This window comes from Microbulbifer regidiadema (SeqCode), assembly GCF_052467605.1.
In genome coordinates, this window is the sequence record NZ_CP174315.1 from 1 (window position 1) to 55,656 (window position 55,656).

Annotated in this window: 55 protein-coding genes and 11 pseudogenes (1 of these 66 only partly in view); 26 read left to right on the forward strand and 40 right to left on the reverse strand. The window is 51.7% G+C overall.

The window, feature by feature from the left end:
• Positions 1 to 134 precede the first annotated feature (134 nt).
• From ACJJIF_RS00005 to ACJJIF_RS00030, 6 genes and pseudogenes are all read right to left on the reverse strand, one after another.
• Positions 135 to 584 (reverse strand): annotated as a pseudogene (locus ACJJIF_RS00005) (aromatic amino acid transport family protein); the annotation flags it as partial.
• 589 nt (positions 585 to 1,173) lie between these two features.
• Positions 1,174 to 1,875: pseudogene (locus ACJJIF_RS00010) on the reverse strand (DUF6537 domain-containing protein); the annotation flags it as partial.
• Positions 1,876 to 1,980: 105 nt separating this feature from the next.
• Positions 1,981 to 2,538: pseudogene (gene pyrG / locus ACJJIF_RS00015) on the reverse strand (CTP synthase); the annotation flags it as partial.
• A gap of 145 nt (positions 2,539 to 2,683) precedes the next feature.
• Positions 2,684 to 4,819, reverse strand: coding sequence for an indolepyruvate ferredoxin oxidoreductase family protein (locus ACJJIF_RS00020; protein ID WP_444928389.1), 2,136 nt, complete (start codon positions 4,817 to 4,819; stop codon positions 2,684 to 2,686).
• Positions 4,806 to 5,492, reverse strand: a complete 687-nt coding sequence (locus tag ACJJIF_RS00025) for a hypothetical protein (RefSeq protein WP_444928390.1) — start codon at positions 5,490 to 5,492, stop codon at positions 4,806 to 4,808. The genes ACJJIF_RS00020 and ACJJIF_RS00025 overlap by 14 nt, the downstream gene beginning before the upstream one ends.
• Positions 5,493 to 5,597: 105 nt before the next feature.
• Positions 5,598 to 6,203, reverse strand: a complete 606-nt coding sequence (locus tag ACJJIF_RS00030; RefSeq protein ID WP_444928391.1) for a hypothetical protein — start codon at positions 6,201 to 6,203, stop codon at positions 5,598 to 5,600.
• A 131-nt stretch (positions 6,204 to 6,334) separates the two neighbouring features.
• Between ACJJIF_RS00030 and ACJJIF_RS00035 the strand changes: the two genes are divergently transcribed.
• Together ACJJIF_RS00035 and ACJJIF_RS00040 are read left to right on the forward strand one after the other, a co-directional pair.
• The gene (locus ACJJIF_RS00035) at positions 6,335 to 7,021 is read left to right on the forward strand and encodes a TonB-dependent receptor (protein ID WP_444928392.1); all 687 of its coding nucleotides are present in this window, start codon (positions 6,335 to 6,337) and stop codon (positions 7,019 to 7,021) included.
• 179 nt (positions 7,022 to 7,200) lie between these two features.
• Positions 7,201 to 7,920: a TonB-dependent receptor domain-containing protein gene (locus ACJJIF_RS00040; protein ID WP_444928393.1), complete on the forward strand. Its 720-nt coding sequence runs from the start codon at positions 7,201 to 7,203 to the stop codon at positions 7,918 to 7,920.
• A 209-nt stretch (positions 7,921 to 8,129) separates the two neighbouring features.
• Here ACJJIF_RS00040 and ACJJIF_RS00045 read toward each other — a convergent pair.
• The 7 genes and pseudogenes from ACJJIF_RS00045 to ACJJIF_RS00075 form a co-directional block, all read right to left on the reverse strand.
• Positions 8,130 to 8,376, reverse strand: a pseudogene (locus ACJJIF_RS00045) (hypothetical protein); the annotation flags it as partial.
• A 570-nt stretch (positions 8,377 to 8,946) separates the two neighbouring features.
• Positions 8,947 to 9,204, reverse strand: coding sequence for a TonB-dependent receptor domain-containing protein (locus tag ACJJIF_RS00050; RefSeq protein WP_444928394.1), 258 nt, complete (start codon positions 9,202 to 9,204; stop codon positions 8,947 to 8,949).
• A 125-nt stretch (positions 9,205 to 9,329) separates the two neighbouring features.
• A pseudogene (locus ACJJIF_RS00055) lies at positions 9,330 to 9,596 on the reverse strand (hypothetical protein); the annotation flags it as partial.
• Complete coding sequence (locus tag ACJJIF_RS00060; RefSeq protein ID WP_444928395.1) at positions 9,596 to 9,793, reverse strand: hypothetical protein; 198 nt, start codon at positions 9,791 to 9,793, stop codon at positions 9,596 to 9,598. The pseudogene ACJJIF_RS00055 and the gene ACJJIF_RS00060, both read right to left, overlap by 1 nt.
• A 14-nt stretch (positions 9,794 to 9,807) precedes the next feature.
• The gene (locus ACJJIF_RS00065; RefSeq protein ID WP_444928396.1) at positions 9,808 to 10,170 is read right to left on the reverse strand and encodes a hypothetical protein; all 363 of its coding nucleotides are present in this window, start codon (positions 10,168 to 10,170) and stop codon (positions 9,808 to 9,810) included.
• Positions 10,171 to 10,341: 171 nt separating this feature from the next.
• A pseudogene (locus ACJJIF_RS00070) lies at positions 10,342 to 11,829 on the reverse strand (aldehyde dehydrogenase family protein); the annotation flags it as partial.
• Between the two features lie 533 nt (positions 11,830 to 12,362).
• Positions 12,363 to 13,001, reverse strand: a complete 639-nt coding sequence (locus tag ACJJIF_RS00075) for a pseudouridine synthase (protein WP_444928397.1) — start codon at positions 12,999 to 13,001, stop codon at positions 12,363 to 12,365.
• Between the two features lie 155 nt (positions 13,002 to 13,156).
• Here ACJJIF_RS00075 and ACJJIF_RS00080 point away from each other — a divergent pair, with 155 nt between their 5' ends.
• Positions 13,157 to 13,516: a cupin domain-containing protein gene (locus ACJJIF_RS00080; protein ID WP_008552749.1), complete on the forward strand. Its 360-nt coding sequence runs from the start codon at positions 13,157 to 13,159 to the stop codon at positions 13,514 to 13,516.
• A 188-nt stretch (positions 13,517 to 13,704) separates the two neighbouring features.
• The gene (locus ACJJIF_RS00085; protein ID WP_008552794.1) at positions 13,705 to 13,986 is read left to right on the forward strand and encodes an SCP2 sterol-binding domain-containing protein; all 282 of its coding nucleotides are present in this window, start codon (positions 13,705 to 13,707) and stop codon (positions 13,984 to 13,986) included.
• A 62-nt stretch (positions 13,987 to 14,048) separates the two neighbouring features.
• Here the strand turns inward: ACJJIF_RS00085 and ACJJIF_RS00090 are convergent, their stop codons facing one another.
• On the reverse strand, positions 14,049 to 14,696 hold the full coding sequence (locus tag ACJJIF_RS00090; RefSeq protein ID WP_008552693.1) for a TetR/AcrR family transcriptional regulator: 648 nt from the start codon (positions 14,694 to 14,696) through the stop codon (positions 14,049 to 14,051).
• A 97-nt stretch (positions 14,697 to 14,793) separates the two neighbouring features.
• Here ACJJIF_RS00090 and ACJJIF_RS00095 point away from each other — a divergent pair, with 97 nt between their 5' ends.
• Both ACJJIF_RS00095 and ACJJIF_RS00100 read left to right on the forward strand, forming a co-directional pair.
• Positions 14,794 to 15,600: a response regulator transcription factor gene (locus ACJJIF_RS00095; protein ID WP_008552691.1), complete on the forward strand. Its 807-nt coding sequence runs from the start codon at positions 14,794 to 14,796 to the stop codon at positions 15,598 to 15,600.
• A 254-nt stretch (positions 15,601 to 15,854) separates the two neighbouring features.
• Positions 15,855 to 16,607, forward strand: coding sequence for a hypothetical protein (locus ACJJIF_RS00100; protein WP_008552793.1), 753 nt, complete (start codon positions 15,855 to 15,857; stop codon positions 16,605 to 16,607).
• Here ACJJIF_RS00100 and ACJJIF_RS00105 read toward each other — a convergent pair.
• Positions 16,593 to 17,018 (reverse strand): Fur family transcriptional regulator, encoded by a 426-nt coding sequence (locus ACJJIF_RS00105; RefSeq protein ID WP_444928431.1) that lies wholly within the window; start codon positions 17,016 to 17,018, stop codon positions 16,593 to 16,595. The two genes, ACJJIF_RS00100 and ACJJIF_RS00105, sit on opposite strands and share 15 nt — an antisense overlap.
• Before the next feature lie 16 nt (positions 17,019 to 17,034).
• Positions 17,035 to 17,631: pseudogene (locus tag ACJJIF_RS00110) on the reverse strand (iron chelate uptake ABC transporter family permease subunit); the annotation flags it as partial.
• Between the two features lie 319 nt (positions 17,632 to 17,950).
• On the opposite strand from ACJJIF_RS00110, the gene ACJJIF_RS00115 reads away from it, so the two are divergent.
• The 4 genes and pseudogenes from ACJJIF_RS00115 to ACJJIF_RS00130 all read left to right on the forward strand — a co-directional run bounded on the left by ACJJIF_RS00115 (position 17,951) and on the right by ACJJIF_RS00130 (position 20,549).
• Complete coding sequence (locus ACJJIF_RS00115; protein ID WP_444928398.1) at positions 17,951 to 18,142, forward strand: hypothetical protein; 192 nt, start codon at positions 17,951 to 17,953, stop codon at positions 18,140 to 18,142.
• A gap of 88 nt (positions 18,143 to 18,230) precedes the next feature.
• Complete coding sequence (locus ACJJIF_RS00120) at positions 18,231 to 18,632, forward strand: EVE domain-containing protein (protein ID WP_444928399.1); 402 nt, start codon at positions 18,231 to 18,233, stop codon at positions 18,630 to 18,632.
• A 7-nt stretch (positions 18,633 to 18,639) separates the two neighbouring features.
• Positions 18,640 to 19,292 (forward strand): annotated as a pseudogene (locus ACJJIF_RS00125) (class I SAM-dependent methyltransferase).
• Positions 19,293 to 19,388: 96 nt separating this feature from the next.
• A complete protein-coding gene (locus tag ACJJIF_RS00130; RefSeq protein WP_444928400.1) occupies positions 19,389 to 20,549 on the forward strand; it encodes a helix-turn-helix transcriptional regulator in 1,161 nt (386 codons plus the stop codon).
• On the opposite strand, the gene ACJJIF_RS00135 is transcribed toward ACJJIF_RS00130, so the two are convergent.
• Positions 20,539 to 20,904 carry a hypothetical protein gene (locus tag ACJJIF_RS00135; RefSeq protein WP_444928401.1) on the reverse strand — a complete coding sequence of 122 codons (366 nt, stop codon included), beginning with the start codon at positions 20,902 to 20,904 and terminating at the stop codon, positions 20,539 to 20,541. The genes ACJJIF_RS00130 and ACJJIF_RS00135 overlap by 11 nt on opposite strands.
• A gap of 238 nt (positions 20,905 to 21,142) precedes the next feature.
• Between ACJJIF_RS00135 and ACJJIF_RS00140 the strand changes: the two genes are divergently transcribed.
• Positions 21,143 to 22,315, forward strand: coding sequence for a M20 aminoacylase family protein (locus ACJJIF_RS00140; protein ID WP_444928402.1), 1,173 nt, complete (start codon positions 21,143 to 21,145; stop codon positions 22,313 to 22,315).
• Between the two features lie 74 nt (positions 22,316 to 22,389).
• Positions 22,390 to 23,340 carry a threonine/serine dehydratase gene (locus ACJJIF_RS00145; protein WP_444928432.1) on the forward strand — a complete coding sequence of 317 codons (951 nt, stop codon included), beginning with the start codon at positions 22,390 to 22,392 and terminating at the stop codon, positions 23,338 to 23,340.
• A gap of 46 nt (positions 23,341 to 23,386) precedes the next feature.
• Here ACJJIF_RS00145 and ACJJIF_RS00150 read toward each other — a convergent pair.
• The 6 genes and pseudogenes from ACJJIF_RS00150 to ACJJIF_RS00175 form a co-directional block, all read right to left on the reverse strand.
• A pseudogene (locus ACJJIF_RS00150) lies at positions 23,387 to 23,650 on the reverse strand (ATP-binding cassette domain-containing protein); the annotation flags it as partial.
• Positions 23,651 to 23,867: 217 nt separating this feature from the next.
• Positions 23,868 to 24,275 (reverse strand): annotated as a pseudogene (locus ACJJIF_RS00155) (nitrilase-related carbon-nitrogen hydrolase).
• Positions 24,242 to 24,742, reverse strand: coding sequence for a nitrilase-related carbon-nitrogen hydrolase (locus ACJJIF_RS00160; RefSeq protein ID WP_444928403.1), 501 nt, complete (start codon positions 24,740 to 24,742; stop codon positions 24,242 to 24,244). The pseudogene ACJJIF_RS00155 and the gene ACJJIF_RS00160 overlap by 34 nt, the downstream one beginning before the upstream one ends.
• On the reverse strand, positions 24,696 to 24,953 hold the full coding sequence (gene grxC / locus ACJJIF_RS00165; RefSeq protein WP_444928404.1) for a glutaredoxin 3: 258 nt from the start codon (positions 24,951 to 24,953) through the stop codon (positions 24,696 to 24,698). The genes ACJJIF_RS00160 and grxC overlap by 47 nt, the downstream gene beginning before the upstream one ends.
• 36 nt (positions 24,954 to 24,989) lie before the next feature.
• Complete coding sequence (locus ACJJIF_RS00170; protein ID WP_444928405.1) at positions 24,990 to 25,355, reverse strand: ComF family protein; 366 nt, start codon at positions 25,353 to 25,355, stop codon at positions 24,990 to 24,992.
• Positions 25,316 to 25,657 carry a double zinc ribbon domain-containing protein gene (locus tag ACJJIF_RS00175; RefSeq protein WP_444928433.1) on the reverse strand — a complete coding sequence of 114 codons (342 nt, stop codon included), beginning with the start codon at positions 25,655 to 25,657 and terminating at the stop codon, positions 25,316 to 25,318. The genes ACJJIF_RS00170 and ACJJIF_RS00175 overlap by 40 nt, the downstream gene beginning before the upstream one ends.
• A gap of 28 nt (positions 25,658 to 25,685) precedes the next feature.
• Between ACJJIF_RS00175 and ACJJIF_RS00180 the strand changes: the two genes are divergently transcribed.
• The 3 genes from ACJJIF_RS00180 to ACJJIF_RS00190 all read left to right on the forward strand — a co-directional run bounded on the left by ACJJIF_RS00180 (position 25,686) and on the right by ACJJIF_RS00190 (position 27,457).
• Complete coding sequence (locus ACJJIF_RS00180; RefSeq protein WP_444928406.1) at positions 25,686 to 25,991, forward strand: hypothetical protein; 306 nt, start codon at positions 25,686 to 25,688, stop codon at positions 25,989 to 25,991.
• Between the two features lie 105 nt (positions 25,992 to 26,096).
• Positions 26,097 to 26,570 (forward strand): type III secretion system chaperone, encoded by a 474-nt coding sequence (locus ACJJIF_RS00185; protein WP_352934381.1) that lies wholly within the window; start codon positions 26,097 to 26,099, stop codon positions 26,568 to 26,570.
• A complete protein-coding gene (locus ACJJIF_RS00190) occupies positions 26,567 to 27,457 on the forward strand; it encodes a Rho GTPase-activating protein (protein ID WP_444928407.1) in 891 nt (296 codons plus the stop codon). The genes ACJJIF_RS00185 and ACJJIF_RS00190 overlap by 4 nt, the downstream gene beginning before the upstream one ends.
• A 58-nt stretch (positions 27,458 to 27,515) precedes the next feature.
• Here the strand turns inward: ACJJIF_RS00190 and ACJJIF_RS00195 are convergent, their stop codons facing one another.
• Positions 27,516 to 28,382 (reverse strand): lytic murein transglycosylase, encoded by an 867-nt coding sequence (locus ACJJIF_RS00195; RefSeq protein WP_008552726.1) that lies wholly within the window; start codon positions 28,380 to 28,382, stop codon positions 27,516 to 27,518.
• 351 nt (positions 28,383 to 28,733) lie between these two features.
• On the opposite strand from ACJJIF_RS00195, the gene ACJJIF_RS00200 reads away from it, so the two are divergent.
• Positions 28,734 to 29,735, forward strand: coding sequence for a BMP family lipoprotein (locus ACJJIF_RS00200; protein ID WP_008552761.1), 1,002 nt, complete (start codon positions 28,734 to 28,736; stop codon positions 29,733 to 29,735).
• A gap of 72 nt (positions 29,736 to 29,807) precedes the next feature.
• Here ACJJIF_RS00200 and ACJJIF_RS00205 read toward each other — a convergent pair whose 3' ends face one another.
• Positions 29,808 to 31,229: an aminotransferase-like domain-containing protein gene (locus tag ACJJIF_RS00205; RefSeq protein ID WP_444928408.1), complete on the reverse strand. Its 1,422-nt coding sequence runs from the start codon at positions 31,227 to 31,229 to the stop codon at positions 29,808 to 29,810.
• 82 nt (positions 31,230 to 31,311) lie between these two features.
• Between ACJJIF_RS00205 and ACJJIF_RS00210 the strand changes: the two genes are divergently transcribed.
• From ACJJIF_RS00210 to ACJJIF_RS00220, 3 genes are all read left to right on the forward strand, one after another.
• Entirely contained in the window at positions 31,312 to 31,908 is a 597-nt protein-coding gene (locus tag ACJJIF_RS00210; protein WP_008552745.1) for a LysE family translocator, read from the forward strand.
• A 534-nt stretch (positions 31,909 to 32,442) separates the two neighbouring features.
• Positions 32,443 to 32,751 carry a hypothetical protein gene (locus tag ACJJIF_RS00215; RefSeq protein WP_444928409.1) on the forward strand — a complete coding sequence of 103 codons (309 nt, stop codon included), beginning with the start codon at positions 32,443 to 32,445 and terminating at the stop codon, positions 32,749 to 32,751.
• Complete coding sequence (locus tag ACJJIF_RS00220) at positions 32,646 to 33,380, forward strand: DUF4344 domain-containing metallopeptidase (protein ID WP_444928410.1); 735 nt, start codon at positions 32,646 to 32,648, stop codon at positions 33,378 to 33,380. The genes ACJJIF_RS00215 and ACJJIF_RS00220 overlap by 106 nt, the downstream gene beginning before the upstream one ends.
• A gap of 20 nt (positions 33,381 to 33,400) precedes the next feature.
• Here the strand turns inward: ACJJIF_RS00220 and ACJJIF_RS00225 are convergent, their stop codons facing one another.
• The 5 genes from ACJJIF_RS00225 to ACJJIF_RS00245 all read right to left on the reverse strand — a co-directional run bounded on the left by ACJJIF_RS00225 (position 33,401) and on the right by ACJJIF_RS00245 (position 36,877).
• Positions 33,401 to 33,772, reverse strand: coding sequence for a nitrile hydratase subunit alpha (locus tag ACJJIF_RS00225; protein ID WP_444928411.1), 372 nt, complete (start codon positions 33,770 to 33,772; stop codon positions 33,401 to 33,403).
• On the reverse strand, positions 33,769 to 33,957 hold the full coding sequence (locus ACJJIF_RS00230; protein WP_444928412.1) for a hypothetical protein: 189 nt from the start codon (positions 33,955 to 33,957) through the stop codon (positions 33,769 to 33,771). The genes ACJJIF_RS00225 and ACJJIF_RS00230 overlap by 4 nt, the downstream gene beginning before the upstream one ends.
• A 203-nt stretch (positions 33,958 to 34,160) precedes the next feature.
• A complete protein-coding gene (locus tag ACJJIF_RS00235; protein WP_444928413.1) occupies positions 34,161 to 35,069 on the reverse strand; it encodes an aminoglycoside phosphotransferase family protein in 909 nt (302 codons plus the stop codon).
• 145 nt (positions 35,070 to 35,214) lie between these two features.
• A complete protein-coding gene (locus ACJJIF_RS00240) occupies positions 35,215 to 35,811 on the reverse strand; it encodes a HupE/UreJ family protein (RefSeq protein WP_051125985.1) in 597 nt (198 codons plus the stop codon).
• A 235-nt stretch (positions 35,812 to 36,046) separates the two neighbouring features.
• Entirely contained in the window at positions 36,047 to 36,877 is an 831-nt protein-coding gene (locus tag ACJJIF_RS00245) for a universal stress protein (RefSeq protein WP_444928414.1), read from the reverse strand.
• 414 nt (positions 36,878 to 37,291) lie between these two features.
• Between ACJJIF_RS00245 and ACJJIF_RS00250 the strand changes: the two genes are divergently transcribed.
• Positions 37,292 to 37,912 (forward strand): TetR/AcrR family transcriptional regulator, encoded by a 621-nt coding sequence (locus tag ACJJIF_RS00250; protein ID WP_008549339.1) that lies wholly within the window; start codon positions 37,292 to 37,294, stop codon positions 37,910 to 37,912.
• A gap of 87 nt (positions 37,913 to 37,999) precedes the next feature.
• Here ACJJIF_RS00250 and ACJJIF_RS00255 read toward each other — a convergent pair whose 3' ends face one another.
• Complete coding sequence (locus ACJJIF_RS00255) at positions 38,000 to 38,500, reverse strand: DUF417 family protein (protein ID WP_008549172.1); 501 nt, start codon at positions 38,498 to 38,500, stop codon at positions 38,000 to 38,002.
• Positions 38,501 to 38,593: 93 nt separating this feature from the next.
• On the opposite strand from ACJJIF_RS00255, the gene ACJJIF_RS00260 reads away from it, so the two are divergent.
• From ACJJIF_RS00260 to ACJJIF_RS00270, 3 genes are all read left to right on the forward strand, one after another.
• Positions 38,594 to 39,211, forward strand: coding sequence for a TetR/AcrR family transcriptional regulator (locus ACJJIF_RS00260; protein WP_444928415.1), 618 nt, complete (start codon positions 38,594 to 38,596; stop codon positions 39,209 to 39,211).
• 68 nt (positions 39,212 to 39,279) lie between these two features.
• Positions 39,280 to 39,618, forward strand: a complete 339-nt coding sequence (locus ACJJIF_RS00265) for a DUF1330 domain-containing protein (protein WP_444928416.1) — start codon at positions 39,280 to 39,282, stop codon at positions 39,616 to 39,618.
• A 226-nt stretch (positions 39,619 to 39,844) separates the two neighbouring features.
• On the forward strand, positions 39,845 to 40,486 hold the full coding sequence (locus ACJJIF_RS00270) for an imm11 family protein (protein WP_444928417.1): 642 nt from the start codon (positions 39,845 to 39,847) through the stop codon (positions 40,484 to 40,486).
• A gap of 156 nt (positions 40,487 to 40,642) precedes the next feature.
• Here ACJJIF_RS00270 and ACJJIF_RS00275 read toward each other — a convergent pair whose 3' ends face one another.
• The 7 genes and pseudogenes from ACJJIF_RS00275 to ACJJIF_RS00305 all read right to left on the reverse strand — a co-directional run bounded on the left by ACJJIF_RS00275 (position 40,643) and on the right by ACJJIF_RS00305 (position 49,171).
• A complete protein-coding gene (locus tag ACJJIF_RS00275) occupies positions 40,643 to 42,724 on the reverse strand; it encodes a methyl-accepting chemotaxis protein (RefSeq protein WP_444928418.1) in 2,082 nt (693 codons plus the stop codon).
• A gap of 156 nt (positions 42,725 to 42,880) precedes the next feature.
• Complete coding sequence (locus tag ACJJIF_RS00280) at positions 42,881 to 43,087, reverse strand: ATP-binding cassette domain-containing protein (protein ID WP_444928419.1); 207 nt, start codon at positions 43,085 to 43,087, stop codon at positions 42,881 to 42,883.
• The gene (locus tag ACJJIF_RS00285; protein WP_444928420.1) at positions 43,059 to 44,303 is read right to left on the reverse strand and encodes an ATP-binding cassette domain-containing protein; all 1,245 of its coding nucleotides are present in this window, start codon (positions 44,301 to 44,303) and stop codon (positions 43,059 to 43,061) included. The genes ACJJIF_RS00280 and ACJJIF_RS00285 overlap by 29 nt, the downstream gene beginning before the upstream one ends.
• Entirely contained in the window at positions 44,300 to 45,184 is an 885-nt protein-coding gene (locus ACJJIF_RS00290) for an ABC transporter permease (protein ID WP_054784732.1), read from the reverse strand. The genes ACJJIF_RS00285 and ACJJIF_RS00290 overlap by 4 nt, the downstream gene beginning before the upstream one ends.
• Entirely contained in the window at positions 45,181 to 46,128 is a 948-nt protein-coding gene (locus ACJJIF_RS00295; RefSeq protein ID WP_444928421.1) for an ABC transporter permease, read from the reverse strand. The genes ACJJIF_RS00290 and ACJJIF_RS00295 overlap by 4 nt, the downstream gene beginning before the upstream one ends.
• Before the next feature lie 196 nt (positions 46,129 to 46,324).
• Entirely contained in the window at positions 46,325 to 47,836 is a 1,512-nt protein-coding gene (locus ACJJIF_RS00300) for an ABC transporter substrate-binding protein (protein WP_444928422.1), read from the reverse strand.
• Positions 47,837 to 47,856: 20 nt separating this feature from the next.
• Positions 47,857 to 49,171 (reverse strand): annotated as a pseudogene (locus ACJJIF_RS00305) (acetylornithine deacetylase/succinyl-diaminopimelate desuccinylase family protein).
• 250 nt (positions 49,172 to 49,421) lie between these two features.
• Here ACJJIF_RS00305 and ACJJIF_RS00310 point away from each other — a divergent pair.
• Together ACJJIF_RS00310 and ACJJIF_RS00315 are read left to right on the forward strand one after the other, a co-directional pair.
• The gene (locus tag ACJJIF_RS00310; protein WP_414135998.1) at positions 49,422 to 50,810 is read left to right on the forward strand and encodes a mannose-1-phosphate guanylyltransferase/mannose-6-phosphate isomerase; all 1,389 of its coding nucleotides are present in this window, start codon (positions 49,422 to 49,424) and stop codon (positions 50,808 to 50,810) included.
• Between the two features lie 109 nt (positions 50,811 to 50,919).
• Positions 50,920 to 52,431 (forward strand): phosphomannomutase/phosphoglucomutase, encoded by a 1,512-nt coding sequence (locus ACJJIF_RS00315; RefSeq protein WP_352930931.1) that lies wholly within the window; start codon positions 50,920 to 50,922, stop codon positions 52,429 to 52,431.
• A 90-nt stretch (positions 52,432 to 52,521) separates the two neighbouring features.
• On the opposite strand, the gene ACJJIF_RS00320 is transcribed toward ACJJIF_RS00315, so the two are convergent.
• Both ACJJIF_RS00320 and ACJJIF_RS00325 read right to left on the reverse strand, forming a co-directional pair.
• Complete coding sequence (locus tag ACJJIF_RS00320; protein ID WP_444928423.1) at positions 52,522 to 53,361, reverse strand: hypothetical protein; 840 nt, start codon at positions 53,359 to 53,361, stop codon at positions 52,522 to 52,524.
• A 112-nt stretch (positions 53,362 to 53,473) separates the two neighbouring features.
• Positions 53,474 to 54,364, reverse strand: coding sequence for a LysR family transcriptional regulator (locus tag ACJJIF_RS00325; protein ID WP_008550093.1), 891 nt, complete (start codon positions 54,362 to 54,364; stop codon positions 53,474 to 53,476).
• Positions 54,365 to 54,554: 190 nt separating this feature from the next.
• Between ACJJIF_RS00325 and ACJJIF_RS00330 the strand changes: the two genes are divergently transcribed.
• Positions 54,555 to 55,656, forward strand: partial view of a CoA-acylating methylmalonate-semialdehyde dehydrogenase gene (locus ACJJIF_RS00330; protein WP_014285172.1) — the 5' portion only. 398 nt of this gene lie beyond the right edge of the window; the window shows 1,102 of its 1,500 coding nt (coding positions 1–1,102); the start codon lies at positions 54,555 to 54,557; the stop codon falls past the right edge of the window.

The following is a 55,656-nucleotide window of genomic DNA, read 5'->3' on the forward strand; positions in this document are numbered from 1 at the left end:
TTCCACATCCAGTTTCCCGTATACTTTCGTAATTTTTCTGCAACACCTTCTTCGAAAGCGATTGTATTTAACCCTTGTCCAGGGTTTGTGTAACCTATTTCGCGTTCTCGTGAAACGCTTTCGCGTTTTTCGTGCGCCGCTTCAATTGCAACGAGAATACCAGACAGGAGCCAGCGTGGGATTGCAGGCATTGCGAGCTGGTTGACGATGAAGCTGTCGATGGTGTTGGTAATCGCGTTACCGTAGATCAACACGATTGGGTAAATCGCGAAGAAATAGAAGAAGGTAATCAGCAGACCTGCTGTTTTACCGAAGTGCTCTTCAACCACGTCAGTGATGTCTGCGTCTTTGTTCTTGGAGGAGAGAACAAAGCGAGCCAGTGCGCGGTGAGAGAAGTAGGTCATTGGACCTACGAGAGCTGCGATCAGGATCAGCGGCCAGAAGCCTTCAAGACCTGCACGGATTGGAAGAAACAGAACGCCGGCACCTACTGCAGTACCGAACATGGACAAAGACCAGGTAAGATCTTCTTTTGTAAACTTTACCGTTTCTTTAGGGGCGACTTCGACTTCGGTCGCATTAATGCTTGACATTTCTTTTATATCCCCATGTGCCACTCATGTGCCCTAGGAGAATTTCCCAGTCTCTCTAGGACGGGGACCTGATATACTTATGTTAAAATTTTAAGACCATACGTTTAAATACACATCACGCGCGCCATAATAACGCAGCGATACAAGATACGACTTCCGTTTAATAGCGCGTAGAACCATGAAGTGTGCAACAATCTGCCGCGGACGCGTAAATCACTCGATTAAATAGTATTTTTCACGGAAACCCGATTAATTGCCGTTTGCGTCACTGAAGACTTCACATTACTTAAACATGACGCCTCGCTAATATATGCAGTCAACATACTGTTTCACAACGGTATATCACTGACCTAGAGGTACTTTGGGATATCTGTAGTATTGAAACTACGTAGTATTGCATGCTGGTGTATGCTTTAAACCAGCGCGCTTACTTTCCTTCAAATGACGACAATATGCCTCTTGCGTGCGCATTTTGTGCGCCCGGCAAAATTGCCAAAATTCGCTAAGGCACACAAATGCATACATTAATTATAATCGGAGGAAAAATTTCAAATGCGTCATTCTTTCCCCCTGATTTCAATCAGAGGGTTTGAACTGTCTTCAATGCACCTTCCAAAGCATCCCCTTTTTCATCCAGCAACGCGGCTTCCCGAAGCCGTCTGAGCCAGTCTGAAGCGTCTTTTCGCCCTTTCAGCAGGGCAAGAGAGGATAAAACCCGGTCAAATTTGGAGTGACCGCGGATATGTGTATCTGAGTACCCCTTGATGAGACGGCGGCATTTGAGGATTTCGACGGCGAGCTTGTAGTCTGAATGGACTGTTTTGAGCGCAAGATCGCGCCAGCTTTGCAGGTGATCCGTCTCGATCTGATGGCGCAGGAAACTACGGCGCCACGGCTTTAAGCTGCTGATGAGCCAGAGACTTAGGAACCCGCGAATGGATCGGGTCCTGATGCGGCGGCCTTTGTTGACGCGCCTGTCCAGCCAGTTGAAGACTGCGGGCCGCGCTTCGATCCATCTGCCAAGCCGTGTTGGCAGCGTACCGCAGATTTCCTCCATGCGGGGGTGAAGATACTCAGTCAGCTCCAGTTGACTACCCGCCGCAGGGCCCACTTCCCGATGAACGCGTTGAAAGCGTGTTTTTTGCGTTTTTATGTCGGCGACCCGGATCGTGTCGTCATAACACATAGCATTTGCGATATACTTGGCTGCTGTTCGGGTCAGCTCCCAACTCTCATTTTCAGTGTCGCTGGCGAGCACGATTTCGAGGTAATTTATTCGTTCGTTCAGTTGCATCCGACCGATATTAACCAGAACGACTTCCATACTCGTGTGAGTTTTCGCATTTATCGTGAAACGCTTTCGCGTTTTTCGTGCGCCGCTTCATTTTTTCATTTCACCAGCACTTGCAATGTAAGGCAGCAGTGTCAGGTGGATGTAAACAGCCTGTCCGCGTGGCAGATCATTGCCCAGCTGACGAATAGCTTCAAAGAATGGCAGACCTTCAATGTCACCGACGGTACCGCCGATCTCGCAGAGCACGAAATCATAGCCTTCATTACCGTCCAGAACGAAGTTCTTGATCGCGTCAGTCACATGAGGAATCACCTGCACGGTACCACCCAGGTAATCACCACGGCGTTCTTTCGCGATAATGTCCTGATAAATGCGACCTGTAGTAATGTTGTCCTGCTTATTTGCCGGACGGCCAGTGAAACGCTCGTAGTGACCAAGATCCAGGTCAGTTTCAGCGCCATCATCGGTCACATAACACTCACCATGCTGGTAAGGGCTCATGGTACCTGGATCAACGTTCAAATAAGGATCGAGCTTACGAAGTCGCACCTTGTATCCGCGCGCTTGTAAAGCCGCACCAAGAGCTGCGGAGGCAAGTCCCTTCCCGAGAGAAGAAACAACACCACCGGTGATGAATATGTACCGTGCCATGGATCGCTACCACGTTAGAAAGGGCGGAATTTATCAGTGGGGAAGCAGCAGGGCTTCGAGTGGTGATGTTTGCCCTGTTGCTTGGTTCGGTTGTCAAAAGTCATATTAACTTTTAGGGAACAAACCAAGTTACGTGTTTTCGCATTTATCGTGAAACGCTTTCGCGTTTTTCGTCGCTTTTCATTCGGCTGCTTCTTTGAAGGTCACCGTGGTTGGATCTTCCTCGAGTTCGACCAAGCAGCTCCTCGCGCCGAAGTTGCGCCAGCCGCATGTTCTCGTCTTTGATCGGACCATAGCCGCGAATAGAATCAGGCAAATTGAGGAACTCACGCAGGAGACCGTAATTTGCTGTTCCCAGCTTTCCGCAAGCAAGACTTAGGTCATCGCGGTACTGTTTGATCAATGCACGTTCTTCCTTCCGTTCACGTGCATACCCAAACGGGTCAAGAGCCGTTCCACGCAAACCACGGAGTGAGACAAGCATTTCAAATGCCTTGAAAATCCACGGACCAAAGGCCCGCTTCTGCGGACGTCCAGTCTTCGGATCAGGCTTACTAGGCAAGAATGGCGGCGCCAGCATCAACTGCAACTCACCCGGATCTGCAAACTGTGCTTCCAGGTTCTTGCGGAACTCAGGCTCACTATAAAGACGCGCAACTTCGTACTCATCTTTGTAAGCCATCACCTTGTAAAGCATCTCAGCGGCAGTATGAGTAATCTCAAGAGAACCCGGACCAAACTCCTCATCCTTCGCACGGATCTCGGTGATCTTATCGAGATACTTATTGGCGTAGGACTTGTTCTGGTATGCCGTCAACTCCTTGGCAAAGAACGCAATCTTCTCATCCAACGTCATCACCGCAACAGCTTCCTGACGTGGAAGCGCTGCAAAGATAGCGTCTGGATTAGAGTAAAGAACACGACCTGCATGGAAGGCATTGATGTTCTTCTCAACCGCTGCACCATTCAATGAGATGGCATTTTCAATCGACTGTGCTGAGATTGGCAGTGTGCCAGCCTGATAAGCCAGACCGATCAGCATCATATTGGTGTAAATCGCATCACCAAGCAACTTCTCAGCAATGTTCGCCAGATCATGCGCTCTCAGATCAAGTGTACCCTGCTCAAGCGTCCGCTTCATCTTGTGCTCATCAAACGACAGCTGCTGCTTCATAACGAATTCTGAAGTCGGCGTGACGTTTGTGTTCACAAAACCATGCGTTCTGCTCTTGTGATAAAGCGACAGCTGTTCAGCCTTACTTGCAACCAGCATGTCACTCGCAATCAGCACATCCAACTGTGCAGGCGGAACACGTGGTCCCTCAATCGTGTCACTTGCTGCTGCAAAACGCACGTGAGAGGTCACAGGACCGCCCTTCTGAGCAAGTCCGGTCATATCCAGCGTAGATGCTTTGATTCCATCAATATGTGCTGCCATCGCAATAATAGCGGAGATGGTCGTCACCCCCATGCCACCGATACCAGCCACCAGCAGGTTGCGGGTATTCTCAAGCGATGGAAGCTGAACTTCAGGCAACTGCTTCACGTAGTCATCCAGCGCAAAGTCTGCTGGCTTGGCCTGACGCAGCTTGGAGCCCTTCACATAAACAAAGGATGGGCAGAAACCCTTCACACAGGAGAAGTCTTTGTTACAGGAAGACTGATTGATACGGCGTTTTTCACCAAACACCGTCTCAACAGGCTCAACGGAGAGACAGTTAGACTGTACAGAACAGTCACCACAGCCCTCACAGACACGATCATTGATGAACAAACGAAGATCCGGATCAGGATACAATCCTCTCTTCCGCCGACGACGCTTCTCAGCAGCACATGTCTGATCAAACACGATCGCCGAAACGCCTTTGAACTCCTTGAGTTCGTTCTGAACCTTCATCAGATCATCGCGGTGATGTACAGGCTCAGTCAGCGCCAGATCCTGACGCCCTTGATAATCATCGGGATGCTCGGAGAGCAAGACCACCCTCTCAACACCTTCAGCATGAAGCTGATTGAGAAGCTGAGGCACCGTCAGTGATCCATCAATCTCCTGACCACCTGTCATCGCAACAGCGTCGTTGTAAAGGATCTTGAAGGTAATTGGCACACGCGCCGCCACAGCCTGACGGATCGACAGAATGCCGGAGTGGAAATAGGTGCCGTCGCCCATATTCGCAAAAACATGCTCATCACGGGCAAAGTGCGCCTGTCCAACCCACAGCGAGCCCTCACCACCCATGGCGATCTGACCATCGGTCGTCCGGTCATTAATCTCGGTCATGGCATGACAGCCAATCCCCGGCATAGAGCAACCCTTCAGGCACCACGGTAGACGTGTTGTGCGGACAGCCAGAACAGAAGAACGGAGAACGAGCAGCAAGCTCACCATGTCCCTGCGCCCACATCTGCTGGCGCATCATGGAATCAGCAACAGACCGCATCTCGTCATTGATGTACTCCCGAGGCAGGAAGTTCATGATCACGCGGATCATCTCATCAATGGAAAGCTCCAGCACATCAGAGAGCAAAGGCTCACCCTGCGCATCCTTCTTTCCAAGGATCTGCGGCTGCTGGTCACTTGGCCAGTTGTAAGCGATCTCTTTGATCTGTGGTTCGATGAACGCACGCTTATGTTCAACAACCAGAATCTTCTCAACACCCGCGCGCAAAGCTGGAAAACGCTGTAGGCTCCAGCGGATAAGGCATACCCACCTTATAAACCGCAAGCCCGATCTCCTGGCTCGCCGATCCGTAATACCCATCAGACGCAGTGCCTGACACAGATCACGGAACGCCTTACCGGTCGCAACCATACCGATTCGAGGCTTCTGCGCACCATAGGCCACGTGATCCAGACGATTCGCTTTGGCATAAGCCAGAGCAGCTGGCATCCGAATATCACGCAGCAAGCGCTCCGTTTCCAGACGGTTGCCGAGCAGAAGAACCCGGTTCAACTCCGCATTCTTGCGTGGATCAAATGCAGCAGGGCGTGAGAACGCCAGAACGCTGCGGGTCTACAGAAACAACACCAGATGCATCCATCGTATCTGCAAGGCAAATCAATGCACTCCACAGACCGGTGTAACGCGAAATCTCAAACCCGTGCAAACCGAAATCCAGCACTTCCTGAATATCTGCAGGGTTGAGAACAGGGATTTCTGCGTGTTGGAAGAAAAACTCGCTTTGTGCCGGCAAAATGGAAGATTTTGCCAGATGATCATCGCCAGCAAGCGCCACAACACCGCCATTTGGGTCGGTTCCAGAAGCACTTGCCTGATGCAGCACATCTCCGGCTCTATCAACACCTGGTGCTTTCCGTACCAGATGCCGTAGACACCGTCGTAGGCAGAACCTTTTCCGTGCTGCCGAACTTTTTGCGATCCCCAAACCGCTGTTGCACCCAGTTCTTCATTCACTCCCGGTTGAAACTGAATATCCAGCGGATCAAGATATTGACGTGATCTTTGAAGCTCCGTGTCGTAGCCAGCGATTGGAGAACCGCGGTATCCTGAGATAAAACCGCCTGTTTTCAATCCGTTAGCTCGATCCAAACGACCGCGGTCCAACGCCAGTCGTACCAGTGCCTGAATACCGGTCAGGTAAACATTGCCTGTTTCAGCTGTGTATTTATCATGTAAGCTGATCGGTGGCACACTTACATTCATTCAATGAGCTCCTCTCCGGTGATGGTTTTGTTGCCCTCTACTCGTTCAGTTATCCAAGCCGATATTAACCTTCGGATTCTATCGTGTTTCCCTAGTTTTCGCATTTATCGTGAAACGCTTTCGCGTTTTTCGTGCGCCGCTTCACCTGGTCAATATGCCGGTGCGCCGCCACTTCAGAAACAACGGGCAAAGTCTCCGCCGAGTTGAGTGAATACGGTGGTCGCAGCCTTACCGCCATTGGCAGCGGCAGCCTGACTGAGCAGCTTGGCTACCGTATAGCCGCCAGCGAGCGAAAGTCCGACGGCTATATGGAAAATCAGTACCTGGGTCGTGATGACACGAACAATATTGATGAATCCGTACTGCGCGGTAAGCTGGCCTATTCTCCCAGTGACGATTTAAAACTCGGCCTCACCCTTTTCTACCTTGACGCCGATAACGGCTACGATGCCTTCTCTCTATACAATACCCGCAAGACCCTCTCCGACAAGCCCGGTCGGGACCAGCAGGAAAGCTGGGCTGGCGCTTTAACTGGGCAGTGGTCTGGTAACGAGAATTTCACTCTTGAAGCCACCCTAAGCCATGCCAATTCCGATACCGAATACGGATACGATGAGGACTGGAGCTATATCGGATTTCACCCTTTGGAATACAGCCAAACTGACAATTACCAGCGGGACAAAGACAACGCCAGCCTGGATTTACGCCTGCTCTCCACTGAAAGCTCCAAACTCTTTGCGGGGCGCACTAGCTGGGTACTGGGGGTTTATCATCGTAATGAGCAAGAAGACCTCCTGCAGACTTTCAGGAAAAACTAAAGGCACAAGCACGGAATACAGTTTTTTTAGCAGTGAGTTTGATACCAAAAACAGCGCTGTTTACGGACAGCTGAGCACCACACTAACCGACGCTTTCAACCTGATTACCGGGCTTCGCCTGGAAAAACGCAGCGCGGATTATTCTGATTCCTTCCACTAAGGCAGATAGTAATGAGGATTTGTGGGGTGGAAATATAACCCTGGAATATCATTATTCTGAAGACACGCTACTGTACGCCACCGTTTCACGCGGCTATAAGGCAGGGGGTGTGAACGGTGCGATCATCGCAGAGTTCGCGGGTAATGAAGAAACTTACAGGGAGATGTTCGAGTTCGATACAGAGCATTTGCTTAACTACGAACTCGGCGCCAAAGGCAACTGGCTGGATAACCGCCTACAGGCGCAGCTAGCAGCTTTCTACCAAGACCGCAGCGATGTTCAAGCCAAACAATCACTCTTTAATCCAGAAAGTAAAAAGTTTAGGGAATACCTGGGTAATGCAGCAGGTGGTGAAACTTACGGCTTTGAGGCGGAAATAAATTTCCAAGCCACGGATACTGTGCGCCTCTTCGCTTCTGCAGGCTGGCTAAACGCCGAGTTTGAAAACTTTATAAGCAGTACACACGTAGATACAGAGAAGGATAAAGAAACCGGCACGGTACTACCGGTAAATCTGGATGGGCGTGATGTCGCTCATGCGCCAAGCTATCAGTTCTTCACTGGCACCGAGATTGATCTCACTACCCACTGGGTACTGCGTCTGGAATTGGAAGGCAAGGATGAGTTTTACTTCTCTAATAGCCACAATGAAAAATCCACGGCCTACGAATTGGTTAACGCCCACTTTTACTGCCTATACTTGGTTCAGTTGTCAAAAACGATGTCACTGATCATTTGAAGCCATTTTTTTCGCATTTATCGTGAAACGCTTTCGCGTTTTTCGTGCGCACTTCACATATGATTTGAAGGTGCGGCCGCTGATTTTCTCGCGCATCGCCAATAACAGGTAGACAAGGGCGAGAGAACAACAGCTGCCACTTCCCAAAGAGACATGGCTTCAATTGAGGTGAGCAGAATTTCTAGGAACTCTGAGTTAAGCATGGGGTTTTGCGGGGCTAGGTCGCCATCAATAAATTTACAAACAAAAATAGCGCGTCCAAACTGCTCATAGGATTTGCGCATTTCTATTTAGAACATCCATTAGCAAATCATATTCGCCAAATACCTGAGTGCTCATAGTGTTAGTGATTACTCTCAGGCCTGAATGGCTATTCAGGCGTTCAATAAAGGCTCGAATACTGGGTATGTACTCATCTTTAAGAGGGTACATGCTGATTTCTGCGGAGAGCTGCATAGCTTGCTCATTATACACCGAGATCCCGGGGGTAACTATCCTTGGCTCTTATCTATCCAGCCCCGATTAAGTCCGTGAATTATCAGATAGCTATGTATCTGATAATTCACGGGCGTTAACCATTGGCTATTTGCTAAATTACAAGGTGTCCTATTAGAAAGTATAAGTACGGGTTCTACCCGGCAATACGTGGTTCACCCTGTTGATAATAAGCCTCTGAGGTATAGCCATTAACTGGGTTATTTCCGAAATAAAAGCCTCTGGTATAGTAATTTTCCTCACCTGTCAGGTTTCTACCCCATAGAGAGACTTCCCCAGTTATCAAGCCTATAGGTGAGGCGGGCGTTAACCAATTCGTAGGCCGTGGATTTTTCATTGTGGCTATTAGAGAAGTAAAACTCATCCTTGCCTCCAATTCCAGACGCAGTACCCAGTGGGTAGTGAGATCAACTCCTCGGTGCCAGTGAAGAACTGATAGCTTGGCGCATGAGCGACATCACGCCCATCCAGATTTACCGGTAGTACCGTGCCGGTTTCTTTATCTCTTCTCTGTATCTACGTGTGTACTGCTTATAAAGTTTTCAAACTCAGCATTAGCCAGCCTGCAGAAGCGAAGAGGCGCACAGTATCCGTGGCTTGGAAATTTATTTCCGCCTCAAAGCCGTAAGTTTCACCACCTGCTGCATTACCCCTAAACTTTTTACTTTCTGGATTAAAGAGTGATTGTTTGGCTTGAACATCGCTGCGGTCTTGGTAGAAAGCTGCTGACTGCGCCTGTAGGCGGTTATCCAGCCAGTTGCCTTTGGCGCCGAGTTCGTAGTTAAGCAAATGCTCTGTATCGAAGCTCGAACATCTCCCCTGTAAGTTTCTTCATTACCCGCGAACTCTGCGATGATCGCACCGTTCACACCCCCTGCCTTATAGCCGCGTGAAACGGTGGCGTACAGTAGCGTGTCTTCAGAATAATGATATTCCAGGGTTATATTTCCACCCCACAAATCCTCATTACTATCTGCCTTAGTGGAATAGGAATCAGAATAATCCGCGCTGCGTTTTTCCAGGCGAAGCCCGGTAATCAGGTTGAAAGCGTCGGTTAGTGTGGTGCTCAGCTGTCCCGTAAACAGCGCTGTTTTTGGTATCAAACTCACTGCTAAAAAAACTGTATTCCGTGCTTGTGCCTTTAGTTTTTCCTGAAGTCTGCAGGAGGTCTTCTTGCTCATTACGATGATAAACCCCCCAGTACCCAGCTAGTGCGCCCCGCAAAGAGTTTGGAGCTTTCAGTGGAGAGCAGGCGTAAATCCAGGCTGGCGTTGTCTTTGTCCCGCTGGTAATTGTCAGTTTGGCTGTATTCCAAAGGGTGAAATCCGATATAGCTCCAGTCCTTCATCGTATCCGTATTCGGTATCGGAATTGGCATGGCTTAGGGTGGCTTCACAGAGTGAAATTCTCGTTACCAGACCACTGCCCAGTTAAAGCGCCAGCCCAGCTTTCCTGCTGGTCCCGACCGGGCTTGTCGGAGAGGGTCTTGCGGGTATTGTATAGAGAGAAGGCATCGTAGCCGTTATCGGCGTCAAGGTAGAAAAGGGTGAGGCCGAGTTTTAAATCGTCACTGGGAGAATAGGCCAGCTTACCGCGCAGTACGGATTCATCAATATTGTTCGTGTCATCACGACCCAGGTACTGATTTTCCGTATCGCCGTCGGAGTTCGCTGGCGGCTCCATACGGTAGCCAAGCTGCTCAGTCAGGCTGCCGCTGCCAATGGCGGTAAGGCTGCGACCACCGTATTCACTCAACTCGGCGGAGACTTTGCCAGTTGTTTCTGAAGTGGGCGCGGCGCTGGTTTTGCCCTGTACTTCGTTGGGTTGTACAAACCGGTCGTTTAACCGTGTTACCGTGGGAATGAATCCTTGTTTTCACATTTATCGTGAAACGCTTTCGCGTTTTTCGTGCGCCGCTTCAGCGGTTTCATCAGTGTAGCCGTTCTTGAAGAGGAAGCCATCGGTTACGATCAGCGCACGTTTTTTGCCTTCAAGGTCACCCAGTGCGATTGGCAGACAACCGCGACGGAAGTAGATGGATTCAGGCAGTTTGTGCCACAACATATTTTCTGCTCGCTTCGCAACGGTCTTCTTATTGATCAGGTGCTTCGGACCAACGTTCTCACTGATGGAGTTACCACCCCAAGAGCCGCAGCCCAGGGTCAGAGATGGAGCGAGAGAGAAGTTGTAAAGGTCACCGATACCGCCGTGAGATGCTGGGGAGTTGACCAGAATACGCGCGGTCTTCATGCGACGGCCAAACTCTTTGACGCGGTCTTCGCAGCGGTCCTGATCTGTATAGAATACAGAGGTGTGACCGATACCGCCCATGGCAACCAGCTTCTCAGCAATGTCGCAAGCCGCATCAAAATCTTTGGCTTTGTACATTGCCAGAGTTGGAGACAGTTTTTCGTGGGCGAATGCTTCTGCTTCGCTTGCTTCTGTCACTTCACCGATCAGGATTTTGGTGTCAGCAGGAACTTTCACGCCAGCCATTTCAGCGATTTTTGGAGCAGGCTGACCAACGATTGCTGCGTTGAGCGCACCGTTCTTCAGCAGAACATCCTTCACAGCCTGAAGCTCTTTGCCTTTCAGGATGTAACCTTTGTGGGTTGAGAAGCGTTCTTTCACCTGTTCGTAGATGTCTTCTACAACGATGACAGACTGCTCAGATGCACAGATCACACCGTTGTCAAAGGTTTTAGACATCAGCACAGATGCGACCATACGTTTTACGTCTGCAAACTCGTCTACGACCACAGGTGTGTTACCCGCACCCACGCCGATTGCCGGCTTACCAGAAGAATAAGCAGCCTTCACCATGCCCGGACCACCGGTCGCGAGGATAAGGTTGATTTCTTCATGGGTCATCAGGGCATTGGAGAGTTCAACAGTTGGAACGTCAATCCAGCCAATGATGTCTTTTGGAGCGCCTGCTTTGATTGCAGCTTCGAGGACGATGCGTGCGGCCTCGTTGGTTGCAAGCTTGGCGCGTGGGTGCGGGCTAAAGATAATGCCGTTGCGAGTCTTCAAAGAGATGAGTGCTTTAAAGATCGCGGTAGAAGTTGGGTTTGTTGTTGGAACGATACCGCAGATGATGCCTGTCGGTTCTGCAATGGTGATTGTTCCGAAAGTTTCATCTTCAGACAGGATACCGCAGGTCTGCTCATCCTTGTACTTGTTATAGATGTACTCAGATGCGAACTGGTTTTTGATAACCTTGTCTTCCATGACGCCCATACCGGTTTCTTCAACCGCCATGCGGGAGAGCGGGATACGGGCATCGGCAGCGGCCAGTGCTGCTGCGCGGAAGATCTTATCTACCTGTTCCTGAGTGTATGTTGCGTAGATTTGTTGTGCTTTTTTAACCCGAGCAACAAGGGCGTCTAATTCTTCGCGATTAGTGACAGGCATTTTCTTCTCCGTAGGCAAGAACCGAAGCAGAAACGTGACAGACTATCGGTATTTGTCACAAAACAGTTCAGGGGAGGAAGCTGCTCTTCTGTTCGACACAGATATTATTGGGTCACATTCTACTTTAGGCGCATGACATAAGTCAAAAATCAGAGATATATGAATAGGATGTCATAAAACTCGACTGTTGGAAGGCCACTTTTAAGACTGATTTTGTAATGAGGCGCTAACTTGTCATTTATTGCATAGCATTGCATACAGTTTCAGACACCCTAAACTGTGATATTCTATTTTTATTTCAGATAGTTAAGTAGAGACGCAAAGGCACCTTTGGAGATACATTTCAGCGTCATTGACTTTTAGGACAAGTCAGCTGACCTAAACTGCGACAAAGTCGCATACCGCCAATATTTTACCGGTAATTTCACCTAGTGCTTGTGAATAGTGCGCTCCGGATGCAGAAAACACGAAGATACACGTATGTAATGTGACTCATTTTTACAAATTCAGTGAGTCTGGCGTGTAATTACGGATTACAGATCCCAGAACGGGCAGGATGCGGTGAAGGTGTTGTACTCACCACCGATTGGGTGTCGTAGTTCCAGCGTTTGAGCATGAAGATGCAGGCGCTCAGAGAAAGACAGTGCCTCGCCCTCCGCATAGAAGCGATCCCCCACGATCGGGTGCCCCAACTCTAGCATGTGCACACGGAGCTGGTGGGAGCGTCCGGTGACCGGCATGAGCTTAACCAGGGTTGTTTGCTCTTCGCGGTTGATGACGTCCCATTTGGTGAGAGCAGAGCGGCCTAGTTCATGATCCACCATCTGCTTAGGACGGTTTGGCCAATCGCAGCGAAGAGGTAGATCAACCTCCCCCTCATCATCTCTCAGCTGGCCCCATACACGCGCAATATAGGTTTTGCGTGTCATGCGCTTTTCGAACTGCAGGCCCACATGGCGGTGTGCATCCTTGTTCATAGCCATGACAAGTAAGCCGGAGGTGTCCATGTCCAGCCGGTGGATGGTGGTCGCTGTTGGGTAGATTGACTGCGCGCGGGTTTCCAGACAATCCTTATGCTCTTCCGCACGGCCCGGTACACTGAGTAGCCCGCTTGGCTTGTTAAGCACCAGCAGTTGCTCATCCTGATGGACAACATCAAGGAATGGCTCCATGGGCGGCGTGTATATGAAAGGGGCGCTAGGACTGTTGTTCATGGGGCGCTTATAGCGGCTTACCTGCAAACGTCAACGCATGTCCTTCCGTCTATGTTGCGCTGCCTGAGAGCTGCCCCATATATCGTGCAGTATTCTATATTGATGAGGTTCCTATGATTGGCAATTTTCTTTCTGAGTTTGAAAAGGTCACTGATTACTGGTCGCCGCGTGTCGTGGCGCAGGTGAACGATCAGTACGTCAAAGTCGCTAAGATCAAAGGAGATCTCACCTGGCATAAACACGATGATGAGGATGAGCTGTTCTACGTCGTGCAAGGTAGCGTCACTATTGAATATGAAGGTGAAGCGGTGACACTCAACAAAGGTGACTTTCACGTGGTGCCAAAGGGAAAGATGCATAACCCTGTTGCAGAAGAAGAATGCTGGATTGTGCTGGTGGAACCGGTTGCAACAAAGCACACTGGTGATGTGGTGACTGAGAAGACAAAATCACTGGAAGATCAGTTGGCATAACGCCCCTACTAAGGCAGCATGGGTAATCTGGAATAAGCGGAATCTGATCTCTTTACATTGAAGGCATGCTGGATTACGCTTACGTTAACAAGATGCCTGATGCGTAATACGTAGTGCGCTATGTAAACACTTTAGGCATCTGCCTGACTTTCGCAAACACTGTAATTTAGCAGATGGAGGGAACAAATATGAGCATGGAAGCAATTTTGAATGACCTGAAAGGCCGCGTTGAGTCCAGCGACTTTGACAGCTCAATCAAGTTTGACTGCGGTGACGAAGGTATTCTTGTGATTGATGGTAACTCCATCTCCACAGACAACCAGGACGTAGATTGCACAATCGGCGTTTCCTTCGAAGATCTGCAGTCCCTGATCGCTGGCGATCTGGACCCAACTGCTGCATTCATGCAGGGCAAGTTCACCATTGATGGTGACATGAGCGTTGCAATGAAACTGAGCCAGCTGATCTAACAACAGCTGCGACGAGATTGTGCATTCGGGCCGCGCGCCCGGATGCCTCCATAGACGAAAGTCTACAAAGCTTCTTGCACTCTTTGCTCGAAAAGTTGCTGCAGAAACATCGCCCAGTGCTCGATGTAGGCCTGCTTATCTTCCTCTCTCATAAACAGACCATCCGACGTAATCAGACCCGTCATCATCTGACGTGATGCTGTAATCAGCGTGCGCGCTGTTGCCTGACTGATCTGATCACTCTCAAAGATTGCCAGAATTCGATCGTCGGTGACTTTTGCGAAGTTGTCGAAGGTGGGTTTGATGCGGCGGCGCAACGTATCTTCTGTTCGCGCTGCAACAAGAATTTCCATCATGGTGAGGTACTCAGGAGAGTTCGCCTGATTCGTCCACCATTTGATAGTTAGCTCAGAAATTCTGCTTTTATCCTCACCGATTTCGTTCAACCACTCCAAAGTTAGCCGAACTGATTTAGCGAGCAATCTTTCCAGAACGAAGACCATCAGATCTTCTTTAGTCGGGAAATGATGCTGCAGCGCACCCTGCGAAAATCTCGTCTTTTCCGTAATTTTCTTAATAGATGCACGGTGATAGCCAAATTCGTGCAAACAACTGATAGCGGCAAGGAGGATCTCCTTACGCATACGATCACTCTTCTCTGCCTGAGTAGATTTTCGCGTTTCGCCGGTATCTTGAAAAATATTTTTCATAGTGCCTCACATCAACGCTTGTAAAAAAACCATATGCATGTATTTTTTTCAAGAGATACGACGAAACACGTAGTGCATAGTTTAGGGAGGAGAAATTATGTATCGGGAGCGTCAGTCCACTGTTGGAACCCTAAGGGAGAAGGTTTCCATGCACACTGTTATTATTGGTGATCCACATCCGGCATTTTCCAGAGCACTTGCGAGCATCTACTCAAATGAGTGCCACGGCGTAAATGTACTTGTGACGAAGAGCTTTTCCGAGTTGCAGACTTGGGTAGAACTTCACCCTTCCGCAGTGGTACTTGTGAACCCTCGGATGAAGGGGGCACCAGGTCTCAGCACAGCATCTACGCTTCTGGAGACCTATGAGATTTCCAGCCTTGTTATGTTGCTTGAGCAGGATAACCCGGGCCTTTCCGAGTACTTCATCGCTCGCGGCGCAACCGCAGCAGTGCCTAAAACCGCTGACTTCTCAGTGTTCAAAGCTGTTCTGACTGGTGGCACCGTTGAAGTGACAACTGAAGCAGAAGATGCGCAGAACGCGTTTGGCATCGACTTCTATGAAGGTCTTGCGAACCTGACACGCCGTCAGGCCACCATTTTGACCTATCTGAAAGAAGGCAAGCTGAACAAGCAGATCGCGCATGAGCTCGGCATCTCCGAAGCGACCGTGAAGCATCACGTTTCTGCGCTGCTGAGCACTCTGGGCTTCTATTCCCGCTCTCAGTTGGTGGCCATGATCAACGAGCTTGGCATCAACGTGGATTATCGTGGTGGCAACCGTAAAGCGGCCCGCGCGAAGACCAACTCACGTCGTGTGGCCAATGGCTACAAGATCGCCGGTGCCGGCGCTGGTGTGACACCAGCTTCCGCGCTGCAGCCGACATATGTTGCGGCTCCTTAAACCAAACTGACACACCCTGTGGCGAGAATGTCGCTCCCTCGCCGCAGTGTATTCTCCTTCCTTTTGCGGGCGTTACAGCAACGACAAGTCCAACAGTTGACGTTGCTGTAGCGCTCTTGCCACAGCAAGCAGATTGTTTCTTCAGATTGACTGTTTGCGCTCTACACGCACTTGCCGTTACGTCAATTTTTCCTCATTATTGATTTTGCAGGCTCCCAAGGCCGGGCTTCAATCTTTAAGAGGACTAGGAAACTGTGCAGCCAAGCGATTTTGCCAGTTTGAGCGACCTTGAGGTCATTTGGAGCGATCACGGCGGAACCTGTCCGATCCCCACACGCACTCTTGTTGCTTCCGATTTGCTGTTGAGCATCGGCCCTTCACCTGACAGAGAGTTTGATCAGACGTTCCAGCGCATCTCCGGCGCACTTGTGCTTGCCTATGGAGATCCGCTGTACAACGGTGGTCTGCGGATTGTTGATGAGGTTGCTGAGCCAGAGCAAAGCCAGTTGAGCCTTGTGTTTTCCTCCAAACACCAGGGGCATTTCAACACGGTCAGCCATGAAGCCTTCTACAACAATGAGAATGCGCTTTATGTGCCGTTCCGAAATCTCAGCGAAGTGCATCCAGAAGATGATATTGAAAGCCTGTTCGGGGACTATTCACCGGGTATCTTCCTCAGATATGTGGTGAGCGAGCGTACGCGGTCATTCCCGGATATGCTGGCGCGGCTTGCTGAGCGAGCAACTGGGCTACAGGTGTGTAGCAAAAACCGGTCTTTGCTTTTCTCCAGCCTGTCAGAGCTTCGGCGTAAGTTGCCCAGTGATCTTATTCTGGTTGATGGAAGTGGGTTTGGCGGACAGCCAGCTTCACGGCAGCAGAAGAAGCCCCTGCTCTACACGACCAACTGGATTTCCCGAGAGCTGATTGAACCGTCAGAGCTGCATCATACTGAGAGTGAGGTGCCAAGTCTGTTTGATCTTAGGCGCCGGTTCTCACTCAGTTCCTGAGGTGTCTTCCGATTTTTCCTGACAAGACGCGCAGGTGCCTTTGATCTCGATGGAAGTTGATTTGGCATCGAAGCCGTTTGCGCTGGCCCAGCCGCTCAGGATTTCAGCCACATCATTATCCGCAAACTCCAGAGCTTTGCCGCAGGTTTCGCAGATGGCGAAGCCAACCATCTCGACTGCGTGGCAAGCTGGGTGAGCACAGGCAACAAAAGCGTTCATGCTCTCAAGGCGGTGTACCAAGCCAAGACCGATAAGTTTGTCGAGAGCACGATAGACCTGCAATGGAGCGCGAAGTCCCTCAGTCCGGAGCTGGTCCAGAATAGAGTATGCGCTCATCGGTGCATCTGAAGCACACAGCAGATCCAGAACCAGACGCTGATTTTTCGTGAGCTTCACTTCTGCAGTTGCCATTGCCACTTCTTTCACCCTATTGCCCTCGCTCCTTTCCCAATACCCCGTTTAGGAGGCGAGATGCAAACAATGATAGCAGAAATAAACACAGGCTGGCCACGACGATAGACGGACCTGAAGCGCTGTCAAACTGCAATGAGCCTTCCAGCCCCAGAACAACACTCGCAACACCAATGACTGAGGATGCAGCCGCCATCTGCTCTGGTGTTCTTGCGAACCAACGTGCAGTTGCCGCGGGAATGATCAGCAGAGCGGTGATGAGCAGAACACCGACGATCTTCATCGCGATGGCAATGATGGCGGCCATCATGACCATGAAGATGAGCTGCGTCAGGTCTGGATTGAAACCTTCTGCCTCTGCCAGTTCACGGTTGACTGTTGAAGCCAGCAAAGGGCGCCAGAGGAAGTACATCAGGCCAAGGATGACTGCTGCGCATGCGTAAATGGCGATCACGTCTTCATTGCCAACAGCGAGGATGTCTCCGAAGAGCAGCGAGAGCAGATCAAACCGCACGTGGCTCATAAAGGCGATCAGCACCATACCGAGCGCCAGAGCGGAGTGGGAAAGCAATCCCAGCAGCGCATCTGTTGAAAGCGAGCCTCGCTTTTGCAGTTTACTGTAGGTCTACTGGTTGGGGTTTCAAGCCGTTTTAACTTTCTCGCAAAGGCAGAAAGTAGTCGTTTTCGCATTTATCGTGAAACGCTTTCGCGTTTTTCGTGCGCCGCTTCAGAACAAAGATGACATGGTCCTTCCCGGTTGGCCGCTTGCTCGGCTCCAGAGCTGAGGGTCCATGTCACGTTCTTCCTCTGTTGGCTTTCAGTAGCGATTCGCGGCCTATTCCAATGGTGGATGGCCCGCAGCCATCGACAACCTATGTTTTGTTCTGGCGCTTTTTGCCTGTGTCGTTGCGCATGAATTCGGTCATGCACTCATGGCGCGGCGGTATGGCATTCGAACACCCGATATCACGCTGCTGCCAATTGGCGGTCTTGCCGGCTGGAACGTATGCTGCGGAAAAACCGATGCAAGAGGTTCTGGTGGCGCTTACCCGGCCTGGCTGGGACGCATTTTTTGCCTAACATTGGTAATTTTTTTTTTTTTTAGCCGGGGATGTCGCTGCTAAACAGTTCTATGAATTGGGTGTTTAACCAGAACGACTTCCATACTCGTGTGAGTTTTCGCATTTATCGTGAAACGCTTTCGCGTTTTTCGTGCGCCGCTTCACTGGGGATCAACAGAAAGCCAAGGGCGAAGAAGGCGAAGAGTGGGACGGCGTACGCAACTATCAGGCTCGCAACTTCATGCGCGATATGAAGATCGGCGACCGCGGCTTCTTCTATCACTCCAACATCGGCAAGGAAGTTGTCGGCATCGTTGAGGTGTGCGCACTGGCTCACCCGGATTCCACAACCGATGACCCACGCTGGGAATGCGTGGATATCAAAGCCGTCAAAGACCTCCCGCAGACTGTCACACTCGCGCAGGTAAAAGCCGAAGAGCGTCTGTCCGACATGGCTCTCGTCACCTCCATGCGCCTCTCTGTTCAGCCGGTAAAGCCGGAAGAGTGGGCTGTGGTTCTGGAAATGGCAGGCATGGACCCATCCGAGGTCTGATCTCACGATGACAATCACGGATCGGCGCAAGTTCATTCTGGAACAGACACGCATTCACCCTGTTCCTCATGCGCCGTCCATCTCTCTTCACCTCGCTGACGAAAGCGTCGACCTATGGCGCATGGGGAAGAAGAGCTTGAAGAGCTCGGTGTCCCCTCCCCCTTCTGGGCGTTCGCATGGGCAGGCGGACAAGCGCTAGCACGGTACATTCTCGACAACCCAGAAGTGGTCCAGGGCAAGCACATCCTAGACTTTGCCAGCGGCTCTGGCCTTGTTGCCATTGCCGCGATGAAAGCCGGAGCAGCCTCTGCAGTTGCAGCGGACATCGACGCCTTTGCTTCCGATGCCGCACTTATCAACGCAGCACAAAACCATGTCACAATTAAAGTCACAGCAGAAGACCTGCTTGAAAGCAAGCTGGATGGGTATGACCTGATCTGCTGCGGTGATGTCTTCTACGACCCGGATATGACATCAAAGGTGCTAAGTTGGTTAGATGCAAACCAGAGAGCAGAGCCGATCCCAGTTTTGGTTGGAGATCCTCAACGCTCTTACTTTCCCACCTCACGGCTTAAACACCTTCAAACCTACGAAATTCCGGTTCAACGAGAGCTGGAAGATAATGAAACCAAGAAGACCTCCGTCTACGCGTTTGTATGATCAGGGGTATACTCCCAAAATCTAATACACCGAATAATTGAATTTAATTAACAGTAGAACTAATATTCCATTGTCGATAATAGCCACTATGTTGTCATGGAAGATCTGCAACAACTGCTCATCAACCGGATGTACTCAACCGTTGTCACCGGTAAGGGCCTGGACGATATTCTGGCACCAATCGCCGAGAAATACCCGGATTTGCCCGTCACATTCCAGGTCCAATGCCTCACGCAAAACAACTACTATCACTTCTCGGCTCTCAACGTAGACAGTGCCTACAACGAGCTTATTGCTGAATTTATCCAGTTCAATCCTTTTCCTAAACTGCTTCAATCCGTTAGTTCTGATCAACTAGTTTACTCGGAACGCTTCCTGACCCAACAACAGCTGGAGCAGAACGAATTTTACAACAACGTCCTCAAAGGCCGGGACAACCTCAACCGCTCACGCGGGTTCCACCTACACAGACAAGGCTCTGATGTTGCACTCGCCGCAGTCACAATGCCCGCCCGCTTTCAGGGCACGGAAGACGAAGAACTCTGTAATCTGCTGGAACGAATTCAGCCGCACTATCAAAACGCCTTCTCCCTGTTTCTCAAACTGGAAGCAAAAAAGAGAAACGTAGACCAACACACATTCTGGCTGGAGCAGATCCCCTCCGCCGCCTTCATTCTGGACCACGGCTTCCACATAGCCCTCAGCAATCAAAAAGGCCGCACACTGCTGCAAAAGAGCCGGTTCCTTTACGCCGATAGAAGCAACAACCTCGCAACCAACCATCGGATGTACACCAACAATCTGGAGAACCTTCTCCTCCAATGCAGAACTCAAAAAGTCCCGGTTGGTCCCTTCCCTTTGGGATGTGAAACCCCAACTCAACCGCTGATTTCCTACGTTCCACTGACAGTGTTGGAACAAGACACCAACGACGTAGAACCCTTCTTGAAGAACTGGAGCCCGGTTCTCGCGGTCATCCTCGATCCAACCGACCATCCAGTTTCAAAGGAGATGCTTATTCAGAAAATCTGGGGTGCAACCAACCGCGAGGCAGACATCGCCCAAATGCTGATCCGAGGCTTTTCTCTGAAGGAAACCGCAAGCACCCTCAAAATGAGCTACAACACCGCCCGCAACCACATCGCGGGACTAACAAGCAAAGCAGACATGAAGTCACAAAGTGAGCTGATCTCCTCTCTTACCGCCACACTCTCCCGCATGCCTGAGACAGTAAGAGCCCCAGCCCCTACCGATTAGGCCGGCTCACTTCCTCATAAAACTGAGCCAGTGACGTGACATTGGCGCCAGTCTGATAAGGAGACGTCAAAGCACATTCAACAATCACAGTTCGCTTATCGACCTGAAGGGAAAAATCACTCGTCAACGGCCACAAGCTCCAGCTGTCCCGCAACGAGTTATAGCGCAGCGAGGTTCCGTAGAGCCCTCCATTCACAAGGAGATTGATCGAAATGCTGCGACGAAAATCATAGGGAACCGTTTCAAACTCAGATTGAGCGGGCAACAGACTGACATATCGGTGGGCTTTATTGAGAAACATCCATTGCTGTTTCTCCTCTGTGACATTGCGAAAAACACTCCGATAGATCGCCATACTGCCTCGCTACTGCTGCTGTTAAAACCGGTGCAATATGTGACCTGACGTCAGCCATAACTTAGCGTGATTAAGGTGTCTTTAGGTTAGTTAAGGAGCTTCAATCGCAGTTCATTTAATTTTACTCAACTGACCCTTTTGCGAGTGATTTGCTCTTGCAATATTTCACTGCACTAGGCCAAAGTGAGGTTCATTTTCTAATTTCAATAAGAATCCGAAGTTTTTAGGGAGCGCTCCAATGCCAACCATCAATCGTCTTGCGGAAATGCACGATGAAATCACCGCATGGCGCCGTGATTTTCATGAGTATCCTGAAGTCCTTTATGAAACTCATCGCACAGCAGCAAAAGTAGCCGAGATCCTGCAAGAGATCGGCGTTGATGAAGTTACTACAGGTGTTGGCCGTACGGGCGTAGTCGGCGTTATCAAAGGCCGCAACGGCGGCGCAGGCAAATCCATCGCCCTGCGTGCTGATATGGATGCGCTTCCTATGTCCGAAGAAACCGGCAAAGAGTACACCTCCAAAAACGAAGGTGCCATGCACGCCTGTGGTCATGACGGGCACACCGCAATGCTGCTTGGTACTGCAAAATACCTTGCCGAAACCCGCAACTTCGACGGCACAGTTATCCTCGTGTTCCAGCCGGCTGAAGAAGGCGGCGCTGGCGCAAAAGCAATGATGGACGACGGCCTGTTCACCCGCTGGAATGTCGATGAGATCTACGGCCTGCACAACCAGCCTGGCACTCCAATCGACCACTTTGCAACCCGCTCAGGCCCGCTGATGGCGTCAACCGACGAGTTCACCATCACCGTAAAAGGCATCGGCGGCCACGCAGCGTATCCGCACAACACAATCGACCCTGTTGTCGTTGGCTCTCAGATCGTCTCCGCCCTGCAGTCCATCGCTTCCCGTAACGTTGGCCCTCTGCAGTCCATCGTGATCTCTGTAACCTTCTTCCAGGCAGGTACCGCCTACAACATCATCCCTGATACAGCGAAACTCGGCGGCACTATCCGCACGCTCAATCAGGATGTCCGCAAACAGGCTGCTGAGCGTGTCAAACAGGTTGTCGAAGGCGTATGTGCAGCAAACGGTGCTGGCGTGAACTTCGAGTTCAACGATGGTTACCCATCTACCTCAAACCATCCGGAACAGACCAAGTTCGCAACCCAGATTGCAGCCGAAATCGCAGGCAGCGCGGATAAGGTGGACGAGAACATCGAACCAACCATGGGCGGCGAAGACTTCGCTTACTATCTGGAAGAAAAGCCAGGCGCGTTCATCTTCCTCGGCAACGGCGATACCGCAGGGCTGCACCATCCGAAATATGACTTCAACGACGAAGCCATTCCATATGGTTGTTCCTATTTTATTAAACTGGTTGAAACCGCAATGCCTGCAACTTAAAATGCACATTGCAATTTATGGGGCCTCGGATTTATCCGAGGCTTCTCTATATTAAAAATATTCAGGCCATTACCGTGCAGATATCCAAGCAAGCTATTGAAGTCGCTCACAAACGAATTCAGAAGTACATCCGCAAAACACCATCTATTGTAAGCGGTAACGGTACCTTCGGCCTGAAATACTCCATCTCTTTGAAGCTCGAGCATCTGCAACACTCAGGCTCATTCAAAGCCCGTGGAGCATTCAACTCATTACTAAACAACACAATCCCGGAGGCTGGCATCGCCGCAGCATCCGGTGGCAACCATGGTGCCGCAGTAGCATGTGCCGCCCACGCTCTTGGATTGAAAGCCAAGATCTTCGTGCCTGAGATCTCCAATCCGGCCAAGATCGACAAAATCCGCAGCTTCGGGGCTGACGTTCACGTTGAAGGCGCAGCATACGCAGATGCGGCAGCCCTGTGTTCAGAATACCAGCAGCAAACTGGCGCAATCGACATCCACCCATACGACGCTGTTGACACCATCAACGGTCAAGGAACCGTCGCACTGGAATGGGCTGAGCAAAGCCCGGATCTCGACACCATCCTCGTGGCTGTCGGTGGCGGCGGCCTTGCGGCAGGTGTTGCAAGCTACTACGCCAACAGCCCAACCAAAATCGTCGCCGTCGAACCTTATGGCTCCTGCTCCATGCACGCAGCGCTCAAAGCTGGCGAACCGGTAGACGTCAAACTCGATAGCATCGCAGCAAACGCTCTTGGCGCAAAACGGTGCGGCACCTTCCCGTTTGAAGTTGCGCAGAGCCACATCGCAGAATCCATTCTGGTCGAAGACGACGCCATCCTGGCAGCGCAACGCCGCCTCTGGAGAGAGATGCAGCTCGTCGTTGAACCGGGTGGTGCAACTGCCCTCGCAGCTTTGATCTCCGGCGTCTACAAACCAGCAGAAGGCGAGCGCATCGGCGTGCTGCTCTGCGGTGGCAACGCTGAGCTCCTTCAGGTCAACAACACCCTGTCTGGCCGATAAAAGAAAAGCGGTACCACCGTCAGATGGTACCGCTCTCAAAAATTCCTTAAAGAACCTTGCGCAGGAAGCTGCGGGTTCTTGGGTCATCCGGGCTGGTGAAGATCTTCTCAGGCGGCCCTTGTTCAACAATACGCCCGCTTTCCATAAACAGAACGCGATCTGCAATCTCTTTTGCAAACGCCATCTCGTGTGTCACGATCAGCATGGTCTGGTGAGCCTGCGCAACCCGCGTCAGCAACTGCAGCACCTCATCCACCCATTCAGGATCCAGTGCAGAAGTCGGCTCATCCACCAGCATCAACTCAGAGTTTTTGTTGTGCATCTACTTCGTCGGTTGTCCGCAAAGCGGTGTTTAACCTTCTCGCAAAGGCAGAAAGTAGTCGTTTTCGCATTTATCGTGAAACGCTTTCGCGTTTTTCGTCGCTTTTCACTCAGCCGGTTCCGCAATAATTGATCTGCGGTCAGGATCTCGCTGAACAGCGCGACCGCAAGGGCATTGGTTTCGTCAGTCATGGTACGGGTCTCGATCAGGGCCCGTCAAAGGGACGGACATGTGTCAGCGAGGGTACGCGTCGGCGCGCCTCTGTCACAGAACTATCATCCAGATCGAAAAAGTGAATGCCGGTCTCGGTCCCTGCGTCGATCAGCACCTCTCCCCAAGGGGCGACAACCATGCTGTGGCCATAGGTATAACGCGTCTTTCCACGCGTCATGGGATGCTCGCCGGTTTGCGCAGGCGCAATCACCCAACACCCGTTTTCTATGGCCCGGGCACACAGCAACGATTGCCCAATGCGCAGCACCCGTGACCGGAGAAAACACCGCCGGAACCGTCAAAATGCGCGCACCAGCCCGTGCCAGCGCCGATGAAGATGCGGAAAGCGCAGGTCGTAGCAGATTGTCATTCCGACCTTGCCGAAGTCCGTATCAGCCACAACGGCCCTGGTTCCGGGCCGATAGTTTGCTGATTCGCGGAATGTCTCAATTCGGTGACCTGCACATCAAACATATAAATCTTGTCATACCGCGCCACGATCTCACCCTGCGGGTTGATCATAAACGATCGGTTGGCAAGTCTTCCGTCGGCGTCATGAGTTTTGATCCCCAAAGAGCCGATCAACAGCCAGACGCCCAGCGCGGCGGCCTGCTCACGCAGGCCAGCCAGAAAGATGTCGTCTTCTTCGTGTTGAAGAACTTCACGCTGCTGCGTCGTGCTGGTCGAGACGCAATTGGTAACCTCGGGCGTCAGGATAAACCGAGCGCCCTGACGGCGGCATCGGCCATCATGGCGCGCACAGCTTCGAGATTTTCGGCCGGGTCGTCCGACGAGGTGATCTGCAGCAGTGCTGTTTTCATCAGGCCGCCAAAAGACCGTCCAGTCTACCCTGACGATCCAGATCATACAGATCGTCACAGCCACCTACATGTGTCTCACCCACGAAAATCTGGGGAACAGTGCGCTTTCCACCGGCACGCTTGATCGTTTCGGGTTTGCGTTTGGGATGCAAAAGCACGTCGATCTCTTTGAACTCGACACCCTTCTGTTTCAACAGACGCTTGGCCGCATGACAGTATCCGCACAAAGGCGAGGTATAGATTTCTACCGGTTTCATATTCCGTTCCTTGGGTTTCGCGCAATCCTGAGCGAATTAGGCATCCTTGGCAACGCGTGCCAGTACCAACACGAAAATATGATTTGCGCCTGATGCAAGGCAGGCGCGCGCGCAGGCCGACAATGTCGCGCCCGACGTCATGACGTCATCCACCAACACTACGTCCCGGCCTGCCAGATGGTGACCACGTTTCGGATGTACGGATATTGCATTCATAAGCACCTCAGTTCGCTCTGCTGCAGTCTTGCCATCCAGCACTGGGGTACGCAGTTTACGAACCAGCAGATCGGGACACACAGGCAGACCGGTTTCGCGCCCGAGGTTCTGCGCCAGCAGAGCTGACTGGTTGTAGCGACGTTTAATCAGCCGCGACCAATGGAGCGGTACAGGTGCAATGAGCATATCTGGCGCAATAATTTCGCGCCCTGCATGCGCCATCCAACGCGCAGCGGGTCGAGCCAACTCCGGCCGATCCCCGTGCTCAATGCCAAGACCAAGGACCGGGCCTTTCCCTCATACAACAGGGCTGCCCGCCCATCACGCCAGGGCCGAGGCACATCCATACAATCATCGCATTCAATCCGATGATCGTCCGTATCCCCGGGCAACGGGGTTCCGCAGCTTTCGCAAACCACTCCGCCGATAAAAGGCGTATCACGCCGACAAGAGCCGCAAAGTCCGAAATCGGACTCCGTCGATTCGATGTTATGTTATGTCATCTTACTTCGTTCAGTGAGCAACTCCTATTTTAACCAACTAGGCACAGCGAGTCTTGGTTGTTTTCGCATTTATCGTGAAACGCTTTCGCGTTTTTCGTGCGCCGCTTCAGTGGCAACAGACGGCTCCGGTCGGCTGGCGATTGATGAAGACAGTATGCAGGCGCTTTATTGTGAGCGCTGGAGCGTTGCTGATGTGCAGGACCACAAAGTCCCTGAACGGCTGATTGATCTGGTTTCAACCGCTGCCTTCTGGCTTGCAGAAGGCACACACTCCGTGCTGCAGAACACCTCCGCAAAAGCACTTACAGCCGCCTCTTAGTGCTGAAAAGAACAGAGCTTTCTGACGTGAAACACTAATCTGATCACAACAGTTAAATAAATCCGAGCAGCACGACTTGGATGCCTCAAGTAAGGCGGGGGAGCGATGCGCCAGTTATTAGATGAACTTCTGAACGAGATCGGTCGAAGAATTGGCCTTGATGGCCTGTCTTTGAATGAAGACAACACGCTTCTGCTTGGGCTCGAGAAAGAACTCTTCATGACGGTACAGTGGCGCGAGGACACGCAGACCCTGCTGTTTAACGCGGTCGTGAACACGCAGCCGTGCGATGACCCGGCAAAGCTGAAAGCGCTGATGCAGACGAACTGCGTGCTGACGCTTGGCCATGGCATGAGCTTCAACATTGATCCGGCCTCAGATCGTATCAACCTGTCTCAGGTGGTCGACATTGCCGACAAATCTTCTTTCACACTGCAGGAAAAGCTGGAGCAGTTCATCAGTACATCTGCCTCCTGGCATGAGCGTCTGAGCAGCTCAGCCCCTCTCGAGATGGACTGGCAACACTCTGCGCCTGCAACAACAGAACATTCTTTTGAAACATTGGGTATGAGAGTATGACCAATATTAGCCTCGCACATTTTCAAAGTGCTGCCGAAAGTGCAGCAATTAGCGGCAATCTGAACCAGAAGCTGACTGTGACAGATGATGGAGCTTTGCAAACCCGTGAAGCAAGCTCCACGCTCGCTGGAAAGTTGGTGTCCTGGCACAATCTCAGCTCCTCTGAGGACACTCAAAAAGCTCAGGATCAAGGCGCATTTCGCACAGCCCTGCAAGACAAGTTTGGCAAAGAGCTGGGCGAACAGGCCTACAAACATGCCTGCACCGCATGCGGTTACACCGATGGCAAGGCCCACAGCCTGACGGCAAAGCAGATTTCTGCAGGTATCGATTTTGCTGTGCTCCAGAAGCATGAAGCTGAAGTGCAGAACAAAAGCATCATTAAATACTTTGAGCAAAACCCGGAGCAATTATCGAGTGTTGGATTGGCCCGTGTAAATGGTAGCAAGAATGAGATCAGCAAATTGATTGCGAACAGGACATCTCAGGACTTTGATAACAACGTACATGGCAAGGTAGAACACGAGCTTGCGGGCGCATTTAAGCAGAACCTCAGAGAAAACATGAGTGTCACCGAATTAGCGAAGGTGTTGGACTTTGTGAAAAGTTATGATCCAGTCCTCGATAATCTGCCTGCGCTGAATGAATTACCAGAAATGGTGCAAGACACAGTAAAGTTTTCCAGGATGATTGCTGAGAAGGCAGATGTAAATAAGATGCAACCTTCAAACCTTGCGATCGTGTTTGGCCCTAACGTCGTAAAAGATGATAGTTTAGCTCCCTCGGAGCAATTTGGTCTCATTCAGGCTGGAAACAAGTTCTTCACCGCGTTGGTCGAGCGCGAACTGCCTGACGATTACTATTTGCGCATACCGAAAAACGATTAAACAAAAAAAGGCCGCTGAGTAGAACACTCAGCGGCCTTTTTGCATATCTCAGGCTGGATTAGTTGCTTAGTTTTTCAGCCATGATCTGGATGGTTTTGACGTACACGCCCGCGCGGTTCCAGGAGCGGATCACTTCATAGTTTGGTGTGCCCGGTCCCCATGGTTGGCCTGGCTGCCAGCCGTAGGACATGAGGAAGTGCGCGGTGGATGCCAGTGTATCCGCTGTGTTGTACAGCAGGTCGCGTTTGCCGTCGCCACTGTAGTCAATCGCGAACTTGATGTAAGAGGAAGCGAGGAACTGGGTCTGGCCAAGTTCGCCTGCCCAAGCACCCTTCATTTCGCTTGGCTGCAAGTCGCCTTTCTGGACGATCAGCAGTGCATGATACAGCTCGTTGCGGAAGAAATCTGCGCGGCGGCAGTCATAGGCCAGCGTTGCCAGTGCGCGAATTGTGTTCATCTTACCAATGCCACGACCGTAGCCTGTTTCAAGGCCCCAGATAGCGGTGATGATTTCACGCGGAACACCAAATTCATTCTCGATGCGAGTGAAGAGCGCGTTGTGCTTCTTCATCAACTTGCGGCCTTTGTTGATCAGCGCATTGTTGACGCGAAGCTTGTAGAATTCTTCGAAGCTGAGTTTGAAGGATTTCTGATTGCGATCGTAGCCAATGACCTTGCGGTTATACGTAATTCCGCTTAGTGACTTGTTAATAGTTGCCTTGGAGATCCCCTGGGATTGCAGCGTATTTTTGTAGGATGCGAGCCAGCGGTCAAACCCTGCTCCAGTATCCCCACAGGTCGCTGCCTGGGCTGATGATACGCCTACAACTAACAGACCAGCGCCAAGTAATAGCCCGGCTTTTCTAGTTTTGACCTTTACAGTCTCAATAAATGATTCGAACACCCCAAACTCCTGCGTGATCACTAAGCAATTTTGATGGTTCTAACGAACAATATTAGCCAAATTGGCGGATAACTGAAAAATTTTGCAGTCCTAATATATTTATTCGCATTTTAACCTTGATCCTAACACCGGCATGTGTCCAACTAAAGGCCGTACACAGAACTGTTTTCAACATGCCTGATCGTTTTGGACAACCTATAGGCGCATAATTAAGGACAAGCTAACACTTAGCTGGACTTACGCAGGGGAAGGTATGCACTTAGACGCTAACCTCAATGAGGTGAGTCTCCAGGTTGGGAACTTGTGGTGAAAACAGACTTGGCGACCGGGCAACGTGAAGGTTTCCCATTGGGATATAACGGAGGAATGGGTATGAAATCCATCAAAACCATCGCTGCAACCGCAGTATTGGCAGCAGCAATGAGCACAACTGCTATGGCAGCGGACTTTAAACCTGCAGTTATCTTTGACATGGGCGGTAAGTTCGACAAGTCATTCAACGAAGCTGCTTACAATGGTGCTGAGGCTTTCAAGGCTGAAACCGGTATCGAATATCGCGAATTTGAGATCTCCAACGCTTCCCAGCGTGAGCAGGCTCTTCGCAACTTTGCTCGCCGCGGCATGAACCCAATCGTCGCAATGGGCTTCGCACAGGCAGCTCCAGTTGAAAAAGTTGCTAAAGAATTCCCAGATGTAAACTTTGCAATCATCGACTCCGTTGTTGATCTGCCAAACGTTCGCTCTGTTGTCTTTAAAGAGCAGGAAGGTTCTTACCTCGTAGGTATGATGGCAATGCTCGCTTCCCAGACCGGCAAGATCGGTTTCGTGGGCGGCATGGACATCCCGCTGATCTCCAAGTTCTCCTGTGGTTACAAGCAGGGCGCACTGACCACCAACAAAGACGGTGAAGTGTTCGCTAACATGACTGGTACTACTCCAGCTGCATGGAACGACCCAGTTAAAGGCGGTGAGCTTGCTAAGTCTCACTTCGCACGTGGCGCAGACGTTATCTTCGCTGCTGCTGGCGGCACTGGTCTTGGTGTTCTTCAGGCTGCTGTTGATGAAGACAAGAAGTTCATCGGCGTTGACTCCAACCAGAACCACCTGGCTCCAGGCAAAGTGCTGACCTCCATGGTTAAGCGCGTTGACGTTGCTGTTGCAAACGCATTCATGGATGCGAAAGAAGGCAAGTTCACCACCGGCATCCAGTCTCTTGGTCTGGCTGAAGATGGTGTTGGCTACGCAATGGACGAAAACAACGCTCCACTGGTTAGCGAAGAGATGAAAGCAGCTGTTGAAGCAGCTCGCGCAGACATCATCGCAGGCAAAATCACCGTTCATGACTACATGAGCGACATGTCCTGCCCATACTAAGATCTCTTAGTATGCTGTCTTAGGTCAGATTTCGGCCCCTGCCTGAACCTCAGGCGGGGGCTTTTTTATTGCCTAGCCGACCATTGGACGTGGTGTCTGATTGCTGCCCAGTTGATCGATGGAGTCTTTCAGCAGGGAAATAGCATCCTCAAAATGAGCATCCTGCGCGATGGTTGAAAGACTGATGCGCAGTGCGTTGGTATCTGTGCGAGGTGCAGCCTGAAAATGGCGATGGGATAGCACTTCAACCCCGCGCAGAAGCGCAGCCTGCTCCACCAACTCTGCATTTTGCTGCTCCGGCAACTGCATCCATGTAAACAGCTTTTCTTCACCACCTTGCAGAGTCGCTGCCGGGAACATCGCCTTCAGGGCATGGTAGCGTCGCTTCAGAAGATCCCGCTTTATTTGCAGTGTTGCTTGCAGCTCTCCACCCATGATCCATCTGGAAACGATCTCCACGTTGAGCGGAGAGGCCATCCATGTGCTTTCGCCAATGGCGTTTGCAAAGGCTGTTTTGACGTTGTTTGGAACATGGATATAGCCGGTCCGAAGACCTGCGGACATAACCTTGGACGGTGAACCAATCAGCACGGTGCGTTCTGATAGCAATTCCAGAAAACTCTCCTGCTTTTGTGAAATGAAAGGCGTGTAGGGATCGTCTTCAATGACGGTGAGATTATGCCTCTCAATGACGGTGGCCAGCCTTTGTCGCTCTTTGCTGGTCATTGTGTGGGTGGTCGGGTTCTGAGCGTTCGGAATGAGGAAGACGCCGCGAACATCGTGTTTACTGCAAGCATCCTCCAATGCATCGGCGGACATTGCCCCCATATGCCCGTTTGCATCACGCTCTGCATCGATGGGTACAATCTGAAGCCCAAGAGCTGGCAGGACAGACAGTATGGGTGGGTAGATCATTGCATCAACTGCGATGGCATCTCCGCGGTTGAACATGGCTTGCAGAGCGATCTGAATGCCGTGCTGAGCGCCACATGTGACGAGCGTTTGGCTGGGTCTGGCGGGTGCACCATAAAACTCAGAGAGGAAGTGTGCACCAATCTCACGATGCTGCGGCGTGCCCTCTGACGGACCATACTCGTTGAGCGAGTTGACGAGCGGATCTTCGCTCAGTTCTCGCAGCATGCTGCCCAGATCCGGGTTCAGGTGAGCCATCCCCAAATTGCGAGCAAGATCATAGCTCTGGATGCCTTCTGTGTTGGGCATCAGGCTCAGCGGAGAGTGCGTGCTGTTGGTTTTGGCGATATACGTACCCCTGCCCGTTTCACCGCGCACCAGCTTCCTGCGTTCAGCCTCAGCATAGGCGCGAGTGATTGTCCCAAGCGTCACACCAAGCTGGTAAGCCAGCTCGCGTTGCGGCGGTAGGCGATCACCTTCCACAAGGCGACCTGTCTGGATATCGTGTTCCAAAGCCGTTGCAATGCTTAGGTATTTTGGGGAGGTGAGCTTGTTTGGGTCGGGCTTCCACATTGTATTCATAACAATAAAGCAATTGATAGATACGATCGATACAATAACTTAGCACGCTGTGTAGATTGTATCAATTGACTGGAATGACAATATGGATTGGGCATCACTCAGCGCCTTTGCGATTTTTGTAGCCATTATGACCGGCACACCGGGACCGGGAAACCTGACCTTCATGGCAATTGGCGCCAGCGCCGGTTATCGCACCGCCTTTCCGGTTATTGTTGCGGCAGAAATCGGTAGCCTTGTGCTGAACCTATGTGTGGCCTTTGGGTTGGGGCAGCTGATGGCACGCGGTGGCCCGTTGGTTACATTCTTCAAGTTCGCGTCTATGGCTTACATGACTTATCTGGCATGGCGCATCGTGCAGCTGAACATCAAGCCGAAGGGCGAAGTCAGCTTGCCAACCTTCTGGGAAGGTTTGCTTATTCACCCGCTTAGCCCGAAAACGTGGGCGATGAGCCTTGTGGCGTTTACAAGCTTTTTTGCAGCAAATGGTATGGGGCTTTATGAAAACGCCGCGATCCTGACCGCCGGGTTCCTGATTGGCGGCATGATCTCTCACAGCATGTGGGCGATGGTTGGGGTTTCAATTCTGAAGGTGATCGGAGAAGGAACCTTGATGCGCGGCATTACGATTGCCATGGCTGTTGCGATGCTTGCAGCCACAGCATGGTCTTTGCTTCTTTGATGATATCACTGGTAGCGATGGTTTTGCCCTGTACTTCGTTCGCCATTATGTCATCTTCGTTCCGGTTCTGTTCCGCCAGCGATTTAACCAACTGGGCGCGATTATTGCGTTATTTTCGCGTTTCTCGTGAAACGCTTTCGCGTTTTTCGTGCGCCGCTTCATGCAGCGTGGCATCACTCTACCAAAGTCCGCCGAGGCTCAGGGAAAAGCCTCCGACATCCGCTGGGATAAGGCCGTCTGCCGCTTCTGCGGTACTGGCTGTTCACTACCTTGTCTGGTGTGAAGGATCATAGCATTGTGGCAACGCAGGGCGATCCTGATGCGCCTGTAAACCGTGGCCTGAACTTGCGTCAAAGGCTATTTCCTTTCCAGTCGTCCTGGTCAGGATCGCCTGAGAACACCTCTTATTGCGTAAGACTGGGTCCGTTTACGACGAGAATCGGTAGCCCGACCTGTTGCCTGGGATGAAGCCTTCACCGTTATGTCTGGCAAGTTCAAGGACGCGATCAAGAGACTGGTCCGTCTGCGGTTGGTATGTTTGGCTCTGGTCAGTGGACCATCTGGGAAGGTTATGCTGCCTCCAAGTTTATGAAGGCAGGTCTGCGTTCCAATAACATAGGATCCAAATGCGCGCCACTGTATGGCGTCTGCTGTGGCAGCGTTTATCCCGTTACATTCGGTATTGATGAGCCAATGGGCTGCTATGATGATCTGGAGCTAGCTGACACATTCGTGCTGTGGGGCGCGAACATGGCAGAGGATCACCTCAATTTTACCTGTTTACTTGGTTCGGTTATCCAGAAGGACTGGGTTTTAACCAGAACGACTTCCATACTCGTGTGAGTTTTCGCATTTATCGTGAAACGCTTTCGCGTTTTTCGTGCGCCGCTTCATTCGGGCAGGAGGAAGACGCGGCAGACGTTCTCTCCGTGATGATGATCGATTGGCTCTATGAGGAAGAGGCCGCGCAGGAACTCGCTTTCAACAGCGCGTTTGGCTACATCAATGACCCGGATGGCGTTGAAGAAGTGGCATGGTGGGATCTGCATGGCCCAGACCAGCAGCGCTATTACAACCACATTTGCCTGTTCTACGGTGCTGATCCAGAAAAGCGCGAGGATCTGGCCTATGATCTTGGTCTGCCAGAAGACCGCGCGCAGATGTGCCCGGTGGAGTATGAGCAAGCCGCTAACAGCTGGGGTGCCGTGTTTGACGAAATGTCCCCGGAATCCGGTGTCCCGCTGGTCTTCCAAAAGGGAAGCGGCAAAGAGGCCGAGCTGATCAATCAGGTGCTTTCTGATGAAGTCAAAAACCTTGAGCAGGATATGTCTTTGCCGAGTGAAGTGATCGTGAAGGTCGACAGCTGCGGAGAGCCCAACGCGTTTTATGATCCGGAAGAAGCGTCCATCATCTTCTGCACCGAGTTCATCCCGCATCTGAGATCACTCTATCAGGCGAACCTTGAGAACTGATCTGAAGCATTTGCTGGGGTTTACAGCTTAAGCCCCAGCTTACTGATCCAACTGCGGCGCATATCGCGAAGCACCCATTTCAGCTTATCGCTTGGGATGAAGTACCCGCCAATGCCTGAGGAAAACAGCAGGTCAAAGGTGTGCTCGGTAGACTTGTGCAGCGCTTGCTCAACCTGCGCTTCGTCCCCCTTCGGCTTGATGGGGATCATCATGCAGATGGTGTCCGGCTCCTGCTCTATCACCTCCACACGCACATCCTCTGGGAACGTGTAACCCGTTGTTTCTGAGAGGGTTCCTTTCGGATCTTCGATCAACCGCTGACGATAATCAGGGTCATTGATCATCCGCCGATAATCCTGCTCTGCAAAGTCACTGTTGTCCTGCTGGCTCATGCGTCCCCCTTCCCTTTTGCGATGGAGGCGCGAATGCCGAGCAGCTTGACCTTGTTGTAAACCGAAGACAGCCAGACAAACATATCCCCGCTGGACCACAGATCCATCTGGTTCAGATCCAGCGTCGCATTCAGCTCATCCTCCGGCTTTGCGGGTGGAATGGTCAGATACAGAGTGATCCTCACGCTGCTGGATGATCCGGACTTTAACAGCAGGATCAACCTCCACGCCCAACTGCTTCAGCGCAGCCCCGGCATCCCTCTCCGCCAGCTCCGCAAACGCCGGATCCTCCCACATCCGCCGGGTCAGCAACAACTCAAAGTCCCTCTCCATCACCGCTCATCCTTGATACCGGGAACAAGATAAAAGCCAGTCTAGGGGATGGGGCTTAAGTCTTTATGCCCGCGAGGTTTGCGTCAGATAGCACGGCCTCAATCACCGCTTTGGCGGCCTTCTGCTCCTCTGGGATGTTGTCTTGTTTGGCGTAATAGAGGGTGCGGATGGCTTTCCAGAGGGTCCAGCCCATGGCGCGGTGCCAGGTAGGTTGGTCCATATCGACCATGGTTTTGAAAAGCTCGCGATTTGCGCCAGAGAAGAACTTCCAGGTGATAACTAAGTCGCACGCGGGATCGCCAATGGTGCATAAGCCGAAATCGATGACTGCACTGAGGCGGCCATTCCGTATGAGGATGTTCCCGGTTGAAAGGTCGCCTTGCACCCAGACGGCGGGTTTTGTCCATTTGGACTGAAGGGCCCGCTCCCAGATCATCAGCGCGGCTTTGGCATCGATCTCGTCCGTCACGCCAGCAAGGCAAAAACGGGTCTCTTCGTCATAAACGCTCAGATCACCACCGCGGTGGAAGTTATGGTCTCCCGCGATCGGCCCGCCAGTCGTATCCGCTGCCCAGAGCGCATGCAGATAGTTTGCCAGGTCTTTGGCAAACACGTTCATGTCGCTGATGGTGTCAGCGGAAACCGTTTCGCCCTCAATCCAGCGATAAACAGACCACGGCCGCGGATAATCTGCTGAGGGTTTACCGAGAGCGACTGGCTCAGGAATGACTACGGGCAGCTGATTTGCCAGCTTCGGCAGCCACTTAAACTCCTTCTCAACCTGCGGAACATAACCCGCTGCATTTGGCAGACGCACTTTCAGCTTATCGCCAAGGCGGAGTGTTTTGTTGTCCCAGCCCTCGTTCTCAACGCATCTGAGAGGCAGGTCCTTCCATTCAGGGAACTGCTCATCAAGCATTTTCCACACCACTTCTGGTGCTATAACCAAACGGTCATCACTCATTGAAACTCGCAATCACACTTAAAAATCAGCAATAAAAAAGGCGCGGTTGAGACCGCACCTTGACTTAAGCAGAACTGAGTGAGCTTGCGAAGGGAAAGCCTCAAAGCCGAGGCAATCCCTCAAAACCTGTCGCTCGAAAGAGACACTAGGCCACGAACATCAGGTAGAGGCCGAAGAGCGCCGTGATGGCTCCGAGCGCGCGCAGGAACATGCGGCCGCTGTTCCACTCGGTCAATGAACCAAGCCCGATGCCGGCCAGACCCAGCGCGAACGTGGAAACGGAGAAGCCGAGCGCGTAAATCAGCAGGCTGCTCGCATTGGCCTCAACAGCGTGGGCTGCGCCGTGGAACACCGCAAACACGCCAACAATCAGCGCGCCCACGACCACAGGCAGCTTCAGAGCAAAGGCCACAAGCAAGCCAACCACGATGACAGAAGCCAGAATGCCGGTCTCAACATATGGCACAACAACGCCCATGTAGCGCGCCCAGAACGCCATGAACATGACGAGCGTGAACACCAGTGGCCAGATCAGGCGCTTCTGGTGCAGCACCAGCGCGGCCCAGACACCAACGCCAACCATGGTGAGGATATGGTCCAGCCCGCCAAGCGGATGCCACAGACCGTGAAGGAAATCCGCTTTGGCTTGTGCCGTAGAAAATGCGGCAGCCTGAGCGGGCAAAGCAATCAACATCAATACTGCCAGAAGACCTGTCAAACCGGCAGTTTCTCTCAATTTCATCAGTGCAATATCCAATATTGGGCGCGCAGCAGCACGCGCAGTCCATGTCGTCAGTTAGGGTGCAGGGTGACCGCACAAGGTGACGCCAAACTGACTTGTTTTCCGCAGGCAAGCAATCAAACCGCGTTCTTTTGAGAAAATCACGCCAGATTGCCTGTAGAAAACACCATTGGGAAATAAGAGAGGGAAGGCACCTGCAAAAAAGGGAGCCCGGAGGCCCCCTTTACCGCTTGGTTTAGTGGGTCATCAAAACCGGGATCTTCATATCATGCAGCACCTTGCGCGTTGCCCCTCCAAACAGGTACTGGGCGAGACGGCTGTGACCATAGCCGCCCATCACCAGCATGTCGGCCTTGAGGCGATCAACGGTGCTGAGCAGCGCTTCTGACACGGAACCGGAGACATTGCTCATCACTTCCAGATGAATGTTGACGCCGTGGCGCTCGAAGTAATTGCGGATATCCGTGAGTTCTGAGTGCTTTGGCTCGTCGTGCGGGGTGATCATCACAACGGATACGGTGTCTGCCGCCTGCAGCATGGACATGGAGGCATGCGCTGCGTTGGAGGCGGGACCGGATCCATCCCACGCCACAGCGATGTTCTTGGGTGCGAACGCTTTTTCATATGCATGCGGCACAATAAGTGTCGCGACACCGGTATCAAACACCATCGCCTCAATCATGGCAGAGCGCATGGGTTCCGGCTTGGCGGGATCGTCCTGACGGATCACGGTGACGTCGCTCAAACGGCCCAGATGCATCAGCTCTTCAAACGTGCCACCCAGAGTGATGTTGGTGGTGCGGGTTTCGCCTTCCACGCCGGAGCCGTCAAAGTGTTTTGCAAAGCCTTCCAATGACTTATTGAGCAACTCAGCAGACTGTTCCTGCAAGCGCTGCTCATAGTCAGGTGGCATCGGCCCTGCCGTGCACAGGTAGTAGGAGGTCTCGTAGTTTGGGACCACACCAATCAGATAGGCATCTGTCAGCTTGGAGAGTTCAACGGCAACGCGGGCTGCGACCTGATCGCCAGTTGTGTCGGTAAGGGTGACGACTGTTTTGATAGACATATCTGAACCTCCAATTGACTCACTTCATGAAGCGCAGAATGCGAAAAGCTCCCACCTGTCGGTCGAGTTGCCTGAAATGCCCTTCCCGCCTCATACTGTGATAGTTGGACGCAAACAAAGACAAGTAAATTGGGTGCTATACTTAGCTCATACCGAATTATTATAACCCTACGTACGTATTATAACCTTAAGTCAATCTATGGTAGACATAATACCTCAAAACAAAATCGCAATGATTACATTTTGAATATTTGAAGATGAGCGCCATACATTCGCCATACAGAGCAAAGCACTCGCGGGTACTCAACACAATCGACATAAATTGAAATTTATCTAGCCCATTGGCTTTGCGTTTCTTTTTCTAAAGCCAAGCATCGTTGTTGAGGGGAATAGAGATTTATCTATATTTCCAAAATGAGCTCGGACGAACCATTTGATCCTGCCATTCCGATCCCCGAACTCGAAAATCTGTTTGATGCGAGCATCCGGGTGTTTTTGCGGAATGGAATAGTAACGGCCACTATGGACGATGTGGCCGAAGCTGTTGGTGTATCTACGAAAACACTCAATGCTGCTTTTGGGTCGAAGCGGGAGTTGGCGGTCTCTGCACTGCGGTGGTACTACCTCAAATACAGCCAGCAAATGCAGTCGGTTATGGCAATGCATTCGGATGCGTACTCGGCACTGCAAGGGGTGCTGATGGAGTTTACCGAGCTGTGCTGTGATGACCTGAAAGCCGAAAAAGGCCTTTTCTGGCCGACACTTGTGGACCTTGGCTACGTTGACGAGAGCCTTTGGGCAGAGTTTCAGAACCTGCAATTTGATTGGGAAGATCAGATCAGGGATAAGTTGACTCAGTGTCAGGATGAGCTGAAGAACCCCGAGGACATCGAGATCCTGACTGCCTATTTTATTATGGTTTTCGAGGGCCTCTACGAGCTCGTAAAATTCGGCACCCCACGCGAAAAACTCTTTGCATTGATTGAGGTTACGCTGGAAGTGCTGGGCAGTAGAATGAAGACCGGCGGGAAGTAATTCCCCTTTTCCAGTATTCAAACCGAAGACAGCCCAATGGAGGCGCCATTGGCGCCCCCATTTCAGTGCACAGTGAGGAGTATATCTCTATTTTGAAGTGGCACTGAGGGCGTTGCCCAGGGCGAACACGGATGCGAACAGCAGGACGATATCTTTCAGCAGGAACTGTCCCGGAATAACAGAGATCGCCAGCACGCCAGTGTCAGGAATGAACACGCCCGGCGTGGAGAAGAAGAAGCTGAAGGTCACCAGGAATGTCGCGATTGCGCCCAGTGCGCCGTAAACTGCGAACTTTGGAGCGAAGAAGCGGGTGGCGAGTAACCCTGCGATGGTCAGCTCAGTAAGTCCGATGAGTTTGGACACAGCTCCTTCGGACAGGAATGTGTAAAGCCATCCAAGAAAGGGAGAATTCTCGACCAGTCCGCGAATTGCTCCAGCCTCATAGGCCGTAAACTTCATTCCGCCAAACCAGAGGAACACGAGAATAAGGGCCGCGAAGATTCCGTTTTTCGCGATGTCGGAGAACAAAGCACCCAGGGCGGCATTGTCTTCTGATTGTGTGGCAGTCGCGTGAGTAAGATCAGTCATATCAACCTCCTGTGTTGAATTTGGCAGTGTGTTGTGGCGGGTCTTGCCAGCCTGTGCGCTTAGGTATATGTATTACGGACCGATGTGTCCATAATGAATTACGGACTGATCGGTAACATTGTTGTGAGCGGGAATAGAGTGATGGCAAGACCTCGGGAATTTGACCCTAAAACTGCGTTGGACAGAATACAGAGAGCTTTTTGGGAAAAAGGCTACCACGGCACCTCCATGCAGGATCTGGAGAGGATAACCGAGCTGAAGAAGCAGTCGCTCTACCGGGAATTTGGCAATAAAGACGCCATGTACGCGCGGGCGCTGAAGCTTTACCACGAACGGGACATCACCCATCTGGCGCAGGTGATCTGCAAGGCACCGGACGCAAAGCAGCGCTTTGTGGATCTGTTTGAGGCAGTACTGGAGCCGGTGCGCAATGGCGACCGAAGCGGTTGCTTCCTGTGCAACTCTGCCATTGAGCACGCCCATGATGACCCGCAAATCCAGTTGAATGCGCAGGAGGGCATCAAGAGTACGCAAGACCTGTTCAACACCGCCCTCGCCGTCTCCGAGCCTTACAAAGGCGATGCGGCCCTGCGAAAGCAAAAGGCCAACCTGCTCGCCGCCGGCTACTTCGGCCTGCGCGTCATGGTCCGCGGTGGCACTCCGCTGGAAGAGCTAGAAGAAACGGTCAGCGTGCTCGTCAGCACGATCTAAGCACAACGGTTTTGCTTAGCAGGCGAAGTAAGGTAGGCGTTGCCCCTCTATAATTTTAGGATTTTCAAATGGCTGGTTATGTTCTTCACCACTACAACATTATCGACAGATCCCGCATTGAGGAACTCGGCCCCAGATCCCTGCCAATTCTCGAAAAATATGGTGGTGAGTTGATCGTCGCAAGCCCGATGAAAGCCCTTGCGGATCCGACACCTTATACGAACATGGTGATGTACAAGTTCGAGAGCTTTGAGGCTGCTCTGACCTTCTATAACTCAGAGGAAATGGTGGAACTCAGAAAGTTCAGCAGTCAGGTCATCGAAGGATTTGCGACCGTCATTCCGGGTCATTCAGAAACAGAAAGTGTTGTGAAGTCAGGCTATTTCACGAGCGAAGCCGCGAGCTGATCTTATCCCGCAGATGAAGCAGTGGAGTGGCACTAACTCGCTTTATCAGAGAGGTGTTTTTCTACTTAGAGTATAAAAGAATTTGTAATGCAAGCACCATTCCAGAACAAATAAATATTGCATAATGGAGCTTTAGCTCAAGGCTTCATTGTGGCCATCCGTCTATATTATACAGTATGCCTTTCAAGCAGGCACGCTCGAGTTATGACAAATGGGGAAAGCATAAATGGCTTACCTGATTAAGTTAGATTACAACAGCAGAGAACCTCAGTTTGAGTTCCTAGATGAACCACAAGAAATGGCGATTTTTGGGCTTAGCACGGGAGTTCATATTGATCCCAGCCGTTTCCCGACCAAAGCAAAAGAGGAAACAAAGAAAAAGGTCATTCCCGATATCTTTTCCATGCCGGGACTGAATGCCGTCTCTCAGCGCTTCAAGGATCTGGTGGAAGAATTTGAGCCGGGAATTCATCAGTTTCTCCCACTTGATCTGTTTAAGAAAACAGGTGACCCGATTGATGGCAATTTTTATACCTTCAACTGCGGGAAACGTCTGGATGCGGTGTTGAACAAGCATTCCAATGTCGAATGGATGGCTTCAAATGAAGTTACCGGTGAACCAGAACTCGACATAGATGTACGATATACAAATTACTTAAGTGCTCCTCGCATTAAAGGGCACCATTTTTGGTCATCCGATTACCAACGCGTTATTGGCGTTTACGTCTCAGAAGAAGTTTTTAAGCGCCTCAAAACAGAGAAGTTCAAATATTTCAAGTTTCAACATTGGCCTGAACTTGATGAATTATGGTTTCCTGAAGAAAACATCGGCCCATTTCTCGAGTGGGAAGCTGCCCAACAGCATTGACTTGGCTTAAACTAACGCACACGTAACCCACAGATAGTGGCAAATTGAAACTTTGCCATTCCATCACTTGTTAAGCGTAGTTCCCATGCTTAATCAATAAAAAAGGCTGGCAAAGCCTATGACCTCGCCAGCCGATTTTCTCTTTAAGTTACAGCCTTATACGGACTGCACCTTGTACAGGAAGTCGTCGATCTGCTCGCGCAGACCGATCACTTCTTCGCGGACGGAAGAGGCTGTTTTGGAGACCAGATCAGAGGACTGGTTTGTCTTTTCAGCCGCTTGCGCCACCAGCACCATGTTCTCAGAAACGTTCTGCGTTCCCGTTGCCGCCTGATGCACGTTTTCGGTGATCTCAGCGGTGGCAGCGCCTTGCTGCTCAACGGAGGCAGCGATGTTGGAGGCGAACTCGTTGACCTGCCGGATGCTGGAAGTGATTTCCTGAATAGCTTCAACAGCATCCTTGGAAGAGCCCTGAATCTCGGCAATCTGCTGAGAGATCTCTTCGGTCGCCTTGGAGGTCTGGCTGGCCAGCTCTTTCACTTCCGTTGCCACAACCGCAAAGCCTTTGCCCATCTCACCAGCACGAGCCGCTTCGATGGTGGCGTTAAGCGCCAGCAGGTTGGTTTGCTCGGCAATGTCTTGGATGAGGTTCACCACCTCACCAATGCGCTGCGCCGTGCCGTCCAGATCCATCACTTTGGCATTGGTTGCCTGTGCTGCATCGTTGGTCTGCGTGATCACCTTGTTGGTGCGGGCAATCTGCTGCGCAATCTCCTCAATGGAGGTGGAGAGCTCTTCAGAAGCCGATGCCACCGTCTGCACATTGGCGGTTGCTTCTTCTGAAGCGGCAGAGGTCGCCGTGGTCTGAACGTTGGTGTTCTCGGCGATATTCGCCAGTTCTTTGGAGGTCTGCTCCAGCTCGTCAAAGCGGCTATGGATGACGCCCAGAGCAGTTTCTGCGGTGCCGGAGAACTCCTCGATCAACTTAGCCGCTTCCTTCTGGCGGTTGGCTTCACGCTCGTGTTCCTTCTCCGCCTCAGACTGCAGGGTCTGACGTTCTGAAACCGCAGTGACAAACACTTTCAAGGCGTTAGCCATCTGGCCGATTTCATCAGAGCGGTCTGTATACTGGACTTCGTCCTTCACATTGCCGTCTGCCAGAGACTGCATTCGGTGGGTCAGGTTGACGATTGGGCGGGCGATGGAATTGCCGATGAACCACAGGATAAGACAGCCGATAAGACCGGAGCTCACTGCTGCAATCAGCGCCATATCACGGGTATAGCGTGCGCCTGCCCTCAGCTCATCCGTGGTGACGGACATGCCGGCAAACCAGAACTGATCCGTTGTACCCAGCTGAAATTTCTCCAGAATAAACAAGCGGTCACCGATTTCCTGCACGTTGGCCTTCTCGCGGACACCATTCATGATGGTCTCAATCACCGGACGTACCTTCTTGCCCAGAACGTCACGGTCACTATGGCTGACCCATAGACCGCCTTCACTGACCACGGCCAGACGACCTGTCTCGTAGAAGTGCGCGGCGCTCATTTTCTCTTGCAGCTTGTCGAAATCCACGTCGATCACGACCACGCCAACAGGCTCCCCGCGGGCATTCAGGATCGGGTCCAGAACGGAAGCGGAGAGGATGGTCTTGCCTTCAACATCAAAGGTGTAAGGCTCTGTTACGAATTGGCTTTTCTGCTGCATGGCCCGGCGCATGCGGCGCTGAACATCCGCGCGGCCAATGTCTGCTGTCAGGGACTGGACACTGCCGTTTTCCATATAGAAGTAAGGAACGAACTGGCCGGTGTCAGAAGCGTACTTCTTACCAATGTAATCCGCATCCTTGCCTGCAACATCCGGTTGCAGGAAGACGGCGATGCCGAGAATGTCTGTTGTGCCGCGCAAAGCAGCTTCAGTCATCTGGGCAATGTTGGTGCGCGATGCTTCTCCGGTGCTGATCTCAGCGCCATAAGTATTTGCAAGCGTTGTGGAAATAACCTGCGACTCTTTTAAAAGATCCTGCGCAGTGACGGCCAGACCGGAGGCGACCGAGTTGAATAGTGCGCGGCTGTCTTCCTCAGCGGTTTGCATGCTGAGGTATGTCCCGATTGAAATTACGAGGGATGAGGCAACGAGAAGAACCGCTGCGGATGCGCTGACAATGCGATGACTTAGTTTCATTTTTTGCTTCGCCATACTGTAAAATTCAGTATGAGTTCCGCCATCTTCCACTCATATGACGCCGGATTCAACCACCTGCAATGTTGTGCCTCTACTTCGACCCGTTGCGTATTTTGTGCAACTTTGGGTTTTAACCCTTGTCCAGGGTTTGTGTAACCTTGTTTTCGCATTTATCGTGAAACGCTTTCGCGTTTTTCGTGCGCCGCTTCACCCGAGACGATCCCGAAGATCAGCAAACAGATCGAGGATTTGCGCCCGGATTGAGACATCCAACGCAGAGACTGGCTCATCAGCCACAATCAGGCTTGGATTGGTCACCAAAGCACGTGCAATCGCAATACGCTGGCGCTGACCACCTGAAAACTCATGCGGATATTTGTTTGCATCAGCGGATGTAAGACCAACGCTCTCCAATACTTCGTGGACCCGCTTTCTGGCGTTGTACGCGAGACAGCTCTTTACGCATCAAGTGCAATGGTTCACCCACCGTACGCTCAACGGTATGGCGTGGATCAAAGCTGCCGTATGGGTCCTGAAAGACTGCTTGAATCCCAAGCTGAAGATCTTGTCGGTCTTTGCGAGAAACAGAGTAGGGGTCTTGTCCCAAAAACTGAATGTGTCCGCCATCAGGTGGCGTCAGGCCCAAGATGGTACGAGCCAATGTGGATTTGCCACAGCCACTCTCACCCACAAGTCCCATGCTCTGACGCGGCGCCACATGGAAGGACACATGCTGAACTGCACGGTGCCATTGCCGACGGGTGAAGAAGCTGGCGCGTGGAAGCGGATACTCGCGCAGTACATTACTCACCTTCAACAGCGGCTGTGTTACCTCGTCAACCGGCTCTTGTCGCGGAACCGGCACGTGGTTGGAGGCCTCAAACAGCTTCTTGGAGTACGGATGAGAAAGATTGTCGAACAGCTCGCAGGTTGGGCCACGTTCAACAATCACACCATCCTTCATGATCGCCACATTGTCCGCCATATCCGCAACAACAGCCAGATCATGTGAGATGAGCAGCATTGCCATCTGCTCTTTCTTCACGATGTCCTTCAGCAATGTCAGGATCTGCGCCTGAACGGTCACGTCCAGTGCTGTTGTCGGCTCATCGGCAATAAGAACTTTTGGCTTGCAGGCAATCGCAATTGCAATGACCACACGCTGGCGCTGACCACCGGAGAGCTGGTGGGGAAAGCGATCAATCAATCCGTACTCAAGGCCAAGACCAACACGCTCTAAAACATCAATGGTCTGTTCCATTGCTTCTTTGCGGGAAAGACCAAGGTGCCAGCGCAACCCTTCTGATACCTGCTCACCAATGGTGCGTGTTGGATTGAGAGCAGTCAGCGGCTCCTGAAATACCATAGAGATGTCCTTGCCACGAATGTGGGTCATCTCGGTATCGGTCGCGCGCGTGAGGTTCTTACCCTCAAACATCAGCTCGCCGATCTGATTGGCACCTTCTGGCAGCAGCTGCATGGCGGAGAGGGCACTCATGGACTTGCCTGAGCCGCTTTCTCCCACGAGGCCAAGGATTTTACCTTGCTCAAGCGAGAAGCTCACATTGCGCAGGATCGCCTTGTCACCAATGGAAACACAAAGGTCCGTCGCGGAAAAGACAGAGGTCATGCCACTCTCCTCCGCATTTTGGGATCAAGTAGATCACGCAGGCCATCACCCAACAGGTTGAAGCCAAGTACAGAAAAGATAATTGCAAAGCCCGGATAAAGTGCCAGTTGTGGTGCAAACGCGACCATGGTCTGCGCCTCATAAAGCATGCGGCCCCAGCTTGCCATCGGAGGCTGTGTGCCCAGACCAAGATAAGAAAGTCCGGCTTCCGACAAAATCGCGAGCGACAGCTGAATGGTCGCCTGCACAATCAGCAAGTTAGCGATATTCGGTATAACGTGCTCCAGCGTGATCAAGAACGAATTCTTGCCAGAAAGCCGGGCAGCAAGCAAAAATTCGCGGCCTGAAAGGGATAGCGCACCACCTCTGGCCACACGTGCGAACACCGGAATATTGAAGATGCCAATTGCGATCACCGCGTTGATCGTACCCGGTCCAAAAATGGAAGTGATCAGCACGGCGGAAAGCAGGGAAGGGAACGCAAAGATCAGGTCATTGGTGCGCATAACCAGTTCTTCCAGCAAACCTTTGCGTGCTGCTGCAAGCAGTCCCAGCGGAACACCGATCAGCATGCCAATGCCAACGGCAATCAACGCGACAATGATGGAAGTGCGCGCACCCACCATCAGCATCGAGAAAATATCGCGGCCATACTGATCTGTTCCGAACCAGAACTCAGAGCTCATTGGCTTCAAGCGGTTGGCAACGTTCAGAACATCAATTGCATAAGGCGTCCAGAAGATGGAGAGCACGCCAGCTATCAATATAACGATGGCAAGGAAAGCACCAATCAGGAAGGAACGGCTATGCAGAGCCTTCCTCCAAATGGAGATTTCATCATAGGTAGCAAGCGACGGGTAGCTCGGAAGTTCCTGATTCATACTCGTCGCCTCAATCTTGGATCAATGGCTGCATAGGCGATGTCGACGAGAAACGTCACGAAGATGGTCAGAGCAACAAGCAGCATCACACTGCTTTTCACAACAATGAGATCGCGCTGAGTGATGCCTTGGAAAATCAGACGCCCAAGTCCTGGCAGGTAGAACAGGTTCTCAATGATAACAGTACCCGCAATCAGGAAGGAGAACTGAAGGCCAAGAATGGTCAGCACCGGAATAAGAGCATTTCGCACACCATGGCGCCAAAGCGTGGCTTTGTTGGAAAGACCTTTCGCGCGTGCGGTGCGAATATAATCCTCATGGAGCACATCCAGCAGAGCGGAACGCATTACGCGGGCCAGAATGCTGGCTTGCGGCAAAGCCAAAGCCACAACGGGTAGTATTAGGGCCTGCAACGAGCCAAAGAAGCTCACCTCCCAACCGGGGAAACCGCCCGATGGCAAAACACGCAGCACAATCGCGAACACATAAACTAAAAGAATAGCGATCCAGAAGTTCGGGATCGCAATACCAATCTGCGCTACAGACATGATGCCCGTATCAATGAGCTTGCCATGATACCGGGCTGAATAAACGCCGATTGGGATTGCGATGATGGTAGAGAGGATCAGAGCGCCAGTAGCCAGCGGAAGGCTGATCTGAATACGCTCACCGATGAGTTCTGCAACTGGAACGGAATAGGTATAGCTGATCCCGAAATCGCCCTGCAGCATGCCAAGCACCCAATTGATATAGCGGGTGGTGACGGGTGCGTTCAGACCAAGTTCGGCACGCAGTGCTGCCAGCGTGTCAGGCTGTGCGTTCAGCCCAAGCATCACTTCTGCCGGATCACCGGGAATAACCTCAAGCACAACGAAGATTACGAGGCTTGCGGCCAATAGAGTTGTCAGTAAGCCTATGAGGCGAAGGAACGCGAACCAGAGCATTCGACAAATCCGCAAAACCAATCAAACTTGCGTCGCACAAGCAAATTGTACAATGAGAGAAAAGGGTTACCCCTAGAGTAACTATCGGTTTGAAATCGCTTAAACCAATTGGTCTGGAATAGCAATTGAGAAGGGCCGCGATTACGGTTGCAACCGCAGCCCTGTGCAAATATCTACGTGTATTTGCTAGGTGATTTTAGTTATTTGCCCAGTGAACCTGCGACAGGTCATTGCCCGGTGTCGGAGAGTTGCGCCAAAGCCCCTTCACATTGGCATTCCAAACACCTGACTTCGCCAGCTGGAACAGATACACATTCACCGCGTCGTCAGAGATAATCTGCTGAGCCTGCTTCAAAAGCTCATAACGCTTCTCTTCATCAACTGTCACATTCAGCTCTTCAATCACGTTCTTGAAGGCGTCACTGTTGTAGTTGAAGTAGTACTTCTCACGCGCATAGATACCAATATCCATTGGCTCAACATGAGAGACGATGGTGAAGTCGTAGTTGGTCTCTTTAAATACCTCAGAAAGCCACTGCGCCCATTCAACCGGAATGATTTTCAGGTCAATGCCAACTTTCTTCAGATCTGATGCAATCAGTTCACCGCCACGGCGCGCATAAGTTGGCGGTGGCAGCTTCAGCGTTGCACTGAAGCCATCAGCATAACCGGCCTTGGCAAGCAGCTCTTTCGCCTTTGCAGGATCGTAAGGATACAGTCCTGTCAGATCGTTATAGGCAGGGTGGTGTGGTGCGAAGTGTGTGCCGATTGGAGTGCCCAGACCGAACATAGCTCCATCAATCAGCGCCTGCTTGTTAATCGCATGAGAAATAGCCTGACGGACAAGCTTGTTCTTAAGAGGGCCACGGGTGTTGTTCATCGCTAGGATGGTTTCACCCTCAGTGGTCCCAATCGCAACTTCAAAACGTGGATCAGCTTCAAACTGAGCAATAGTTTCCGGTGCAGAGAAGGTTGGAAACGCATCAAGGTCACCGGAGATCATGGCAGCAAAAGCAGCATTGGGATCAGAGATAAAACGGAACGACGCCTTATCCAGCTGAGGTTGATCACCCCAATAACCATCAAAGCGGGAAATGCGGATTTCCTGTCCCTTCATCCAGCGATCGAACTTGAATGGTCCGGTGCCAATCGGTTTCGTTTTGTTGCTCTCAGCGGTTTTGGGAGAAACGATAACGGCGTCACCCCAAGCCAGATTATAAGCAAGATTGCCACTTGGTGTGGTGAGTTTGATATCAACGGTTTCCGGATCAACCACCACCACTTCATCAATCGCTGCAAACAAAGGCTTCTGGGCATTCACGCTGCCTTCTGCCCGTGCGCGATCAATGGAAAACTTGACGTCCTCAGCTGAAAACGGTGTTCCGTCATGGAAGACGACACCCTTTTGCAGGTGGAAACGATAGGTCATTCCATCTTCGCTCACATCCCAGGATTTGGCGAGAGAAGGCTGAACGCTTCCATCCGGCCCGATACGTGTCAGACCCTGAAAGATGTTTTGATAAACCACTTCATCAATCGCAGCAGCTGCGCCTGCAGTCGCATCAAGATGAGGAGGTTCAAGTACCATTCCCAAAGACAGGGATGATTTGGCTTCAGCAGAACCGTGCGCACCTGTAAGTGCTGCAAGGACGAGGGCCGCGCCTCCAGCAAGGCAAAGCAGCCGACTTTTTAATGACTTTGCATGCATTCCATTCCGTCCCTTATACTTTAAGAGTGCACGTGATCAGACTGTGTTCTTGTTATTGGGCTTGCATCAGGCTCTGTAAGAAGAGAGTACGCCGCCAGTGCCATTACTTTTGCGCTGTCTACGAGATCCTCAATTCCAACAAATTCGTCCGGCCTGTGCGCCATCTCAAGTTTGCCTGGGCCATACGCAATACAATCGTGCAAGTGGCCAAGCCGTGTTATGTGCTTCTGATCATATGTCCCCGGAGAGACCACATATGATGCATCCTTTTGAAGCACGTCTTTAATTCCGTCTGCGACTGCGCGCGCGACTGGGGAGTCTTTGTCGGCCATCACAGGGAGAACTTCAAGGAGATCCTTAAGTTCATATTCGAAATTTCTACGTGTTTTACGCAGATTTTCTAATATTTCAACTATCTCTTGTTTCACGTCCTCCAAAGGCTCTTCAATCAGGAAGCGACGATCCAGTACGATGCGGCAGCTATCCGCAACACAAGGGGAGGGAAGACCGTCATGTCCTTCATCCTGCCCGCCATGTAACGAGTTGATATTTAACGTAGATGATCGGGCGCCGGGAGGAATAACCGGCATTTGTGTTTGTTTTTTGCTGAGCGCGGGGTAAAGCTCGTTTTCAAGCACATTCAAAAACGCTCCCATGTGACGAATTGCGCTGTCTCCCAAGAATGGCATGGAGCCGTGTGCAATGGAGCCGCGAGTCTCAATCTCACTCCACCAGACCCCTCTGTGCCCAAGACAAACCTGATCCTTATGCAGTGGTTCCGGGATGATCACATGATCAACGCGTGGTTTGGAAAAGTATCCATGTCTGGCAAGATAAGCCACGCCGCCAAGCCCGCCTAGACTCTTCATCAACGGTGCCTGAGATTTCAATCGCACCGCAAAACTCGGGGAAACACTCAATCAGAGCTTCAGCCGCGATAATGGAAGAAGCCAAGCCGCCCTTCATATCGCAGGCCCCGCGCCCAAAGACCTTACCGTCTTTGACAACCCCGGCAAACGGATCAACCGTCCAGCCATATCCAACTTCAACTACATCAATGTGTGAGTTGAAATGAACGCAAGGCCCGGGGCCGCGTCCCTCATAGCGACAGATGACATTGATACGCGGATAGCGATCAGAGTCGCCAGGGGTGCTTTCACCTCTGACATACTCAACCTGGAAGCCTTTGCGCCTCAAGCGTTCCCCAATGAACTCGGCACAGGGGCGATAAGCTTCTCCGGGAGGATTGATAGTCGGAAACGCAATCAGATCCCGTGTCAGAGCCACAAGCTCCTCTACTTTGCTCTCGACAGATTGCCTGAGTTCATCCCGCATTGTCCCCCCAATCAAATGCTTAAATGAATTAACGAATATCGTGACCCGTCCCAAATCGACTGAATACCCCTGAAAAGTACTAGGTAAGTTGACGATAAAGAGATTGGTAAAATGCCTTAATTATTTTCGAGAGAATGTGTGGAACACTGAAACTCCACGTGTTTTGAGGGTTTTTGCCTGCACCTTCTGAGTTTACGAATAGTCTACTCGTTTGTTTGAAAGTGATCCTGAAAATATGACTGGCAATAGCATGAGCAAAATCACACCTGTGATTCTGTCGGGTGGGTTTGGATCTCGCCTCTGGCCTCTGTCCCGTAGAGAAAGGCCAAAACAATTCTTGCCAATCTTTTCAGGACAAAGCCTCTTTCAAAAGACATGTGAACGAGTGAGTTCCGAGCAGTTCCGCGCCCCTCTGGTCATTTCCAATCAGGATCATCGCTTTCTGATCGGCGAGCAAATGGCAGAACTTGGCATTGAGCCTCAGGCCATCGTGCTGGAGCCATGTGGACGCAACACCGCAGCACCAGCGGCTCTTGCAGCTCTTATGGCGCTACAGACAGATGAAAACGCCATCGTATTGCTGCTGCCGTCAGACCATCTAGTCGCAGATGATAAAGAGTTTCTATGCGCTGTAGAAGCTGCGCATACTGCTGCTGATGCCGGGCAGATCGTGACCTTTGGTATTGAACCAAGCGAACCCAACACCGGCTACGGCTACATCAAGCTATGCGAGGGCAGTGAGTCTGTCCGCAAGGTCGATGCCTTTGTCGAAAAGCCGGACCTGGCAACCGCAGAGGAGTTCCTCAAAGACGGCAACTACCTTTGGAACGCCGGCATCTTCATGTACTCAGCTGCTGCCATGCGCGATGCTTTCCAAAAGCATGCGCCCGATATCTGGGAGCAGGTGGCCAAAGCCTCTGAGAATGCAAGGCACGATCTCGACTTCCTGAGATTGGAAGAAGAAGCCTTCGCGCAAGTACGCAACATCTCCTTTGATTATGCGATCATGGAAAATGAAGAGAATGTTGCCTGTGTCCCCACTGATCCGGGGTGGAGTGATTTGGGCTCATGGCCAGCGATCTGGGAGTCCATGGCAAAGAATGATGAGGGTAACTCTGCTTTAGGCGAAGCGATCTTCGAACAGTCCAAAAATTGCCTCGTTTATTCTGAAGATGCCCTCGTCAGCGTTGTCGGCCTGGAAGATGTCATGGTCGTCAACACCAAGGACGCACTCCTCGTCGCCGCAAAAGATAAGGCGCAGGACGTGAAGAAGGTGGTGGAGCAACTGGACAAGGCAAACCGGCCTGAAACTGTTCAACACCGCCGCGTTTACCGCCCTTGGGGGTGGAGTGAACGCATCTCAGAAGGCGAGCGCTTCCGTGTGCAGTCCATGATGATCGAACCTGGCAAAGGCCTGACACTGCAGCGCCACATCCACCGTGCAGAGCACTGGGTTGTTGTGAGTGGAACGCTGGAAGTGACCATTGATGGGAAAGATGAGCTGATTTCAGAAAATCAGTCTGTCTTTGTCCCGCTTGGAGCAAGGCACAAACTACAAAATCCGGGAAAAATCCCGGTTCGCATGATCGAAGTCCAGTCCGGCGCATACATCGCCGAGGATGATATCCTGCGAGTATAACGTGAATTTGAGAACCGTTTGGTGGGTAACGCCTCACATTCAAACGGAGTTTGATAAAAGCGTCACGTCTCTGTACTACCAGTGATCTGATGCTTACCTAGGAGAAAATATGTCAGTTAAACCGGTTTCACAGCTAACGCCGAACACCTTGGCCTATGAAACGACACCGTTGGTCAAGCCAACCGGTTTTCGCGAGTACGACGCGCGCTGGCTCTTTGAAGAAGAGATCAACCTGAAGGGCATTCAGGCTCTGGGCGAGGGGCTCGGAACTCTCATTCATGAACTTGGTGTTCGTCCTGAGATCGTAACTGGTCATGATTTCCGCGGCTACTCTGCCTCTATCAAGATGGCTCTGATTACAGGTCTCATGTCTGCGGGCATCAAGGTGCATGACATTGGCCTCGCTATGTCTCCAATGGCCTACTACGCGCAGTTTGATCTGGATGTCCCATGCGTGGCGATGGTCACAGCTTCCCACAACGACAACGGCTGGACCGGTGTGAAGATGGGCGCAAACCGCCCGTTGACCTTTGGTCCTGAAGAAATGGGCCGCCTGAAAGAGATCGTTCTGGAAGGGAAAAGTGATCTGCGTGGTGGTGGTTCCTATGAGTATCACCCAGATCTGGCTGACCGCTACATCGCGGACCTGACTGAACGTGAAAAGCTGAAACGTCCGATCAAAGCAGTCGTGGCATGTGGTAACGGCACAGCAGGTGCTTTCGCACCGCGCATCCTTGAGGCGCTGGGCGTGGATGTCATCCCGCTGGACTGCGAGCTGGATCATACCTTCCCGAACTACAACCCGAACCCGGAAGACATGAAGATGCTTCATGCGATCCGCGACAAGGTGCTGGAAACCGGTGCCGAAGTTGGCTTGGGCTTTGACGGTGATGGCGACCGCTGCGGTGTGGTTGATAACGAAGGTGAAGAGATCTTCGCTGATAAAGTCGGCGTCATGCTCGCACGCGATATCTCCGCACTGCATCCGGAAACCCAGTTCGTCGTGGATGTTAAGTCAACCGGTCTCTACCACACAGACCCGGTCCTCAAAGCCAATGGCGCAAAGACTGACTACTTCAAGACTGGTCACTCTTACATCAAACGCCGCGTGACTGAGCTTGGCGCGATCGCTGGCTTCGAAAAGTCCGGCCACTATTTCTTCAACCCACCAATCGGTCGTGGGTATGATGATGGTGTTGTCTCTGCTGTTGCTGTTCTGGACATGATGGATCGCAACCCGGATAAGACCATGGCGGACCTGCGCCGTGACCTGCCGAAGACCTGGGGCTCCCCAACCATGGCAGCAAAATGCGCAGATGAGATCAAGTACGATGTGGTTGATCGTGTTGTTGAGCGCTTCAAATCCATGAAAGCGGAAGGTGCGAAAGTATCCGGTCATGATATTGATGACCTCATCACTGTAAACGGCGTTCGTGTTGTCTGTGACGACGGCACCTGGGGCCTTGTTCGTGCATCCTCCAACAAGCCTGAACTGGTTGTTGTGGTGGAAAGCCCGGTTTCTGAAGAGCGCCTGCATGAGATGTTCAAAGCAATGGATTCAGTCCTGCGCGAAAATCCAGAGGTTGGTGACTACAACCAGACACTTGCTGAACTGGCCTAACGCCTAAACAGAATAAAGACACTAAAAACGCCGGCCCTTTGGGACCGGCGTTTTTGTTATGGGACTACTTGCACAAAGGGTGGGGGATGGCTAGTAGCCCGCAAAATAAAGCAGGTCGACAATGTATTTGCGCACCGCTGGGCCATGCGGTTTCGGCAACCCAATGATCGCATCATAAAGGCGGACTTCACTGTCACAGAGTTGTTTGTCGGTCGGGTCTGCAGCAAAAATGCGGCTCAGTGACTCCATCGGATACACTTTCACAAGTGCATCAAAGGCGGCGTTCACCGGAAGATACAAGTCCGTATCAGTCGGCTTATCTGTTGCCTGGCCAATCACACGGATTTTCTTCTTCAATGGCACTGCCGGGTAATGAATGACAAGCCCGTCATCCTTTGCTTTCACTTGCGCATCTGCAAGCAAGCGGAAGAGAACCAGCCCTTCTTTGGAGCTTTCGCTTTCCACCTCTGTGTAGCTGTCCAGAAACGCACCAGTCGACCCGGAAAAGACCTGCGCACAAATCAGCTCACCCTTGCTCTTTTTCAGCTTCAAAGTGAGCGCCTGCTTGGCTTTCAAGACTTCTACGATTTTATCGTCATCGGCATACTTCAAAAGTGGTCGATACACCTGCAGGGCGCGATAGAGCATGTCATGTAAGCTCTTGGCCAGCACCCGCTCATCAGCGCCTGATTGAATCTCTTTCTCAATTTGACTCTGCAGGTCTTTGTAAAGACTTGGAAATTCTCCCTTGATCACGGGCAGAGAGGGAATGTCCGCGACAAGAGTATCCAGCACTTTGGGCTGATCCTTACCATCGGCAGCCTGGCTTTCCTGCGTCAGATATCCGCCAAAATCAAAGTAAAGCAAGGTCGCCACAATAGTGACAACAACCAAAGGAACGCCAACGTACTCCGCAAGCTTACCAATCATCTCATTTTGCCTTCAAGTTACAGTCAGGAGGGTATGCCGACTGTATATTATAAATTATCAAAAATGACAATTTATAATTTTAAAGGCTTGAAACCGACTCTAAATCAGTGTGTTACAGGTGGTTTCTAAAGAGATCCTTCTCTTGTTTTACCAAGTCACTGATGAAATCTGAGACAGCTTTGATACGGCGCAGGTGCCGTGCGCTTTCATGGGTCACAAGGTAGTAACTGCGAGAGATCCGCCGTTCAGGCAGCACGGGCACGAAGTCATCATTACCGTCTGCAATAAACCCATGAAGGATGCCGATCCCACTGCCAGCGCGTACGGCTTCCGTCTGCCCAAGAGCACTGGCGCACTCCAGACGTGACTGCCATTCCTTGGAGAACTCAGCTGAGTAGTTGAGGGAGGAGGCAAAGATCAAGTCGTCCACATACCCAATCAGGCGATGTTGCTTCAGCTCTTCTTCGGTCTGCGGCAGGCCATAGCGATCAGCATAGGTACGGGAAGCATAAAGACCCAGTGAGTAGTCCGTCAGTTTACGGCTCACTAACCGCCCATGTTCTGGCTGGCCCACTGTTACGGCCAGATCAGCCTCTCGCTTAGATAGTGAGAAAGCTCGGTGGAGCGGAACCAACTGCAGTGTCAGATCGGGATAACGTTCATTAAGAGCGCCAAGGCGTGGGGCCAGAAACGCAACGCCAAAGCCGTCAGGCGCACCAATACGCACCGCACCGGAAAGTTCCACATCTGTCCCGCCGATTTCAGCGCGAGCAGAAAGCATCTCCGTTTCCATGCTCTCAGCAAACTCAAAGAACCGCTCACCTTCACTGGTCAAGGCGCAGCCTGTGGTTCGGCGATCAATCAGTTTAGCCTGCAAGGCAGCCTCAAGCGCGGAGAGGCGGCGGGCAACGGTTGCATGGTTGAGGCCCAGCCTTTGAGCGGCTCCCAAAATCTGCCCGGAGCGCGCCACAGCAAGAAACACTCTTGCATCATCCCAGTTCATGATTTTTGATTGCTCCCATTCCACGTGCTGCGCAGTTTGCTCTTTAATTTTCGCACAACGGTTTCGATTATTATCTCATTGATATGCGAAAAATATAGTTCATGCTAGGGGCATAAAGAAATTCGCTCGCAGACCTGTAAAACGCATGCGTTTGCGGGCCGCAAGAATAGACCTGGAGAGGGAGGACCTCATGGAAGAGATCGGTCATTTCATCAATGGACAGCGCGTTGCAGGCAAGTCTGGCCGCGCAGCTGACGTTTTCAACCCGGCAACCGGTGAAGTTACAGCAAAAGTTGCTCTGGCAACCACAGCTGAACTGCAGGAAGCAGTAGCGATCGCTGAAAAAGCGCAGGTAGGCTGGGCAAAAACCAACCCACAGCGCCGCGCTCGCGTAATGATGAAGTTCGTATCCCTGCTTCATCGCGACATGGACAAGCTGGCATCCAAGCTGTCCGCAGAACACGGCAAAACCTTCCCTGATGCGAAGGGCGACGTGATCCGTGGTCTCGAAGTTGCAGAATTCTGCATCGGCGCACCGCACATGATGAAGGGTGAGTTCACCGAAGGCGCTGGTCCTGGCATCGATATGTACTCCATGCGTCAGCCTCTGGGCGTTGTTGCGGGTATCACTCCATTCAACTTCCCTGCAATGATCCCGATGTGGAAGTTCTGTGTTGCGATCGCAGCTGGTAACTCCTTCATCCTCAAGCCATCCGAGCGTAACCCTTCCGTGCCTATGATGCTCGCTGAGCTGATGCAGGAAGCTGGTCTGCCAGACGGCGTTCTGAACGTTGTAAACGGCGACAAAGAAGCTGTAGACGCAATCCTCGATGATCCGATCATCCAGGCTGTTGGCTTCGTTGGTTCCACTGCGATTGCTGAGTACGTTTACACCCGCGGTACAGCTTCCGGTAAGCGCGTACAGTGCTTCGGCGGCGCGAAAAACCACATGCTCATCATGCCAGACGCTGATCTGGATCAGGCTGCTGACGCTCTGGTTGGCGCAGGCTTCGGTGCTGCTGGCGAACGCTGCATGGCGATCTCCGTTGCTGTTCCAGTTGGTCAGGAAACTGCAGACCGTCTCATCGAGAAACTCATCCCACGCGTTGAAGCTCTCAAGGTTGGTCCTTACACCGCTGGCGACGACGTAGACTTCGGTCCAGTCATCACCCCACAGGCACGTGACCGTATCCTCGGTCTGGTGAACTCCGGTGTAGAGCAGGGCGCTAAGCTTGTTGTAGACGGCCGTGACTTCAAACTACAGGGCTATGAAAACGGTAACTTCGTTGGTC

Bases quoted from the DNA above. Each gene is read 5' to 3' on its own strand.
- ACJJIF_RS00020 (WP_444928389.1), bottom strand. From the start codon at position 4,819: ATGACCGAGATTAATGACCGGACGACCGATGGTCAGATCGCCATGGGT.
- ACJJIF_RS00030 (WP_444928391.1), bottom strand. From the start codon at position 6,203: ATGAATGTAAGTGTGCCACCGATCAGCTTACATGATAAATACACAGCT.
- ACJJIF_RS00060 (WP_444928395.1), bottom strand. From the start codon at position 9,793: ATGCCAATTCCGATACCGAATACGGATACGATGAAGGACTGGAGCTAT.
- ACJJIF_RS00075 (WP_444928397.1), bottom strand. From the start codon at position 13,001: ATGGAGCCATTCCTTGATGTTGTCCATCAGGATGAGCAACTGCTGGTG.
- ACJJIF_RS00080 (WP_008552749.1), top strand. From the start codon at position 13,157: ATGATTGGCAATTTTCTTTCTGAGTTTGAAAAGGTCACTGATTACTGG.
- ACJJIF_RS00085 (WP_008552794.1), top strand. From the start codon at position 13,705: ATGAGCATGGAAGCAATTTTGAATGACCTGAAAGGCCGCGTTGAGTCC.
- ACJJIF_RS00090 (WP_008552693.1), bottom strand. From the start codon at position 14,696: ATGAAAAATATTTTTCAAGATACCGGCGAAACGCGAAAATCTACTCAG.
- ACJJIF_RS00095 (WP_008552691.1), top strand. From the start codon at position 14,794: ATGTATCGGGAGCGTCAGTCCACTGTTGGAACCCTAAGGGAGAAGGTT.
- ACJJIF_RS00105 (WP_444928431.1), bottom strand. From the start codon at position 17,018: ATGGCAACTGCAGAAGTGAAGCTCACGAAAAATCAGCGTCTGGTTCTG.
- ACJJIF_RS00115 (WP_444928398.1), top strand. From the start codon at position 17,951: ATGGCGCGGCGGTATGGCATTCGAACACCCGATATCACGCTGCTGCCA.
- ACJJIF_RS00130 (WP_444928400.1), top strand. From the start codon at position 19,389: ATGGAAGATCTGCAACAACTGCTCATCAACCGGATGTACTCAACCGTT.
- ACJJIF_RS00135 (WP_444928401.1), bottom strand. From the start codon at position 20,904: ATGGCGATCTATCGGAGTGTTTTTCGCAATGTCACAGAGGAGAAACAG.
- ACJJIF_RS00140 (WP_444928402.1), top strand. From the start codon at position 21,143: ATGCCAACCATCAATCGTCTTGCGGAAATGCACGATGAAATCACCGCA.
- ACJJIF_RS00160 (WP_444928403.1), bottom strand. From the start codon at position 24,742: ATGATCTGGATCGTCAGGGTAGACTGGACGGTCTTTTGGCGGCCTGAT.
- grxC (WP_444928404.1), bottom strand. From the start codon at position 24,953: ATGAAACCGGTAGAAATCTATACCTCGCCTTTGTGCGGATACTGTCAT.
- ACJJIF_RS00170 (WP_444928405.1), bottom strand. From the start codon at position 25,355: ATGCTCATTGCACCTGTACCGCTCCATTGGTCGCGGCTGATTAAACGT.
- ACJJIF_RS00185 (WP_352934381.1), top strand. From the start codon at position 26,097: ATGCGCCAGTTATTAGATGAACTTCTGAACGAGATCGGTCGAAGAATT.
- ACJJIF_RS00190 (WP_444928407.1), top strand. From the start codon at position 26,567: ATGACCAATATTAGCCTCGCACATTTTCAAAGTGCTGCCGAAAGTGCA.
- ACJJIF_RS00200 (WP_008552761.1), top strand. From the start codon at position 28,734: ATGAAATCCATCAAAACCATCGCTGCAACCGCAGTATTGGCAGCAGCA.
- ACJJIF_RS00205 (WP_444928408.1), bottom strand. From the start codon at position 31,229: ATGAATACAATGTGGAAGCCCGACCCAAACAAGCTCACCTCCCCAAAA.
- ACJJIF_RS00210 (WP_008552745.1), top strand. From the start codon at position 31,312: ATGGATTGGGCATCACTCAGCGCCTTTGCGATTTTTGTAGCCATTATG.
- ACJJIF_RS00215 (WP_444928409.1), top strand. From the start codon at position 32,443: ATGTTTGGCTCTGGTCAGTGGACCATCTGGGAAGGTTATGCTGCCTCC.
- ACJJIF_RS00225 (WP_444928411.1), bottom strand. From the start codon at position 33,772: ATGAGCCAGCAGGACAACAGTGACTTTGCAGAGCAGGATTATCGGCGG.
- ACJJIF_RS00235 (WP_444928413.1), bottom strand. From the start codon at position 35,069: ATGAGTGATGACCGTTTGGTTATAGCACCAGAAGTGGTGTGGAAAATG.
- ACJJIF_RS00240 (WP_051125985.1), bottom strand. From the start codon at position 35,811: ATGAAATTGAGAGAAACTGCCGGTTTGACAGGTCTTCTGGCAGTATTG.
- ACJJIF_RS00245 (WP_444928414.1), bottom strand. From the start codon at position 36,877: ATGTCTATCAAAACAGTCGTCACCCTTACCGACACAACTGGCGATCAG.
- ACJJIF_RS00250 (WP_008549339.1), top strand. From the start codon at position 37,292: ATGAGCTCGGACGAACCATTTGATCCTGCCATTCCGATCCCCGAACTC.
- ACJJIF_RS00255 (WP_008549172.1), bottom strand. From the start codon at position 38,500: ATGACTGATCTTACTCACGCGACTGCCACACAATCAGAAGACAATGCC.
- ACJJIF_RS00260 (WP_444928415.1), top strand. From the start codon at position 38,594: ATGAATTACGGACTGATCGGTAACATTGTTGTGAGCGGGAATAGAGTG.
- ACJJIF_RS00265 (WP_444928416.1), top strand. From the start codon at position 39,280: ATGGCTGGTTATGTTCTTCACCACTACAACATTATCGACAGATCCCGC.
- ACJJIF_RS00270 (WP_444928417.1), top strand. From the start codon at position 39,845: ATGGCTTACCTGATTAAGTTAGATTACAACAGCAGAGAACCTCAGTTT.
- ACJJIF_RS00285 (WP_444928420.1), bottom strand. From the start codon at position 44,303: ATGACCTCTGTCTTTTCCGCGACGGACCTTTGTGTTTCCATTGGTGAC.
- ACJJIF_RS00290 (WP_054784732.1), bottom strand. From the start codon at position 45,184: ATGAATCAGGAACTTCCGAGCTACCCGTCGCTTGCTACCTATGATGAA.
- ACJJIF_RS00295 (WP_444928421.1), bottom strand. From the start codon at position 46,128: ATGCTCTGGTTCGCGTTCCTTCGCCTCATAGGCTTACTGACAACTCTA.
- ACJJIF_RS00300 (WP_444928422.1), bottom strand. From the start codon at position 47,836: ATGCATGCAAAGTCATTAAAAAGTCGGCTGCTTTGCCTTGCTGGAGGC.
- ACJJIF_RS00310 (WP_414135998.1), top strand. From the start codon at position 49,422: ATGAGCAAAATCACACCTGTGATTCTGTCGGGTGGGTTTGGATCTCGC.
- ACJJIF_RS00315 (WP_352930931.1), top strand. From the start codon at position 50,920: ATGTCAGTTAAACCGGTTTCACAGCTAACGCCGAACACCTTGGCCTAT.
- ACJJIF_RS00320 (WP_444928423.1), bottom strand. From the start codon at position 53,361: ATGATTGGTAAGCTTGCGGAGTACGTTGGCGTTCCTTTGGTTGTTGTC.
- ACJJIF_RS00325 (WP_008550093.1), bottom strand. From the start codon at position 54,364: ATGAACTGGGATGATGCAAGAGTGTTTCTTGCTGTGGCGCGCTCCGGG.